Annotated in this window: 49 protein-coding genes (1 of these 49 only partly in view); 26 read left to right on the top strand and 23 right to left on the bottom strand. The window is 61.7% G+C overall.

From position 1 onward, the window contains the following. The 3 genes from AC1ZV1_RS09925 to AC1ZV1_RS09915 form a co-directional block, all read left to right on the top strand. Nucleotides 1-576, top strand: partial view of a helix-turn-helix transcriptional regulator gene (locus AC1ZV1_RS09925; RefSeq protein WP_484297537.1) — the 3' portion only. It extends 228 nt beyond the left edge of the window; the window shows 576 of its 804 coding nt (coding positions 229-804); the start codon falls outside the window, past its left edge; its stop codon occupies nt 574-576. Nucleotides 577-743: 167 nt separating this feature from the next. After that, a complete protein-coding gene (locus AC1ZV1_RS09920; protein ID WP_484296558.1) occupies nt 744-1,328 on the top strand; it encodes an HD domain-containing protein in 585 nt (194 codons plus the stop codon). 141 nt (nt 1,329-1,469) lie between these two features. Continuing rightward, a complete protein-coding gene (locus AC1ZV1_RS09915) occupies nt 1,470-2,861 on the top strand; it encodes an adenylate/guanylate cyclase domain-containing protein (RefSeq protein ID WP_484296557.1) in 1,392 nt (463 codons plus the stop codon). 615 nt (nt 2,862-3,476) lie between these two features. Here AC1ZV1_RS09915 and AC1ZV1_RS09910 read toward each other — a convergent pair. Further along, nucleotides 3,477-4,778 (bottom strand): dicarboxylate/amino acid:cation symporter, encoded by a 1,302-nt coding sequence (locus AC1ZV1_RS09910; RefSeq protein ID WP_138526068.1) that lies wholly within the window; start codon nt 4,776-4,778, stop codon nt 3,477-3,479. A gap of 361 nt (nt 4,779-5,139) precedes the next feature. Here AC1ZV1_RS09910 and AC1ZV1_RS09905 point away from each other — a divergent pair, with 361 nt between their 5' ends. Continuing rightward, nucleotides 5,140-6,141 (top strand): AraC family transcriptional regulator, encoded by a 1,002-nt coding sequence (locus tag AC1ZV1_RS09905; RefSeq protein ID WP_484296556.1) that lies wholly within the window; start codon nt 5,140-5,142, stop codon nt 6,139-6,141. A 189-nt stretch (nt 6,142-6,330) separates the two neighbouring features. On the opposite strand, the gene AC1ZV1_RS09900 is transcribed toward AC1ZV1_RS09905, so the two are convergent. The 3 genes from AC1ZV1_RS09900 to AC1ZV1_RS09890 are packed head-to-tail and all read right to left on the bottom strand — an operon-like array spanning nt 6,331 to nt 9,015. Further along, the gene (locus tag AC1ZV1_RS09900) at nt 6,331-7,674 is read right to left on the bottom strand and encodes an ATP-binding protein (RefSeq protein ID WP_484296555.1); all 1,344 of its coding nucleotides are present in this window, start codon (nt 7,672-7,674) and stop codon (nt 6,331-6,333) included. Then, a complete protein-coding gene (locus AC1ZV1_RS09895; RefSeq protein WP_484296554.1) occupies nt 7,671-8,348 on the bottom strand; it encodes a response regulator in 678 nt (225 codons plus the stop codon). The genes AC1ZV1_RS09900 and AC1ZV1_RS09895 overlap by 4 nt, the downstream gene beginning before the upstream one ends. Before the next feature lie 55 nt (nt 8,349-8,403). Then, nucleotides 8,404-9,015 (bottom strand): hypothetical protein, encoded by a 612-nt coding sequence (locus tag AC1ZV1_RS09890; RefSeq protein ID WP_484296553.1) that lies wholly within the window; start codon nt 9,013-9,015, stop codon nt 8,404-8,406. Nucleotides 9,016-9,216: 201 nt separating this feature from the next. Between AC1ZV1_RS09890 and napE the strand changes: the two genes are divergently transcribed. From napE to AC1ZV1_RS09860, 6 genes are read left to right on the top strand one after another with little or no spacing between them, the layout of a single operon-like run. After that, complete coding sequence (napE, locus tag AC1ZV1_RS09885) at nt 9,217-9,384, top strand: periplasmic nitrate reductase, NapE protein (RefSeq protein ID WP_484296552.1); 168 nt, start codon at nt 9,217-9,219, stop codon at nt 9,382-9,384. 10 nt (nt 9,385-9,394) lie between these two features. Then, nucleotides 9,395-9,877 (top strand): ferredoxin-type protein NapF, encoded by a 483-nt coding sequence (gene napF, locus AC1ZV1_RS09880; RefSeq protein ID WP_484296551.1) that lies wholly within the window; start codon nt 9,395-9,397, stop codon nt 9,875-9,877. A 7-nt stretch (nt 9,878-9,884) separates the two neighbouring features. Beyond that, on the top strand, nt 9,885-10,187 hold the full coding sequence (locus AC1ZV1_RS09875; RefSeq protein ID WP_484297536.1) for a chaperone NapD: 303 nt from the start codon (nt 9,885-9,887) through the stop codon (nt 10,185-10,187). Continuing rightward, nucleotides 10,184-12,688, top strand: coding sequence for a nitrate reductase catalytic subunit NapA (gene napA, locus AC1ZV1_RS09870; protein ID WP_484296550.1), 2,505 nt, complete (start codon nt 10,184-10,186; stop codon nt 12,686-12,688). The genes AC1ZV1_RS09875 and napA overlap by 4 nt, the downstream gene beginning before the upstream one ends. Nucleotides 12,689-12,698: 10 nt before the next feature. Then, nucleotides 12,699-13,217 carry a nitrate reductase cytochrome c-type subunit gene (locus tag AC1ZV1_RS09865; RefSeq protein WP_484296549.1) on the top strand — a complete coding sequence of 173 codons (519 nt, stop codon included), beginning with the start codon at nt 12,699-12,701 and terminating at the stop codon, nt 13,215-13,217. Between the two features lie 9 nt (nt 13,218-13,226). Further along, nucleotides 13,227-13,826 carry a cytochrome c3 family protein gene (locus tag AC1ZV1_RS09860; RefSeq protein WP_484296548.1) on the top strand — a complete coding sequence of 200 codons (600 nt, stop codon included), beginning with the start codon at nt 13,227-13,229 and terminating at the stop codon, nt 13,824-13,826. Between the two features lie 105 nt (nt 13,827-13,931). On the opposite strand, the gene AC1ZV1_RS09855 is transcribed toward AC1ZV1_RS09860, so the two are convergent. Next, nucleotides 13,932-15,134 (bottom strand): lytic murein transglycosylase, encoded by a 1,203-nt coding sequence (locus AC1ZV1_RS09855; protein WP_484296547.1) that lies wholly within the window; start codon nt 15,132-15,134, stop codon nt 13,932-13,934. Continuing rightward, a complete protein-coding gene (locus AC1ZV1_RS09850) occupies nt 15,131-15,802 on the bottom strand; it encodes a polysaccharide lyase family 7 protein (RefSeq protein WP_484296546.1) in 672 nt (223 codons plus the stop codon). Before AC1ZV1_RS09850 ends, AC1ZV1_RS09855 begins: the two co-directional genes overlap by 4 nt. Before the next feature lie 205 nt (nt 15,803-16,007). On the opposite strand from AC1ZV1_RS09850, the gene AC1ZV1_RS09845 reads away from it, so the two are divergent. The 3 genes from AC1ZV1_RS09845 to AC1ZV1_RS09835 all read left to right on the top strand — a co-directional run bounded on the left by AC1ZV1_RS09845 (nt 16,008) and on the right by AC1ZV1_RS09835 (nt 19,356). Next, the gene (locus AC1ZV1_RS09845; protein WP_484296545.1) at nt 16,008-16,799 is read left to right on the top strand and encodes a dienelactone hydrolase family protein; all 792 of its coding nucleotides are present in this window, start codon (nt 16,008-16,010) and stop codon (nt 16,797-16,799) included. 242 nt (nt 16,800-17,041) lie between these two features. Then, on the top strand, nt 17,042-17,764 hold the full coding sequence (locus AC1ZV1_RS09840) for a 4'-phosphopantetheinyl transferase family protein (RefSeq protein WP_484296544.1): 723 nt from the start codon (nt 17,042-17,044) through the stop codon (nt 17,762-17,764). Nucleotides 17,765-17,982: 218 nt separating this feature from the next. Continuing rightward, complete coding sequence (locus tag AC1ZV1_RS09835; protein ID WP_484296543.1) at nt 17,983-19,356, top strand: OprD family porin; 1,374 nt, start codon at nt 17,983-17,985, stop codon at nt 19,354-19,356. Nucleotides 19,357-19,455: 99 nt separating this feature from the next. Here the strand turns inward: AC1ZV1_RS09835 and modC are convergent, their stop codons facing one another. The 6 genes from modC to AC1ZV1_RS09805 all read right to left on the bottom strand — a co-directional run bounded on the left by modC (nt 19,456) and on the right by AC1ZV1_RS09805 (nt 25,142). Continuing rightward, nucleotides 19,456-20,559 (bottom strand): molybdenum ABC transporter ATP-binding protein, encoded by a 1,104-nt coding sequence (gene modC / locus AC1ZV1_RS09830; protein WP_484296542.1) that lies wholly within the window; start codon nt 20,557-20,559, stop codon nt 19,456-19,458. Between the two features lie 7 nt (nt 20,560-20,566). Beyond that, complete coding sequence (modB, locus tag AC1ZV1_RS09825; RefSeq protein ID WP_484297535.1) at nt 20,567-21,253, bottom strand: molybdate ABC transporter permease subunit; 687 nt, start codon at nt 21,251-21,253, stop codon at nt 20,567-20,569. Nucleotides 21,254-21,264: 11 nt separating this feature from the next. Further along, complete coding sequence (modA, locus tag AC1ZV1_RS09820) at nt 21,265-22,020, bottom strand: molybdate ABC transporter substrate-binding protein (protein ID WP_484296541.1); 756 nt, start codon at nt 22,018-22,020, stop codon at nt 21,265-21,267. Between the two features lie 231 nt (nt 22,021-22,251). Next, nucleotides 22,252-23,877 carry an ATP-binding protein gene (locus tag AC1ZV1_RS09815; RefSeq protein ID WP_484296540.1) on the bottom strand — a complete coding sequence of 542 codons (1,626 nt, stop codon included), beginning with the start codon at nt 23,875-23,877 and terminating at the stop codon, nt 22,252-22,254. Next, nucleotides 23,877-24,434, bottom strand: a complete 558-nt coding sequence (locus tag AC1ZV1_RS09810) for a GNAT family N-acetyltransferase (RefSeq protein ID WP_484296539.1) — start codon at nt 24,432-24,434, stop codon at nt 23,877-23,879. The genes AC1ZV1_RS09815 and AC1ZV1_RS09810 overlap by 1 nt, the downstream gene beginning before the upstream one ends. Nucleotides 24,435-24,437: 3 nt before the next feature. Beyond that, nucleotides 24,438-25,142, bottom strand: coding sequence for a response regulator (locus tag AC1ZV1_RS09805; RefSeq protein ID WP_484296538.1), 705 nt, complete (start codon nt 25,140-25,142; stop codon nt 24,438-24,440). A gap of 784 nt (nt 25,143-25,926) precedes the next feature. Here AC1ZV1_RS09805 and AC1ZV1_RS09800 point away from each other — a divergent pair. Beyond that, nucleotides 25,927-28,815: a ribonucleoside-diphosphate reductase subunit alpha gene (locus AC1ZV1_RS09800; RefSeq protein WP_484296537.1), complete on the top strand. Its 2,889-nt coding sequence runs from the start codon at nt 25,927-25,929 to the stop codon at nt 28,813-28,815. 335 nt (nt 28,816-29,150) lie between these two features. Next, entirely contained in the window at nt 29,151-30,398 is a 1,248-nt protein-coding gene (locus AC1ZV1_RS09795) for a ribonucleotide-diphosphate reductase subunit beta (RefSeq protein ID WP_081518061.1), read from the top strand. Between the two features lie 367 nt (nt 30,399-30,765). Here AC1ZV1_RS09795 and AC1ZV1_RS09790 read toward each other — a convergent pair whose 3' ends face one another. Next, complete coding sequence (locus AC1ZV1_RS09790) at nt 30,766-33,906, bottom strand: autotransporter outer membrane beta-barrel domain-containing protein (protein ID WP_484296536.1); 3,141 nt, start codon at nt 33,904-33,906, stop codon at nt 30,766-30,768. Between the two features lie 333 nt (nt 33,907-34,239). Here AC1ZV1_RS09790 and AC1ZV1_RS09785 point away from each other — a divergent pair, with 333 nt between their 5' ends. After that, nucleotides 34,240-36,843, top strand: a complete 2,604-nt coding sequence (locus tag AC1ZV1_RS09785; RefSeq protein WP_484296535.1) for an Ig-like domain-containing protein — start codon at nt 34,240-34,242, stop codon at nt 36,841-36,843. Nucleotides 36,844-37,927: 1,084 nt separating this feature from the next. On the opposite strand, the gene AC1ZV1_RS09780 is transcribed toward AC1ZV1_RS09785, so the two are convergent. The 6 genes from AC1ZV1_RS09780 to ycaC all read right to left on the bottom strand — a co-directional run bounded on the left by AC1ZV1_RS09780 (nt 37,928) and on the right by ycaC (nt 45,374). Next, nucleotides 37,928-38,944, bottom strand: coding sequence for a hypothetical protein (locus AC1ZV1_RS09780; RefSeq protein ID WP_484296534.1), 1,017 nt, complete (start codon nt 38,942-38,944; stop codon nt 37,928-37,930). A 9-nt stretch (nt 38,945-38,953) separates the two neighbouring features. After that, the gene (locus tag AC1ZV1_RS09775) at nt 38,954-39,703 is read right to left on the bottom strand and encodes a fimbrial biogenesis chaperone (RefSeq protein WP_484296533.1); all 750 of its coding nucleotides are present in this window, start codon (nt 39,701-39,703) and stop codon (nt 38,954-38,956) included. 150 nt (nt 39,704-39,853) lie between these two features. After that, the gene (locus AC1ZV1_RS09770) at nt 39,854-42,451 is read right to left on the bottom strand and encodes a fimbria/pilus outer membrane usher protein (protein ID WP_484296532.1); all 2,598 of its coding nucleotides are present in this window, start codon (nt 42,449-42,451) and stop codon (nt 39,854-39,856) included. A gap of 362 nt (nt 42,452-42,813) precedes the next feature. Then, on the bottom strand, nt 42,814-43,551 hold the full coding sequence (locus AC1ZV1_RS09765; RefSeq protein WP_484296531.1) for a fimbria/pilus periplasmic chaperone: 738 nt from the start codon (nt 43,549-43,551) through the stop codon (nt 42,814-42,816). A 65-nt stretch (nt 43,552-43,616) separates the two neighbouring features. After that, nucleotides 43,617-44,153 (bottom strand): fimbrial protein, encoded by a 537-nt coding sequence (locus AC1ZV1_RS09760; RefSeq protein ID WP_484296530.1) that lies wholly within the window; start codon nt 44,151-44,153, stop codon nt 43,617-43,619. A gap of 591 nt (nt 44,154-44,744) precedes the next feature. Beyond that, complete coding sequence (gene ycaC / locus AC1ZV1_RS09755) at nt 44,745-45,374, bottom strand: isochorismate family cysteine hydrolase YcaC (RefSeq protein ID WP_484296529.1); 630 nt, start codon at nt 45,372-45,374, stop codon at nt 44,745-44,747. Between the two features lie 358 nt (nt 45,375-45,732). On the opposite strand from ycaC, the gene AC1ZV1_RS09750 reads away from it, so the two are divergent. From AC1ZV1_RS09750 to AC1ZV1_RS09725, 6 genes are all read left to right on the top strand, one after another. Next, nucleotides 45,733-45,954: a DUF1654 domain-containing protein gene (locus tag AC1ZV1_RS09750; RefSeq protein WP_484296528.1), complete on the top strand. Its 222-nt coding sequence runs from the start codon at nt 45,733-45,735 to the stop codon at nt 45,952-45,954. A 19-nt stretch (nt 45,955-45,973) separates the two neighbouring features. Next, nucleotides 45,974-46,501: a hypothetical protein gene (locus tag AC1ZV1_RS09745; RefSeq protein WP_484296526.1), complete on the top strand. Its 528-nt coding sequence runs from the start codon at nt 45,974-45,976 to the stop codon at nt 46,499-46,501. 54 nt (nt 46,502-46,555) lie between these two features. Beyond that, nucleotides 46,556-46,822, top strand: a complete 267-nt coding sequence (locus AC1ZV1_RS09740; RefSeq protein WP_484296525.1) for a hypothetical protein — start codon at nt 46,556-46,558, stop codon at nt 46,820-46,822. Nucleotides 46,823-46,904: 82 nt separating this feature from the next. Continuing rightward, nucleotides 46,905-47,789, top strand: a complete 885-nt coding sequence (locus tag AC1ZV1_RS09735) for a LysR family transcriptional regulator (RefSeq protein WP_484296524.1) — start codon at nt 46,905-46,907, stop codon at nt 47,787-47,789. A 176-nt stretch (nt 47,790-47,965) separates the two neighbouring features. Further along, nucleotides 47,966-48,802, top strand: a complete 837-nt coding sequence (locus AC1ZV1_RS09730; RefSeq protein ID WP_259753931.1) for a bifunctional allantoicase/(S)-ureidoglycine aminohydrolase — start codon at nt 47,966-47,968, stop codon at nt 48,800-48,802. A 179-nt stretch (nt 48,803-48,981) separates the two neighbouring features. Then, the gene (locus tag AC1ZV1_RS09725; RefSeq protein WP_484296523.1) at nt 48,982-49,503 is read left to right on the top strand and encodes a hypothetical protein; all 522 of its coding nucleotides are present in this window, start codon (nt 48,982-48,984) and stop codon (nt 49,501-49,503) included. 4 nt (nt 49,504-49,507) lie between these two features. Here AC1ZV1_RS09725 and AC1ZV1_RS09720 read toward each other — a convergent pair whose 3' ends face one another. Further along, nucleotides 49,508-50,356 (bottom strand): CAP domain-containing protein, encoded by an 849-nt coding sequence (locus tag AC1ZV1_RS09720; RefSeq protein WP_484296522.1) that lies wholly within the window; start codon nt 50,354-50,356, stop codon nt 49,508-49,510. Between the two features lie 255 nt (nt 50,357-50,611). Here AC1ZV1_RS09720 and AC1ZV1_RS09715 point away from each other — a divergent pair, with 255 nt between their 5' ends. After that, a complete protein-coding gene (locus tag AC1ZV1_RS09715; RefSeq protein WP_484296521.1) occupies nt 50,612-52,054 on the top strand; it encodes a sensor domain-containing diguanylate cyclase in 1,443 nt (480 codons plus the stop codon). Between the two features lie 7 nt (nt 52,055-52,061). On the opposite strand, the gene AC1ZV1_RS09710 is transcribed toward AC1ZV1_RS09715, so the two are convergent. Beyond that, entirely contained in the window at nt 52,062-52,355 is a 294-nt protein-coding gene (locus AC1ZV1_RS09710) for a putative quinol monooxygenase (RefSeq protein ID WP_484296519.1), read from the bottom strand. A 165-nt stretch (nt 52,356-52,520) separates the two neighbouring features. On the opposite strand from AC1ZV1_RS09710, the gene mdaB reads away from it, so the two are divergent. Together mdaB and AC1ZV1_RS09700 are read left to right on the top strand one after the other, a co-directional pair. Next, nucleotides 52,521-53,114 carry an NADPH:quinone oxidoreductase MdaB gene (gene mdaB / locus AC1ZV1_RS09705; RefSeq protein ID WP_484296518.1) on the top strand — a complete coding sequence of 198 codons (594 nt, stop codon included), beginning with the start codon at nt 52,521-52,523 and terminating at the stop codon, nt 53,112-53,114. Between the two features lie 154 nt (nt 53,115-53,268). After that, nucleotides 53,269-53,550 (top strand): peptidylprolyl isomerase, encoded by a 282-nt coding sequence (locus AC1ZV1_RS09700; protein WP_192432028.1) that lies wholly within the window; start codon nt 53,269-53,271, stop codon nt 53,548-53,550. A gap of 58 nt (nt 53,551-53,608) precedes the next feature. Here the strand turns inward: AC1ZV1_RS09700 and AC1ZV1_RS09695 are convergent, their stop codons facing one another. Together AC1ZV1_RS09695 and AC1ZV1_RS09690 are read right to left on the bottom strand one after the other, a co-directional pair. After that, nucleotides 53,609-54,241 (bottom strand): LysE family translocator, encoded by a 633-nt coding sequence (locus tag AC1ZV1_RS09695; protein ID WP_484296517.1) that lies wholly within the window; start codon nt 54,239-54,241, stop codon nt 53,609-53,611. Nucleotides 54,242-54,448: 207 nt separating this feature from the next. After that, nucleotides 54,449-55,108 (bottom strand): response regulator, encoded by a 660-nt coding sequence (locus AC1ZV1_RS09690; protein ID WP_484296516.1) that lies wholly within the window; start codon nt 55,106-55,108, stop codon nt 54,449-54,451. 27 nt (nt 55,109-55,135) lie between these two features. Here AC1ZV1_RS09690 and AC1ZV1_RS09685 point away from each other — a divergent pair, with 27 nt between their 5' ends. Continuing rightward, nucleotides 55,136-56,893, top strand: coding sequence for a sensor histidine kinase (locus AC1ZV1_RS09685; protein ID WP_484296515.1), 1,758 nt, complete (start codon nt 55,136-55,138; stop codon nt 56,891-56,893). The last annotated feature ends 45 nt before the right edge of the window (nt 56,894-56,938 follow it).

Below are 56,938 nucleotides of genomic sequence, written 5' to 3'. Positions count from 1 at the left end.
GGCCTGTTCCAGCTCGACCCGTTCTACCAGGCCTGCCGCGAAGGCGTGCCCAGCGGGCTGTACCGGCTGGAGGAAATCGCCCCGGACCAGTTCCGCCAGAGCGAGTACTTCCTCAGCTACTTCCACGACAACGTGCTGGAGGACGAGGTGCAGTTCATCCTCCAGTTGCCCGGCCAGGGCGTGTTGTCGTTGTCGCTGGGCATGCGCCGGCTGTTCGACGGCGAGCAGACCGGCCTGCTGGCGATGCTCTGCCCCTGGGTGCTGGCACTGATGCAGCAGCACTGGCAGCAGCGCAGCCAGCGCCTGCTCCCCGGCACCAGCGATGGCGTGGCGGTGCAGGTGCGCGACGCCCTGAGCCACTTCGGCGCGGGCGTGCTCTCCGAGCGCGAGCTGGAGATCGCCCGGCTGATCCTGCGGGGTTACTCCTCCAAGGCCATGGCCGAGCGCCTGGCGATCTCGCCGGAGACCATCAAGGTCCACCGCCGCCACCTGTACAACAAACTCGACATCTCCTCGCAACCGGAGCTCTTCTCGCTGTTCCTGCAGTCGCTGGGACACGATCCGGAGAACCCCTGAGCGCGCCTCACGCATCGGCCGCCATCGCTGCGGCTGATGCCATGCCATTCGCGCCCGCCAGGACACCCCGCTGGCGCTGCACGGACACTACCGCGTCCCCGCCAGGCTTCTAGACTGGTCCCGTGCCATCCAGACACGCCACGACAATCACAAGAGAGCACAGCCTGATGAACGCACGCGCCAACTTCACCCACATGGAAGACGGCAGCGCCGAGGACTGGGCGATCATCGCCAAGGACTTCGGCCAGTACGCCGCGCTTCTGCCCGACCGGATCATGACCCACCTGCGCCTGCTCGACGGCGACTTCGGCGGCTTTCCGGTCGACCGCCTGACCCACTCGCTGCAGACCGCCACCCTGGCCCATCGCGACGGCCGCGACGAGGAATACGTGGTCTGCGCCCTGCTCCACGACATCGGCGACACCCTCGGCTCGTTCAACCATGCCGACATCGCCGCGGCTATCCTCAAGCCCTTTGTCAGCGAAGAGAACCTGTGGATGATCGAGAAGCACGCGATCTTCCAGGGCTACTACTTCTTCCATCACCTGGGCCTGGACCGGCACCTGCGCGAGCAGTTCAAGGAGCACCCGCAGTTCGAGCAGACCATCGAATTCTGCGCGCGCTACGACGCCGCCGCCTTCGATCCGAACGGCGAAGTGCTGCCCCTGGCGTTCTTCGAACCCATGCTGCGCCGGGTCTTCGCCCAGCCCCGCCGCTCGATCTACCAGAAGCCCGACGGCACGATGGCTTGACGGTCCCGAGGCGACCGGCGGTCCGCGACGAAGAGTGGCGAACCGCCGCTGGCCCGGGGGCTGCGCATGGAATAAGATTCCTCCCAAATTCAGACGCGCAATCGGCCAAGAGCCTACGCGCACCAGGGAAGTTTCTTGCGCATGAAGCCTAACGTTCTTGAGCGATCCAGCACTCCGCTCACCCCCGCCCCTCTGCGCGAATACCATTCCCGCGTGCTGGCTTATATTGCCGTCGCCGCGACCATCACCGCCGGCACCTTCGCCAAGTACTTCGGCTACGAGATCCTCTGGATGATCCCGTACGCCCTGCTTTATCCGCACCTTGCGCAACAGATCAGCCGCCGCTTCAAGCGCGACAACCCGCAGCGTACCCGCCTGGTGCTGCTGTTCATCGATGCCCTGCACGCCGGCATCGCCACCACGCTGCTGGGCTTCTCCGAGGTACCCAGCCTGATGCTGGTACTGATCCTCGCCTTCTCCGCGCTGATCATCGGCGGCCTGCGCTCCCTGGGCCTGGCGCTACTGGTCGCACTGAGCGCCGCAGTCCTCAGCGCCGCGCTGATCGCCCCGGCGTACAAGGGCCAGACGCCAAGCATCGTCGCCCTGGTCAGCGTGCTGTTCTCCACCCTGTACATCTGCATCACCGCATTCTTCGTGCACCAGCAGGGCCTGCGCCTGGCCCAGGCCCGTTCGGACATCACCCTCGAGCAGGAAAAGGCCGCGCGCCTGGCCAGCAATCTGGCCAAGTACCTCTCGCCACAGGTGTGGGAATCGATCTTCAGCGGCAAGCGCACGGTGCGACTGGAAACCCAGCGCAAGAAGCTCACGGTGTTCTTCTCCGACATCAAGGGCTTCACCGAACTGTCCGAGGAACTCGAAGCCGAGGCCCTCACCGACATGCTCAACAACTACCTCAACGAGATGTCGAAGATTGCCCTGAAATACGGCGGCACCATCGACAAGTTCGTCGGCGACTGCGTGATGGTGTTCTTCGGCGACCCGGCCACCCAGGGCGCGAAAAAGGACGCCGTGGCCGCCGTGTCCATGGCCGTGGCCATGCGCAAGCACATGAAGGTCATGCGCCAGCAGTGGCGCGCTCAGGGCATCACCAAGCCGCTGGAAGTGCGCATGGGCCTGAACACCGGCTACTGCACCGTGGGCAACTTTGGCGCCGACACGCGCATGGACTACACCATCATCGGCCGCGAAGTGAACCTCGCCAGCCGCCTGGAAAGCGCTGCCGAAGCCGGCGAGATCCTCATCAGCCACGAGACCTACTCGCTGGTGAAGGACGTGCTGATGTGCCGCGACAAGGGCCAGATCGCCGTGAAGGGCTTCAGCAAGCCGGTGCAGATCTACCAGGTGGTCGACTTCCGCCGCGACCTGGGCTCGAACCCCAGCTTCGTCGAGCACGAGGTGCCAGGCTTCTCCATGTACCTGGACACCAACAACGTGCAGAACTACGACAAGGAGCGGGTCATCCAGGCGCTGCAGCAGGCGGCGGAGAAGCTCAAGGACAAGATCATTCTCTGAGTGATCGTGCGGCTCCGGGTTCACGCCCACCCGATCACGGACGGAGTCCGCTCCTACGCACGCCGGGGATTCCGGCGACGCTCACGCCTGGCCCCGCTGGCGTAGGAGCAACTGTCTTTCTCTGAAAGTTCGTGCCTGGGATTTCCCCTCTCCCTAACCCTCTCCCTGAAGGGAGAGGGGACTGGTTGGGTGCCGGCTGAAACCACAGTGTCAGCCGGCTCAGATAGCTCCCTCTCCCTTCGGAGCGGGGCGCGCAGCCAGGGCGGGGGGAGAGGGCGTGCCTCGGCACGGTGTTTCAGGTAGGAGCGGACCTTGTCCGCGAAATCCATCGCGACGTAACCCGCTCTCACCGTTGAGCACAGAGGCGTAACGCCCATTGCCGGCGCCTGCCCGCGAGCCGTCGCCTAGCGACGGGGCCCTGCCCCACCTTGTAGGAGCGAGCTTGCTCGCGAACCCGCCCAACTCCGCAACTGCCGCGAGATCCGTTCGCGCGCAAGCTCGCACCTACGAAAAGCCGCTTTACTCCCACCCATAAAAAAGCCCGCTCAATCGAGCGGGCTGGAAAGGCTCCGGCGCTTCACGTTCACCGGGCCGAATTGCTCGTTGGGAACGCCGTCAGGAGGGCTGAAGCTCTGCGGAGTTGCCCGGGCCGGCGGCCAGCTCGGCGGACAGGGTCTTCTCGTCCAACTGCTTGCACCACTTGGCGACCACGATGGTGGCCACGCCGTTGCCGACCAGGTTGGTCAGCGCGCGGGCTTCGGACATGAAGCGGTCGATACCCAGGATCAGCGCCAGGCCAGCAACCGGCAGGTGGCCGACGGCGGACAGGGTGGCGGCCAACACGATGAAGCCCGAACCGGTGACACCGGCGGCGCCCTTGGAGGCGATCAGCAGCACGACCAGCAGGGTCAGTTGGTGGGTGATGTCCATCGGGGTGTCGGTGGCCTGGGCGATGAACACGGCGGCCATGGTCAGGTAGATCGAGGTGCCGTCCAGGTTGAACGAGTAGCCGGTCGGAATCACCAGGCCGACGACACTCTTGTCGGCGCCCAGTTTCTCCATCTTGGCGATCATGCGCGGCAGTGCCGATTCGGAGGACGAGGTGCCCAGCACGATCAGCAGTTCTTCGCGGATGTAGGAAATGAAGCGCAGGATGCTGAAACCGTGGGCGCGGGCGATGCCGCCCAGCACGATCAGCACGAACAGCAGGCAGGTGATGTAGAAGCACAGCATCAGCTGACCCAGCTGCACCAGCGAGCCGAGGCCGTAGGCACCGATGGTGAAGGCCATGGCACCGAAGGCACCGATGGGCGCGACCTTCATGATCACGTTGATGATGTTGAACATCACGTGGGTGATGCGATCGATGAACTCGAACACCGGCTTGCCGTAGTCGCCCAGGCGGTGCAGCGCGTAGCCGAACAGCACGGAGAAGAACAGCACCTGCAGGATGTCACCGTTGGCGAAGGCGCCGACCACGGTACTCGGGATGACATTCATGAAGAAGTCGATGGTGCTCTGCTTCTCGCCCGACGCAATGAAGCCGGTGAGTGCCGCGTTCTTGTTCATTTCCGCAGTCAGCGTGGCGACGTCGGCGTGCATACCGGCGCCCGGCTGGACGACGTTGACCACGACCAGACCGATGATCAGCGCGACGGTGGAAACGATTTCGAAATACAGCAGTGCCATGCCGCCCGTCTTGCCCACGGCCTTCATGCTCTGCATGCCGGCGATACCGGTGACCACGGTACAGAAGATGATCGGCGCGATGGCCATCTTGATCAGTTTGACGAAGCCATCGCCCAGCGGCTTCATCAGTTTGGCGGTGTCGGGGTAGAAGTGGCCGAGCGCGATACCGATGGCGATGGCGATCAGTACCTGCACATACAGGCTTTTGTAGAAGGGTTGCTTGGTCATGGCAGCTCTGTCCTCTGGGCCTGCGTTCCAGGGGAGACGCAAGACCGAACGCGTTATCTCCCTGCAATGGGAGAATTTGTTTTCAGGGCATGCCCGAAGGCAGGCCTTGATCGCATATGGCAAGTGCTGTGCCAGACCTTTAAAAAATATGAAATCCCTTTAAATTCAACGCCTTCCGTATAAAGTCGAGGCACGGAAAGCCCCAAAAATGGCGGAAACCCGCCTTCTGACTGGCGGGTTTCCCGCCCTCTGGCGGGTATCCGCCATGGCCTTCGTACCGTAGATTGTAGAACCCTGATCAGGTTCGATCGGGTTTACCGTGCGGCTCCAGGACGTACGGCCATAACAACAAGGACCGCTCATGCGAGAACGCACCATTGCCAGCCATTTCGTCCGCGCCGCCGTCCATGGCGCACAGCGCAAGGGGATGAACGTCCAGATGCTGCTGCGCGACGCCGGCATCGCCCCGGCGATTCTCGACGAGCCTCGTGCACGAATCGACCCATCGCAGTTCACCTGCCTGATGCAGCGCCTGTGGGAAGCCCTCGACGACGAGTACATGGGCTTCGGCGCCATGCCCAGCAAGCGCGGCACCTTCGCCATGATGTGCAACGCGATCATCCACTGCCGAACGCTGGAAAAGGCACTGGGGCGCGGCGCGCTGTTCTACGGCCTGTTCCCGGAAGCCCCGCGTATCGAGCTGGTACGCGAAGGTGAATGGGCGCGGCTGACACTGGACGAAACCCATCTGCGCGATCCGGACCACTTCCTCGCCGAGAGCCTGCTGCTGATCTGGCACCGGCTGGCCAGTTGGCTGATCGGCCAGCGCATTCGCCTGGAAGAAGCCACCTTCAGCTACCCGACGCCCGAGCACCAGGCCGAGTACGACCTGCTGTTCCCCTGCCCCCGACGCTTTTCTGCCGATCGCACCAGCCTGCTGCTGCAGGCGCGCTACCTGGACATGCCGCTGCTGCAGGACGAACGCACGCTGAAGCACTTCCTCAAGGACTCGCCGGCCGACCTGCTCGCCCGCCCCGACGGCGGCCACAGCCTGACCAGCCAGATCCGGCGTCTACTCGGCCGCGACTGCCGCAGTTGGCCGGACCTGGAGCAGGTTGCCGCGCAGCTGCACATGAGCCCGCAGACACTGCGCCGGCACCTGCGCGAGGAAGGGCCGAACTTCCAGGAATTGAAGGATCAACTGCGCCGCGACCTGGCGATCTACTACCTGGGCCGCGCTGACCTCTCGATCCAGGACATCGCCGACCAGCTCGGCTTCTCCGAGCCCTCCGCCTTCCACCGCGCGTTCAAGAAATGGACGGGGCTGACACCGGGAGCGTATCGGGCCCAGCAGGGGGAATGACTGGTTTCAACCTGTAGGAGCGCGCCATGCTCGCGATCGCGCGCATGGCGCGCTCCTACAATGGGGTTTCGGCGTACCGCCCAGTCGTAGGGTGGGTGGAGCTTGCGATACCCGTGCTGCCCTGGACATCTCACGAATGATGGGTATCGCTTCGCTCCACACCATCCTACGGGCGCGAAAGAGCAGCCCTCACCCCGGCAGGCGAATGCGGAAGCATGCCCCGCCCAGTTCTGAGTCCTCCAGCGCCAGCTCGCCGTCGTAGCTGTCGATGATGTCTTTCACCACCGCCGTGCCGATACCCTGGCCAGGGTGCTGGGTGTCCAGGCGTTCGCCGCGCTTGAGGATGCGCTCGCGCTGGCTGGCCGGCACGCCGGGGCCGTCGTCTTCGATGATCAGCTCGAACATCCGGCCATTCTTCCGTGCGCTGACCTTCACCGTGGTCAGGCACAGGCGGTAGGCGTTCTCCAGCAGGTTGCCGAGCATCTCCAGCAGAGCGCCCTTCTCCAGCGGCAGGGAGAAGCCCGTCGGAATATCCCGCGCCAACTTCACGCGCTTGTCGTGATAGACCTTGTCCAACGCGCCGGCGATGGTGTCCAGCAGCGGGTCGAGCGCCGCGCGGTGGCGAATCAGGCCGCTCTTGCGCATCGTCGCGCGCTGCAGTTGATAGCCGATCTGCTGGCTCATGCGCTCGATCTGGGTCTGCAGCACCTGTACCTGCTCGCGATTCTTCGGCTCGCTGGCCAGGGTTTCGCTGACACCCTGCAACACCGCCAGCGGCGTCTTCAAGCTGTGGGCAAGATCGCCCAGGGAGTTGCGGTAGCGCTCGCGCTGGGCGCGTTCGCTGTCCAGCAGGCGGTTCACCGAGTCGGTCAGTCGCAGCATCTCGGCGGGGTGCTCATCGCTCAGGCGTTCACGGTCGCCGGTCTCGATCTGGTCCAGTTCGAAGCGCAACCCGCGCATGGAGCGGAAGCCCCAGCCGAGGCCGAGCCACAGGAGTCCCAGCAGCAACAGGAGTGCGCCGCCCAGCCAGAGATAGAGCTGGTCGCGAAAGCCACTGACCAGTTCACGGAACTCACTTTCCGGTTGCATGGTGACGATGCTGTAGGCCGCGCGCTTGCCACCGAGCAGGTCGATCTCCACGTCGTAGACGAAGAACTCCTGGCCTGTGCGATCACGGATGCGGGTGAACTCGTCGATCATGCCGTCGTACTTGGGCGAGTAATCAACGCTTTCGTCCTGGGCCGAGGTGGAACGCCACACCAGTTGGCCGGACTGGTCGTAGATGAAGCCCAGCAGCTTGGATTCGGGGAGGTTGAAGTCCTCTACCGGCAGGTGCTCGGGCATGCTCAGGACATTGCCCTCGATACGTGCCGAAGACACCAGGGTCGCCACGTCAGCCGCCAGGCGCTGCTGGATGGCGTTCTCCAGGGCAATGCTGAACGCTCGCTGGAGAGCCGGCAGCAGCGCGGCCATGAACAGCACGGCAAGAATCGCCGCCCCGATCATCAGCCGCAGCCGCAGCGAGCGGATCATTTACACAGCTCGTTGAAGATGTAGCCCTGGCCGCGCACGGTATCGATCGGCTTGAATCCCGCGGCGTTCTCCAGCTTTCGGCGCAGGCGGCCGACCAGCACCTCGATGACGTTCGGATCGCGCTCGTCGTCGTCCGGGTAGAGTTGCTCGATCAGACGCTCCTTGGCCACCACCTGCTGGTGGTGCCGCATGAGGTACTCGAGGATGCGGTACTCGAAGGCGGTCAGCTGCAGCGACTCGCCGTTGACCAGCGCCTGCTTGCGATTGGTGTCCAGCACCAGCGGGCCGGCCTCGATGCTCGATTGCGCGAAGCCGCTGGAGCGGCGCAGCAGCGCGTTCAGGCGTGCCTCCAGCTCTTCGAACTGGAAGGGCTTGACCACGTAGTCGTCGGCGCCGGCGGCCAGGCCTTCGACCTTGTCCTGCCAGTTGCCACGAGCGGTGAGGATCAGGATCGGGAAGGTCTTGCCCTGGCTGCGGAATTCGCGGATCAGGTCCAGACCACTCATGCCCGGTAATCCGAGGTCGATCATCGCCAGGTCGTGATGGTATTCGCTGGCGCGGTACAGCGCCTCTTCGGCATTGGCAACGGCGTCAACCACATGGCCTTGCTCGCCGAGCCGGGTATACAGGTGATGGCGCAACAGCGCCTCGTCTTCCACCACCAGCAGTTTCATGCGCGTACTCCCTGAGTCAGGCAACCGGGCCGCGCGGGCCCGGTTGCGTTACCGGTCAGAACTTGTAGTTGGCGCCCAGGTAGAACTGGGAGCTGCTGTGCAGGTCAAGGGATCCCACCTTGCTGCCACCGTGCGGGCTCATCTCGGTACTCGCGTTGGTACGCAGGTAACGGTAGCCGCCTTCCACGGAAGCGTTCTTGCCGAGTTCCTGAAGGATACCGGCTTGGGCGCCGATGGCGTAACCCACATCGCTGTCCCGGCTGACCCCCTTGGAGTCCTGTTCCAGCTTGACCAGGCCGGCGGTGCCGCCGCCGAACAGCTTGGTGCCCTGGTCGCCCAGCGGCAGGAAGGCGTCGTAGCTGCCGAGCAGGTTCTGCTGGCGCAGCTTCAGGCCGCGTTCGGTATCGGAGACGTTTTCATAGGTCACGTAGTAGCGGCCCTGCTCCATCTGCTGGCCGGCGCGGACACCCCAGGTGCCGCTGTTGTTGATCACGCTGTCGAGCTTCGGGTTGTTCAGGTTGCGATTCAGCGCGTCGGACTTCTGGATGTTGTTACTGGTTTCGCCCCAGGTCATTCCGACGAAGGTGTCGGCGGCGCTGGCTGCGGTGGCGGCCAGGCTGACACCGAGGATGGCGGTGGCGAGGGCGATTTTCTTCATGGCTTTCATGGGGGGTTCTCCCGTCAAGGATGTCTGTAATGTGTTGACGGGGAGAAGGTTACGAGGAGCGCTCTGAACGAAACCTGTCAGGGCGCTGAACCGATGCTGAATGAAAGCGCTGTATGAAAAAAGAATAACGTATGTAGGCTTTTGCCCACACACAAAGCAGGGACTAGGCTCATCCCCAGTCGTTGGCGGGAGGCTGACCAAATGACTGAAGAGACCGGACCTGGTGTGGAGAAAGGCAAGGAAACCCGGCTGTTCCTGTTCCTCGTGATCTGTCTGTTCCCCCTTTTGTCCGTGGCCATTGTCGGTGGCTACGGCTTCATCGTGTGGATGGTCCAACTGGTGGCAGGGCCTCCTGGCCCGCCGTCGTAGGGCTGCCGCCATGCTCGCCCGTCGCGCCCTGCTGCGGCGTCTGGGCGGTGCGCCTGAAGTACGTCGCCCGCCATGGACCGCCACCACCAGCGCTTTCCTCGAAGGCTGTACGCGTTGCAATGCCTGCATCGACGCTTGCCCCGAGCACGTGTTGCTCATCGGCGATGGCGGCTATCCGCAGCTGGATTTCAGTGACCGCGGCTGCAGCCTGTGCGGCGACTGTACGCGTGCGTGCGAGGCGGAGGTGTTCGACCTGAGCCGCGAGGCGTTTCCCTGGCGCGCGCAGATCAATGACCACTGCCTGGCCCGCGCCGGCATCCACTGCCGCAGCTGCGACGACGCCTGCGAGTCGCGGGCCATCCGCTTCCGCCCGCAACTGGGCGGTCCCTCATTGCCAACCCTCGACCCGACCCTGTGCACCGGCTGCGGCGCCTGCATTTCGCCCTGCCCCGGCAGCGCCATCCACCTGAACCGTGAGGCCAACCATGCCTGAGCCACAGATGCCAGAGAGCATCCAGATCGCCAGTCTGATCGTGCACACGCGCCCCGAACTGCTCGACGCGGTGAAGGCCAACCTGATGCGCCTGCCAAACCTGGAAGTCCACCAGCAGAGTGCCCAGGGCAAGCTGGTAGTGGTGCTCGAAGCCGAACACGAGGCGAGCATTCTCGACAACCTCAATGCCATCCAGAACCTGCCCGGGGTGCTCAACGCGGTGCTCATCTATCACGAAATCGTCGAGTCGCCGGAACACCCGCAGATCGATCCCGAACCCGCCCTCAGCCAGGCCGGAGGTGCCCGATGAACCTGACCCGCCGCCAGTTCGCCAAGGCCAACGCGGCCGCCATCGCCGCGGCCGCGGCCGGACTGCCCATCCTGAGTGCCGCCAGCAATCTGGTTACCGAGGCAGACATGACCCGCCTGGACTGGAACAAGGCACCCTGCCGATTCTGCGGCACCGGCTGCAGCGTGATGGTTGCCACCCGGGACAACAAGGTGGTCGCCACCCACGGCGACATCAAGGCCGAGGTCAACCGCGGGATCAACTGCGTGAAGGGCTACTTCCTGTCCAAGATCATGTACGGCAGCGACCGCCTGACCCGTCCGCTGCTGCGCATGAAGGACGGCAAGTTCGACAAGCAGGGCGAATTCCAGCCGATCAGCTGGGACGCCGCCTTCGACATCATGGCCGAGAAGTTCAAGGCCGCGCTCAAGGCCAAGGGGCCGACCTCGGTGGGCATGTTCGGTTCCGGGCAATGGACAGTCTGGGAAGGCTACGCCGCCAACAAGCTGTTCAAGGCCGGCCTGCGCAGCAACAACATCGACCCCAACGCCCGGCACTGCATGGCCTCGGCTGTGATGGGCTTCATGCGCAGCTTCGGCATGGACGAACCCATGGGCTGCTATGACGACATCGAAGCCACCGATACCTTCGTCCTCTGGGGCTCGAACATGGCGGAGATGCACCCGGTGCTCTGGTCGCGGGTTACCGACCGGCGCCTGAGCGCGGGCCAGGTGAAAGTCGCCGTGCTGTCCACCTTCGAGCACCGCAGCTTCGATCTGGCCGACATCCCCATGGTGTTCAAACCGCAGACCGACCTGTACATCCTCAACTACATCGCCAACCACATCATCGAAAGCGTCGCGGTAAACCGCGACTTCGTCGACAAGCACACCCGCTTCGCCCAGGGCGCCGAAGACATCGGCTACGGCCTGAGACCGGACAACGCGCTGGAGAAGCAGGCGAAGAACGCCGACAAGGCCAATACCTGGACTGATATCGGCTTCGACGAATTCGCCGCTTTCGTCAAACCCTACACCCTGGAGCGCACCGCCCAGGAAAGCGGCGTGCCTGCCGAACGCCTCAAGGCCCTGGCCGAGCTTTACGCCGACCCGAAACGCAAGGTGGTGTCGTTCTGGACCATGGGCTTCAACCAGCACACCCGCGGTGTCTGGGCGAACAACCTGATCTACAACATCCACCTGCTCACGGGAAAGATCAGCGAACCGGGCAACAGCCCCTTCTCGCTGACCGGCCAGCCGTCGGCGTGCGGCACCGCGCGCGAGGTCGGCACCTTCTCCCACCGATTGCCGGCAGACCTGGTGGTGACCAATCCCAAACATCGGGAAACCGCCGAGAAGATCTGGAAAGTGCCGGCCGGCACCATCCAGGAAAAAATCGGCTTCCACGCGGTGCAGCAGAGCCGAATGCTCAAGGACGGCGTGCTCAACGTCTACTGGACGCAGGTCTGCAACAACATGCACGCGGGGCCGAACGTCATGCAGGAGGTGTTGCCGGGCTGGCGCAACCCGGAAAACTTCGTGATCGTCTCCGACGTCTATCCCACCGTCTCGGCACAGGCCGCGGACCTCATCCTGCCCAGCGCCATGTGGGTGGAAAAGGAAGGCGCCTTCGGCAACGCCGAGCGCAGGACGCAGTTCTGGCACCAACTGGTGAAAGCCCCGGGCGAGGCGAAATCCGACCTCTGGCAGTTGGTGGAATTCTCCAAGCGCTTCACCACCGACGAGGTCTGGCCCGCCGAACTGCTGGCCAAGGCGCCGCCACTCAAGGGCAAGACGCTCTATGAGGTGCTCTTCAAGAACGGACAGGTCGACGCGTACGAGAACGACGAGATCGCCAAGGGCTTCGAGAACGACGAGGCCAAGGCCTTCGGCTTCTACATCCAGAAGGGGCTGTTCGAGGAATACGCCAGCTTCGGCCGTGGCCACGGCCACGATCTTGCGCCCTTCGATGCCTATCACGAGGCGCGTGGGCTGCGCTGGCCGGTGGTGAACGGCAAGGAGACCCGCTGGCGCTACCGCGAGGGCCACGACCCCTATGTCACCGCCGGCAGCGGTGTGCAGTTCTACGGTTACCCGGACAAGAAGGCGATCATCTTCGCCCTCCCCTACGAACCGCCGGCCGAGTCGCCGGACAAGGAATATCCCTTCTGGCTTTCCACCGGCCGCGTGCTCGAGCACTGGCACACCGGCTCCATGACCCAGCGTGTGCCGGAACTCTACAAAGCCGTGCCGGACGCCGTGGTGTATATGCACCCGGACGATGCGCGCGACCTGAAGATGCGCCGCGGCAGCGAGGTGAAGGTCATCAGCCGGCGCGGCGAGATTCGCGCACGCATCGAGACACGCGGACGCAACAAGCCGCCGCAGGGCCTGGTGTTCGTGCCCTTCTTCGATGCCAACAAGCTGATCAACAAGGTCACCCTGGACGCCACCGACCCGATATCCAAGCAGACCGACTACAAGAAATGCGCGGTGCGCATCGAACTGGTCAGCCTGGCCTGAGGAACGCGCGATGAGACCGATACTGCCCGCCTTGCTCCTGCTGCTGATCGGCTTGCCTGCACTGGCCGCCGAGCTCAATTACCCACTGGACGCGCCCGCGCCGGACGGCCGCCGCCCCGGCGGCACCATCACCCAGGACCGTCCTGCGCCGCCCCTGGCCAACGACGAGAACAAGGACATACGCCGCGAACGCGCCTACCCCGAGCAGCCGCCGACCATCCCGCACACCATCGCTGGCTACCGCATCGACACCAACAGCAACAAGTGCCTGTCCTGCCACAGCCGCGCCAACAGCGCGCGCGTGCAGGCGCCGATGATCAGCATCACCCACTACATGGACCGTGACGGCCAGGTACTGGCCGCCGTGGCACCGCGCCGATACTTCTGCGTGCAATGCCACGTGCCGCAGAAGGATGTGAAACCCCTGGTGGACAACACCTTCCAGGACATCGACACCATCCTCCAGCACGACGCGGCTGCCGAGAAAACCAATGGCAAGGCCACCGGCACGTCAACCGGCAACCCCTGAGGAGGCGCCATGAAAGCACTATTCGCCTGGCTCAAGGGGTACTGGGGCGTTCTGCGCCGGCCGAGCGTGCACTATAGCCTGGGCTTCCTGACGCTGGCCGGGTTCATCGCCGGGATCATCTTCTGGGGTGGTTTCAACACCGCGCTGGAGGCCACCAACAGCGAGCAGTTCTGCACGTCCTGCCACGAGATGCGTGACAACGTCTTCGCCGAGCTCAAGGACACCATCCACTACACCAACCGCTCAGGCGTGCGTGCCACCTGCCCGGACTGCCACGTGCCGCACCAGTGGACCGACAAGATCGCGCGCAAGATGCAGGCATCCAAGGAGGTCTGGGGCAAGATCTTCGGCACCATCAACACCCGCGAGAAATTCCTCGATCACCGCCGCGAACTGGCCGAACACGAATGGGCGCGACTCAAGGCCAACGACTCGCTGGAGTGCCGCAACTGCCACAATTTCCAGTTCATGGACTTTACCCGCCAGAGCCAGCGCGCCCGGCAGATGCACTCCACCGCTTTAGCCTCAGGCGAGGCGACCTGCATCGACTGCCACAAGGGTATCGCCCACCACCTGCCGGACATGACAGGGGTGAAGGGCTGGCAGTGAGACTCACCTGGTGCAGGATCGCGGACAACGCAGAGCTCGCCGGTTCATGACACCAACGAAAAGCCCCGGCCAAGGCCGGGGCTGTGCCGTTTCAGCAAGGCGCCCTCAGCTTCCCTTCAGCGCCTTGAGGATCTTCTGCCCCGCGCGCCCGTCCGCCGGCGTCAGGCCACGCTTGTTCTGCTCCTGCTGGATCGCCCTGCGCGTCACGTCGCCGATCATGCCGTCGGGCTGGCCGATGTCGTAGCCACGCTGGATCAGCAACTCCTGCAGTTCCTTGCGCTGGGCACGGCTCAGGCCCGGGTCATCGGTCGGCCAGGGCGTGCGCAGGCCCGCGTCGCCGCGCAGGCGGTCGGACAACAGGGCAATGGCCAGCGCGTAGCTTTCCGCCGCATTGTAGGAATAGATCGCGTCGTAGTTGCGCAGCACCAGGAAGGCTGGCCCATTGGCGCCTGACGGCAGCAGGATGGCGGCCTTGGAGTCGATGCTGGGAATCGGCTTGCCGTCGATGCGCTTCACGCCACGGCTGATCCAGTCGGACAGCGCGCGGCGCTTGGTGCGCCCGGCCAGCGAGGCATCGAAGCCCGCCGGCAGTTTCACCTCATAGCCCCATGGCTGCCCTTCGCGCCAGCCAGCCTTGCGCAGGTAATTGGCGGTGGACGCCAGGGCATCGGCGGTACTGCCCACCAGGTCGCGGCGGCCGTCGCCGTCGAAATCCTCGGCGATGCGCGCGTAGGTCGAGGGCATGAACTGGGTCTGGCCGAAAGCGCCTGCCCAGGAACCGGTAATGCCGCTGTCGCGGATATCCCCCTGCTGCAGCAGCTTGAGCGTCGCGATGAACTCGCCCTGGAAGAACGGCTGCCGCCGCCCATAGCAGGACAACGTCGACAGCGACACCAGCAGGGGGCGCTTGCCGGTGATACGCCCGTAGTCGCTTTCCACGCCCCACACCGCGACCACCGTGGCCGGGTCGACCTGATAACGCGCGGCAACCTTGCGCAACAGGTCGGCATGTTCGGTCATCCGCGCCTTGCCGTCGGCAACACGCTGGTCGTCCACCAGCCCGGCCAGGTAATCCCAGATCGGCGTGGTGAACTCGGGCTGGGCGTCCAGCAGTGGCAGCACGGTCATGTCCGGCTGCAAACCTTTGGTGAACTGCGCAAAGCTGGCGGCGCTGACGCCCTTGGCCTGGGCAGCGCCCTGCAGGCGGTTCAGGCAGGAGGCGAAATCGTCGCCCGGCGCAGCCTGCGCCAGTGCCGCCGGCAGCAGCAGGGACAGGGCAGCGCGATGCGCGATGGAGGAGGTCTTCATTGGTGTCGAATGCTCAGATCGGTGAAGGTGGCGCGCCCGCCCTCGCTGGCGGGCCCGCGATTGTCCTGCAGGTAGAGACCTGCCTTGAAGTACAGGCCCTGATAGGCCCACCGGGTATCCAACTGCTGGCTGACCTGGCCGTTCTCGACCTGCACGCTCAACACGCCGCTGCTGGACACGCCCAGCCGGTAGGTAAAGATATCGCCCAGCGGAATGCCGTCATAGACGGTATAGGTGCGCGTGGTGATGTCGTCGGGCCGATCACGGACCAGCGCCTGTACTCGCGCCTTGTCCAGACGCTGCTGGTAGACCAGCTTGACCAGCGGCAGGGCTTCGGCGCTGCCGCTGCCGTTGCTGTGGATCTGCCCGATCACCATGCGCCGGCTGGACGGCACGGCCTCCACGCGCAAGGTGGCGACCATCAGGTTCTCCGCCAGCGGGTAGCGCCAGGTCACCAGGCGGCCGTCGGGCTTGGTCTCACGCAGCTCGGTGCGGGGAAACTCACTGCCGCTGGTGTGGGCGCCGTTCACCGGCACCCAGAACTCCACACCATCGACGCTGCGGCGGAAATACGGGCTCTCGTAGTCACGACCCAGTTTCGCCGTGGAAATGGTCGCGGCCGGGCCGCGCTGGGGAACCGTCAGATTCCAGGTGCTCAGGTCCAACATCGGCCTATCGCTTCGCGGGTCAGGACATGGGCGCAAGGTTAGACGAGGCTGTCGGACTTTTCACTCATCCAGCAGCGTTTGGTTCGGCCCGCAAGCGCGCCCTTGAGCGGCCGCATGCATTTTGCACAGGCGTTTTCCCCATCAGCGGCTATCTTCTGTGGTTCCGCCATCGCCATCGCCACGGCCAACGCCACGGAGAGACACCATGCGCCTGCTCACCGCCCTGCTGCTATTCGCCTTCGCGGCCAGCGCCAACGCCGCGATCCAGACTCAGGAAATTCCCTACGAATCCGCTGACGGCACGAAACTGATCGGCTACTTCGCCTACGACGACGCCAAGTCCGGCATCCGCCCCGGCGTGCTGGTGGTCCACGAATGGTGGGGCCTGAACGACTACGCCAAGAGCCGTGCCCGCGAACTCGCCAAGCTGGGCTACAGCGCCCTGGCCATCGACATGTATGGCGAAGGCAGGCACACCGAGCACCCCGACGACGCCAAGGCGTTCATGAGTGAGGCGCTGAAGAATGCCGACGCGGCCAAGGCGCGCTTCCAGGCCGGCCTCGATCTGCTGAAGAAGCAGCCGCAGACCGACCCGAGCAAGATCGCCGCCATCGGTTACTGCTTCGGCGGCAAGGTGGTGCTGGACATGGCCCGCGCCGGCCTGCCGCTGGCCGGCGTGGCCAGCTTCCACGGCGTGCTGGCGACCCAGACACCGGCTCAGCCGGGACAGATCAAGGCGAAGATTCTGGTCGAGCACGGCGCCGCCGACACCCTGGTACCGGCCGAAAGCGTCACGGCCTTCAAGACCGAGATGGACAACGCCAAGGCCGACTACAAACTGGTGATCCAGCCCAACGCCAAGCATGGATTCACCAATCCCGACGCCAACGCCCACAAGGGCCACGGGCTGGATATCGGCTACGACAAGACGGCCGACCAGAAGTCCTGGGCGGACCTGAAAGAGTTCTTCAAGCAGATCTTCGACGAGAAAGCCTGAGATTTTCTTGCGGGCAATAAAAAACGGGAGCCCATTCGGGCTCCCGCACTCAATCAAGTGTAAAGGTCAGAGTCCGCCTTGGCGGCACTCCAACAACAACCTCACCTGCGTCCCCTTGGGAACGCGGCGCGCAGTGTGACAAAGCTTGTCGGACGAATCCGTACGCCTTTGGTGAAGGTTTGCAAACGAATGTAAGCGCCGCGTGACTGGTGAGCCACGTTCTGGCGCGGCAAAATGTTCCCATGACCGCCCTCCCCGACTTCTGCACCCCACTCGACGCCGACTGGCCCTTGCCCACGCCCCTGGCCGGCTGCCAGCTGCGCAGCACCCGTTTCGATCGCCAGCGCCTGCAGGCCGGGGACTTTTCCCTGAGTCGGGTCGAGGCACCCGCCAACATCCAGCGCTCCGTCGCCAAGCGACAGGCCGAATACCTCGCCGGGCGCATCTGCGCCCGCGCCGCCTTGCTGGCGGCAGGCTCGGCAGCCTGGGTGCCGGGCACCGACGACGAGCGCGCGCCGATCTGGCCGGCGGGATTCTGCGGCTCGATCACCCACGGCGATGGCTGGGCGGCAGCCGTCGTCGCGCACAACAGCCACTGGAGTGGCCTCGGCCTGGACGTGGAGAACCGCCTGGAAACAGCGCGAGCGGAGCGACTGGCCGCGGAAATCCTTACGCCGGACGAATTGGCGCGCCTGGACCCACGACAGACCGCGCTGCAGGTCACCCTCACCTTTTCCCTCAAGGAAAGCCTGTTCAAGGCGCTCTTCCCGCTGGTGCGCAAGCGCTTCTACTTCGAGCACGCCGAATTGCTGAGCTGGTCTGCCGGCGGTCATGCCAGGCTCCGCCTGCTCACCGATCTGTCGGCGGAATGGCACCACGGAAAGGAGATCACCGGGCAGTTCAGCCTGTTCGACGACCGTCTGCTGAGCCTGGTGGCCATCCCCGCCATCGAACACCAAGGCTGACAGCCTCATCCGACAGAACCCAACGAAGTCTTGACTTAAAAGTCAGACTTTGGCGTCATGCACGCCACCCAGACGTTCCGTACCTCTTTTGATCCTCAGATCCCGCCTTCAGAGGAATCGTCAGCAGGTCAATCGGCATATAGAATTCTATACAGCCAAACGGCAACGTCTGGTTCTTGGGGTCCCCACAAAAAGAAATGACCATCGGAGCAAACGTAATGACCAGAAATACCCTGGCGCTCGCCATTGCGGCCAGCTCGCTCGGCCTCATCGCGCAATCGGCACACGCCGGCGGCTTTATCGAAGACAGCAAGGCCAGCCTGACCCTGCGCAACTTCTACATCAATACCGATAACCGAAACGGACCCGCGTCCCCGAGCAAGCAGGAAGAATGGGGCCAGGGCTTCATGCTCAACTATGCCTCGGGCTTCACCGAAGGCACCGTGGGCTTCGGCGTCGATGCCCTGGGTCTGCTGGGTGTGCGCCTGGATGGCGGCGGCCGTGCAGGCAAGCCCGGCATCGATCGTCAGCCCGGCACTATCTTCCCGCTGGAGAGCGACGGCAGCGCGGTGGATGAGTTCAGCAGCCTCGGCATGACGGCGAAAGCGAAGATCTCCAAGACCGAATTCCGCTACGGCACCCTGCAGCCCAAGCTGCCGGTGGTGGTCTATAACGACGCCCGCCTGCTGCCGATGACCTACGAGGGTGGCCAGGTCACCTCCACCGACATCGACAACCTGACCCTGACCGGCGGCCAGTTGACCCACACCAAGGGCCGCAACTCCACCGACTGGCGCAGCATGTCCATCGCCGGCGCCAACGGCAGCACTGCCACCTCGCGCGACAGCAACAAGTTCTACTTCGCCGGCGGCGACTACAAGGCCACCAAGAACCTGACCCTGTCGTACTACTACGGCGAGCTGGACAACTTCTACAAGCAGAACTATCTCGGCCTGGTGCACAACTGGGGCATCGGCCCGGGCACTCTGAAGTCCGACATCCGCGTCTTCATCAGTGACTCCGACGGCAAGAACGGCAGCGCCTCCGGCCGCGCCGACGGCTACGTCAGCAGCGGCTACTACGGCGGCAACAGCCTCAAGGGCGAAGTCGACAACAACGTCTACAGCGGCATGTTCACCTATGCCCTGGGCGGTCACAGCATCGGCGCCGGCTACCAGGTGCTGACCGGTGACAGTGACTTCCCCTACCTCAACCGCGGCGATGGCGAAGGCACCAGTACCTACCTGATCTCCGACGCCCAATTGCTGAAGTTCAACCATGCCGGCGAGCGCACCTGGATTGGTCGCTACGCCTACGACTTCGCCGACCTCGGCGTACCGGGCCTGACCTTCAGCGTGCTCTACCTGAACGCCGACAATATCGACACCAAAGAAGGTGACAAGGGTGAGTGGGAGCGCGATATCGCGCTGGGCTACGTCGTCCCGGAAGGCACCTTCAAGGGCCTGGGCCTGGCCTGGAAGAACGCCACCATGCGTACCGGCCTGCCAGCCGCGTCCACCCCGGGCGTGCCCAGCCAACGGGACCAGGACGAAAATCGTCTGATCGTCAGCTACACCATCCCGCTGCTGTAAGGCGTGGAGTGAAATGAAGAAGGGCGGCCACTGGCCGCCCTTTTGCTTTCTGTGAGTCGCATCGCCGCGTCATACGCCCAGTGTTCCTGCAGGAGCCACTCAGGCCAGCAACGCCACCGACTTTATCTGCGCCCACACCGCCTGGCCGGTATGCAGGCCGAGCTGGTCGTGGGAGTAGCGGGTGATCCGGGCCAGCAGCGGCGTGCCGGCCACGTCCAGCTTCACCAACTGGTGTGCCGGGTTGTCTGTCGGCACGATCTCGACGACGGTCGCCGTCAGCACATTGAGGATGCTGCTGTGGGCCGCCGGCTCCAGACTCAGACTGACGTCCCGTGCCTGCACCTTGATGCGCAGCGCCCTGCCCTTGTCCATCGGCGCGTGAGCCAGGCGGATGCGCTGCTCGCAATGCGGCAGCGCCAGGGTCAGCAGGCCATAGTCGGCGTTGTGCCCCAGTACCTGGCCGTCGATCACCACGCCGGCGTCTTCCAGGTGGGAGATCGGCAGGTCGGTGCGCGCCAGGGTTTCCATCACCGGACCGCTGGCAATGGAGCGCCCCTGATCGAGCAGCACCAGGTGATCGGCAAGCCGCGCCACTTCGTCCGGCGAGTGGCTGACGTAGAGAATCGGGATATCCAACTCGTCGTGCAGACGTTCCAGATACGGCAGGATTTCCGCCTTGCGCTTGAGGTCCAGCGCTGCCAGCGGCTCATCCATCAGGAGCAGGCGCGGGCTGGTCAGCAGCGCGCGGGCCATGCCGACACGCTGGCGCTCGCCGCCGGACAGGTGCCCTGGCATGCGTTCGAGCAGATGACCGATGCCCAGCAGTTCGGTGGCTTGTTCCAGTTCCACGCGGTGCTGGTCGCGCGGCACGCGCTTCATGCCATAGGTGAGGTTGCGCTTCACCGACAGATGCTCGAACAGGTTGGCATCCTGGAACACGTAGCCCAGCGGGCGCTGGTGCGGCGGCAGGAACACGCCGCTGTCGCTGTCCTGCCAGACCTCGCCGTTGATCACCAGTCGGCCGAGCGGTGCCCGCTCAAGACCCGCCACGCAACGCAGGCAGGTGGTCTTGCCCGACCCGGAATGGCCGAACAACGCCGTCACGCCCCTGCCCGGCAACTGCAGGTCGACATCCAGGCTGAAGCCCGAATAGGCGATCTGGAAACGGACCGAGATGGCAGGTGCGGAAAGCGCTTGCGACATGCCCACCTCAGGCCCAGGCAGAACGGCTGCGGCGGCTCGCGTAGAGCACCAGCAGGACAAAGAAGGAGAAGATCACCATGCCGCCGGCGAGCCAGTGCGCCTGGGCGTACTCCATGGCCTCGACGTGATCGAAGATCTGTACCGACACCACGCGGGTCTTGCCCGGGATGTTGCCACCGATCATCAGCACCACGCCGAACTCGCCGACGGTGTGGGCGAACCCCAGGATGCTGGCGGTGATGAAGCCCGGCCGCGCCAGCGGCAGGACTACGGAAAAGAAGGTATCCAGGGGGCTCGCGCGCAACGTCGCGGCGGCCTCCAATGGCTTGTTGCCGATCGCCTCGAAGGCGTTCTGCAGCGGCTGCACCACGAAGGGCAGCGAGTAGAACACCGACCCCACGACCAGTCCGGCAAAGGTGAACGGCAAGCGTCCCAGGCCCATGCTCTCGGTTGCCTGGCCGATGAAGCCGTGGGGGCCCATGGTGATCAGCAGATAAAAGCCGATCACCGTGGGCGGCAATACCAGCGGCAGCGCGACGACCGCGCCCAGCGGACCTTTCAGCCAGGAGCGGGTGCGCGACAGCCACCAGGCGATCGGCGTGCCGATCAGCAGGAGGATCAGGGTGCTCAGCGCAGCCAACTCGATGGTGAGCCGGATGGCCAGGAAATCCTCCTGCGTGAGGGGCATCGCTATTCCTTAAAGGCTCAGAGTTCGTAACCGTAGGACTTGATCACCGCGGCGGCCTTCGGCCCTTTCAGGTACTCGACCAGCGCCTTGGCAGCGGCACTGTCCTTGCCCTTGTTGAGGATCACGGCGTCCTGGCGGATCGGGTCGTGCAGGTCAGCCGGAACGATCCAGGCGGAACCGCTGGTCACCTTGCCATCCTTGTAGATCTGCGACAACGCCACGAAGCCCAGCTCCGCGTTGCCGGTGGAGACGAACTGGAAGGCCTGGGTGATGTTCTGGCCTTCGACGATCTTGCCGGCAACCTGGTCCTTCAGACCGAGCTTGTCGATCACCTGGGTGGCGGCCAGGCCGTAGGGCGCCGCTTTCGGGTTGGCGATGGACAGGTGCTTGTACTCGCTCTTCTTCAGGACCAGGCCCTTGTCATCGACGTAGCCGTCTTTCGCCGACCACAGCGCCAGGGTGCCCACGGCATAAGTGAAGCGTGAACCGGGGACGATTTCCTTCTCTTCCTCGAGCTTCTTCGGCGTGGTGTCGTCGGCGGCGAGGAAAACCTCGAACGGCGCGCCGTTCTTGATCTGGGTGTAGAACTGGCCGGTGGCGCCGTAGGCGGCGACCAGCTTGTGGCCGGTGTCCTTCTCGAAGTCCTTGGCGATTGCCTGGATCGGCGCGGTGAAGTTGGCGGCGACGGCGACCTGCACTTCATCGGCCAGGGCCGAGTGCAGAGCGAAGCAGGAAGCGACCAGCAGGGAAAGACGTGCGAAGCGGTGTTTCATCGTGAGGCTCCAGTGGGTGTTGTTTTGAGCGTCGGCCCGGCGGATGGAAAGCACCTGCATGCGATCGCTATAATAAAAATTACATAACGATACTGCTGACTATGCAATACCCCGCAAGGGATATCAGTTTCGGCCAGAACATCTCATCGAACGGAACGGCAGTGGAACGCAGCGGCGAAGACCATCAATCGGCGATGGCACCGCAGCATTCTGCAATTTTTGACTTCAAGGTCAAATACTGTCGTCGACCTTGGGCGCCTGACGGCGTGGCCACATCAAGGTGAAGCACGCGCCACCCAGCACGTCGCTCTTCGCGATCTGCGCGCGGCCACCGTGCCAATGGATGATGCGCCGCACGATGGAAAGCCCCAGACCGTGCCCACCGGTAACTCGCGCACGACTGTCGTCAGCACGGAAGAATGGCTGGAACAGCCGATGCCACTGCGCTTCCGGCACACCGGGGCCGTCGTCTTCCACATCCACCTGGCAGCGATCCACGCTCACCCGATAACTCACCCGCACCCGCCCTTCGGCGTAGCGCAGTGCGTTGGTCATCAGGTTCTGCAGGGCACGATGCAGGTAACGCGGCTCGGCCTCGATCCAACTGCCCTGGTCGAACGGCACCAGCGAACCCGGCTCGCAGGTGACGGTGATTTCCCGGCGCAGCGGGGCGATTTCCGAGACCACCTGCTCGACCAGCGCGCCCAGTTCGATGCGCTGGTAGCTCAGCGCCGGCGAGCCCTGCTCCAGCCGCGCGTAGGTGAGCATCTCATCCACCAACTGGTCGAGATCCTGGATGTCACCGTCCATGCCTTCCATGTACTTGCGCCGCGCCGCTTCGGTCTCGGCGGACTCGATCATCTCCAGCCCGAAGCGCAACCGCGCCACCGGAGTGCGCAGCTCATGAGACACCGCGCGCACCAGCTCGCGCTGCACCGTCAGCAGCAGGTGCAACTGCTCGGCCATGTGGTTGAAGGCGCCGGCGAGACGCCCCACCGAGTCCGCGCCGCGCACTTCCACGCGGGTGTCCAGGCTGCCGCGGGCGATGCGCGTGGCGGCGGATTCGAGACTGCGCAGACGCTGCTCCAGGCCGCTGATCAGCAGGTACAGGGTCAGGCCGATCAGGGTCAATGCCACCACCACGATGATCGTCAGCAGTTGCGGCGGATAGGGGTTCATCTGGTAGATCGGCCCCAGCTCCAGCACCCACGGCGTGTCGAGGATGCCCGAAAGCACGCGGATCGAGTCACCGCCCTTGCCCAGCGCCATCACCGTATCGCCCTCTTCGACGCGGCGGTTCTGGTCGTCGTCCAGGTCGACCTCCTTCAGGCGCAGCAGGTGCACCTCGAAGCCGAAGCGCTTGTCGCGGACGATGCGCGCCAGGTGATAGGGCTGCTCGCTGGCCGGGTAGCGCTTGAGCTCGTCCATCAGCAGGTAGATGGTGGCACGCGCCAGCTGTTCGCTGACCTGCTCCACCTCGCCGGTGAGGATCAGCCCTTCCGCCGCGCTCACCTGAGTCATCACCTTCACTTCATGAGGCGCGCCAGCCTGCACCAGCACCTGGTCGTTCATCAGCCTCGCACGGCCACGCCCCTCCATGCCCAGGGCGTCCAGGCTGGTGAGCTTGAGCGGAATGCCCAGCAGGCGGCTCCATTGGCTCAGCGCACGCTTGCGATCCACCTCGCTCATGGGCAGCAACTCATCCGCCATCAGGCGGAAGGTGCCGCGGGCCAGGTCCTCGCGATAGCGTTCGCCGCGTACGTCGTTTACCAGGTGCAGCGTCAACACCGCGAGCGCGGCGACCGCCACCAGGGTCAGCAGCATGCCGCCATAGATGCGCAGGAAGATGGATTTCATCAGGGTGACTCTGCCGCCGGGGCGAGCAACCCGTAGTAATCCAGGCTGAGGAACGCGCCGTTCTTCATCTCGCACTCACGGCGCCGGCCTTCCAGCGTGAACCCCTGGCGCAGCAACAGGCGGCCGCTGGCGAGGTTCTCCGGCTCCACCTCGGCCTCGATTCGGTGGACGTTCATTGCGCGAAAGGCGTGGCGGAAGATCAGCGGCAGGCATTCGCCCATCACGCCCTGTCCCCAATGCTCGGGCAGCAGCCAGTAGCCCAGCTCCAGACGTCGATGTTCCTGTTGCCAGTTGTTGAAGCCGCAGCCGCCGACGATTTCTTCGCGGGCATTCGGTCGGCAGATAGCCCACCAGATGCCGCTGCCCTCCTTATGGATGCGCTCGAACCACTCCGTCTGTTCGCGGGTGGCTTCCAGCGTTGCGTACGAGACACCGTAGTAGCGGATCACCTCGGGATGCGACAGCGCGCGGAATACCGCCGGCTGATCGGCATCGGTGAAGGCGCGCAGGTGGAAGCGCTCGCCGTGCAGCTCGGGAAATGGTGGCACGGCGCTCACGACTCAGAGCTCCCCGACGAACAGGTAGCCCTTGCTGCGCACGGTCTTGATCAGGCGTGGGTGCATCGGGTCGTCGCCAATCTTCGGGCGGATGCGCGAGATACGCACGTCGATGGAGCGGTCCTGGCCGTCGTACTCGATGCCGCGCAGGGAGTTGAAGATTTCCTCGCGGGACAGGATCCGCCCGGCGTTGGCCGCCAACAGCCAGAGCAGGTCGAACTCGGCGCTGGTCAGCTCGATGGTCTGCTCCTCCAGCCAGGCCTCGCGCATGGCGTTGTCGATCACCAGCTTGCCGAAGGTCAGGCGCTTGCCCGCTGCTACCGGAGCGGCTTCGGCCGGCTCACTGCGGCGCAGCAGGGCGCGAATGCGTGCCAGCAGCACACGGGGGCGCACCGGCTTGCAGACATAGTCGTCCGCGCCCATCTCCAGGCCCTGCACCTGGTCCATGTCGTCGGTGCGCGCGGTGAGCATCAGGATCGGCCTATCGTAGTCCGGGCGCAGGAGCTTGCAGATGGACAGTCCATCCTCCCCCGGCAGCATCAGGTCGAGTACCACCAGGTCCGGCCGCTCCGCCAGCACCCGCTCCACCGCCTTGCCGCCATGGGACTCGATGGACACCGCCAGGCCGTTGCTCTCCAGGTAATCCTGGGTCAACTCGGCCAGTCGCTGGTCGTCCTCGACGATAAGAATGCGCGCTTCTTGTTCCACCTTGCCTCCTGATGCGCCATGAGCGAGCGCGGGCTCCTTACTATAGAAAGCCCACCGATAGAGAGCCCGCAAAAGCGGCCGGCATTGTAGCCAGAATGCCCGCGCTGCCGCACGCCAACGGCGAAAACAGGCATTGGCTGAAAGGTCAAGGCCTGCTGCGGCAGAAACACTACATATTGTGGTACTGTTCCCGCCCCTGCAGCTCGCTTGATGCGTGTGAAAAATCTGTCACCAGCCACGACGAACGGTGAAAGGCAGACAGCATCAGGGATAGCGCGAGTTACCCCGCTTCACCCACATTCCATGCACATTTTATCCACAGCTTTTCCCCTTCCTCCCGCCTTGCAAACACCCCCATAGCGCATTATCTTGTATCCCCGTTGCGGCATACCCCTATATCTTGGGGTTGCCACCACGAACCGGACACAAGAAGAAAATCGAAATCCCGAGCCTGTTCCACGGCTCCTCCGGTTCCACCACAACGTATTCCAGACGTACTGATGTGCCACGCGGGCCCACCCGCAAGGAGCGATTCATGTCGATGGAAATGCGGTACGGGTGTTGCAACGTAACGTTCAACACCACTAGGTATTGTGGTCCCGGCCCGTAAAGCCGGCACCCGAGTTGGGCCAGGGAGGCGCTTCGGGTCATTCCCCCTGTTCCAGAAGAATTCCAGCTTGCGGCTGCAATCGCGAGCGACTGCTCTTTTTTGCTCTTTGTTTTTGAGAATGGCGCCCCTGGCGCCGGCAACAAACCCATTACGAGAACGTGGAGACAACCACCCATGCAAATCGACACCACTCGCGAGAACCCGCAGGCCAACGCGCCGCAGGCCGCCGAATCCGCACAGGATCTGGCTGCCACCGCGCCCGGCCAGCTGCGCGTGATCAAGCGCAACGGCACCGTAGTTCCCTACACCGATGACAAGATCACCGTAGCCATCACCAAGGCGTTCCTCGCCGTGGAAGGCGGCACTGCCGCCGCCTCGTCGCGCATCCATGAGACCGTGCGCCGCCTGACCGAACAGGTCACCGCGACCTTCAAGCGCCGCATGCCCTCCGGTGGCACCATCCACATCGAAGAGATCCAGGATCAGGTCGAACTGTCCCTGATGCGCGCCGGCGAGCAGAAAGTCGCCCGCGACTACGTGATCTACCGCGAAGCCCGTGCCAACGAGCGCAAGACCGCCGGCACCGCCAGCGACATCGCCCAGCCGCACCCGAGCATCCGCATCACCAAGGCCGACGGCAGCACCCAGCCGCTGGACATGGGCCGCCTGCAGACCATCATCCGCGAAGCCTGCGAAGGCCTGGCCGAAGTCGATGGCGCCCTGATCGAGCGCGAGACCCTGAAGAACCTGTACGACGGCGTTGCCGAGAAGGACGTCAACACCGCCCTGGTGATGACTGCCCGTACCCTGGTCGAGCGCGAGCCGAACTACTCCTACGTCACCGCCCGCCTGCTGATGGACACCCTGCGCGCCGAAGCGCTGGGCTTCCTGGGCGTCGCCGAGAGCGCCACTCACCACGAAATGGCCGACCTCTATGCGCAGGCCCTGGCCGCCTACGTCGAGAAAGGCTCCGAGTTCGAGCTGATCGACAGCAAGCTCAAGGAATACGACCTGGTCAAACTGGGCGCCGCGATCAACCACGAACGCGACCAGCAGTTCACCTACCTCGGCCTGCAGACCCTGTACGACCGCTACTTCATCCACAAGGACGGCATCCGTTTCGAACTGCCGCAGGTCTTCTTCATGCGCGTGGCCATGGGCCTGGCCATCGAAGAGAAGGACCGTGAAGCTCGCGCCATCGAGTTCTACAACCTGCTCTCCTCGTTCGACTACATGTCGTCGACCCCGACCCTGTTCAACGCCGGCACCCTGCGCCCGCAGCTCTCGAGCTGCTACCTGACCACGGTTCCGGACGACCTGTCGGGCATCTACAACGCCATCCACGACAACGCCATGCTGTCCAAATTCGCAGGCGGCCTGGGCAACGACTGGACGCCGGTGCGCGCGCTGGGTTCCTACATCAAGGGCACCAACGGCAAGTCCCAGGGCGTGGTTCCGTTCCTGAAAGTGGTGAACGACACCGCCGTCGCCGTGAACCAGGGTGGCAAGCGCAAGGGCGCCGTCTGCGCCTACCTGGAAACCTGGCACCTGGACATCGAGGAATTCCTCGAGCTGCGCAAGAACACCGGTGACGACCGTCGCCGTACCCACGACATGAACACCGCGAACTGGATTCCGGACCTGTTCATGAAGCGCGTCTTCGACGACGGCAAGTGGACCCTGTTCTCCCCGTCCGAAGTACCGGACCTGCACGATCTGACCGGCAAGGCCTTCGAAGAGCGCTACGAGTATTACGAAGCCCTGACCGAGTACAACAAGATCAAGGTGTTCAAGGTCGTCCAGGCCAAAGACCTGTGGCGCAAGATGCTCTCCATGCTCTTCGAGACCGGCCATCCGTGGCTGACCTTCAAGGACCCATGCAACCTGCGCAGCCCGCAGCAGCACGTGGGCGTGGTCCACAGCTCGAACCTGTGCACCGAGATCACCCTGAACACCAACAAGGACGAGATCGCCGTCTGCAACCTGGGCTCGATCAACCTGGTCAACCACATCGTCGACGGCAAGCTGGACACCGCCAAGCTCGAGAAGACCGTGAAGACCGCCGTTCGCATGCTCGATAACGTTATCGACATCAACTACTACTCGGTCCCGCAGGCTCGCAACTCGAACCTCAAGCACCGTCCGGTCGGCCTGGGCATCATGGGCTTCCAGGACGCGCTGTACCTGCAGCACATCGCCTACGGCTCCGACGCTGCCATCGAGTTCGCCGACAAGTCCATGGAAGCGGTGAGCTACTTCGCCATCCAGGCTTCCTGTGACCTGGCAGACGAGCGCGGCGCCTACGAGACCTTCGACGGCTCCCTGTGGTCCAAGGGCATCCTGCCGCTGGACTCGCAGCAGATCCTCATCGAAGCCCGTGGCCAGAAGTACATCGACGTCGATCTGACCGAATCCCTCGACTGGGCGCCGGTCCGTGCCCGCGTCCAGAAAGGCATCCGGAACTCGAACATCATGGCCATCGCGCCGACCGCGACCATCGCCAACATCACCGGCGTATCGCAGTCCATCGAGCCGACCTACCAGAACCTGTACGTGAAATCGAACCTCTCGGGCGAATTCACCGTGATCAACCCCTACCTGGTTCGCGACCTCAAGGCCCGCGGCCTGTGGGACCCGGTCATGGTCAACGACCTGAAGTACTACGACGGCTCCGTGCAGCAGATCGAGCGCATCCCGCAAGACCTGAAAGACCTGTACGCCACCGCCTTCGAAGTCGAGACCAAGTGGATCGTCGACGCCGCCAGCCGCCGCCAGAAGTGGATCGATCAGGCCCAGTCCCTGAACCTCTACATCGCCGGCGCCTCGGGCAAGAAGCTCGACGTGACCTACCGCATGGCGTGGTTCCGTGGCCTGAAGACCACCTACTACCTCCGTGCCCTGGCCGCCACCAGCACCGAGAAGTCCACCATCAACACCGGCAAGCTCAACGCCGTGTCCGCCGGCGGCAACGAAGGCCTGCAAGCCGCCGCGGCCGAGCCGCAGCCGGCTCCGGTCCCGCAAGCCTGCTCCATCGACAACCCGGACTGCGAAGCCTGCCAGTAATGGAGTAAGCGGTCCTCGGAACGGTCCGCGCGTCGTTGCCCGGCAGATCGGCCCCCATCACGTACAGTCGTACGCTCAGGGGCTCCGACCTACCAGGCGCCTAGCGCGGCCTCGCTCCGAGGCACCGCCAGAGCTCCGCAGCTTCAAAGCCCCTCTCCCTTCGGAGCGGGGCACGTAGTCAGGGCTAGGGAAAGGGGCTCTTTCAGGCCCCTGCCCTCGCAGAACAACAGCCTCCTCCGTCGCGAACGGAAGACGCACAAGCTCTTAGCGTGCACACCACGCCATCAGACATCAGGCCGCCACAGAGCCGCCCACAGAACCAGGAGAGGAAGCCCATGCTGAGCTGGGACGAATTCGACAAAGAAGACGCCACCGAAGCCAAGGCCGCCCCGGCCGTCGCCCAGGCCGCTGCGCAGAACGCTGACAAACTCGACGCCGACGCCGCTGGCTCCGTCGAAGAAGCACGCGCCGTATCCGCCGACGACTCCGACGCCGTCGCCCGCGCCAAGCAGGCCCTCGACGCCCTGGACATCCAGGAGGGCCTGGACGATCTCGAAGGCTCCGCCGCCCGCGTACAAGTCGGCGACAAGCAGATGATCAACGCCCGCGCGGACCTCAACCAGCTCGTACCCTTCAAGTACGACTGGGCCTGGCAGAAGTATCTGGATGGTTGCGCCAACCACTGGATGCCCCAGGAAGTGAACATGAACGCCGACATTGCCCTGTGGAAGAGCAAGGACGGCCTCTCCGAAGACGAGCGCCGCATCGTCATGCGCAACCTCGGCTTCTTCTCCACCGCCGACTCGCTGGTTGCCAACAACCTGGTGCTGGCCGTGTACCGCCTGATCACCAACCCCGAGTGCCGCCAGTACATCCTGCGCCAGGCCTTCGAGGAAGCGATCCACACCCACGCCTACCAGTACTGCATCGAGTCGCTGGGCATGGATGAAGGCGAAATCTTCAACATGTACCACGAGATTCCTTCGGTCGCGAAGAAAGCCTCCTGGGGCCTGAAGTACACCCGCTCGATCTCCGATCCGAAGTTCGAAACCGGCACCCCGGAAACCGACCGCCAGTTCCTGCGCAACCTGATCGCCTACTACTGCGTCCTGGAAGGCATCTTCTTCTACTGCGGCTTCACCCAGATCCTCTCCATGGGCCGCCGCAACAAGATGACCGGCACCGCCGAGCAGTTCCAGTACATCCTGCGCGACGAATCCATGCACCTGAACTTCGGCATCGACGTGATCAACCAGATCAAGATCGAAAACCCGCACCTGTGGGATGCCCAGATGAAGGACGAGGCCACCCAGATGATCCTCCAGGGCACCCAGCTGGAGATCGAATACGCACGCGACACCATGCCGCGCGGCGTACTGGGCATGAACGCGGCGATGATGGAGGACTACCTCAAGTTCATCGCCAACCGCCGCCTGACCCAGATCGGCCTCAAAGAGGAATACCCGGGCACCAGCAACCCGTTCCCGTGGATGAGCGAAATCATGGACCTGAAGAAGGAAAAGAACTTCTTCGAGACTCGCGTGATCGAGTACCAGACCGGCGGCGCGCTGAGCTGGGACTGACGGAATCAGTCGTCATTTTTCACGATGAATTGGAACAGTTTCACTTCAACGTGAAATCAACGCACCACCTGAGTGCGGAGTGTAACAAGCAAGAACCTTGGAACCGCCAGGGATGGCGGTGAAAAGGGAGCAGTCGAAAAGGCCGGTGTGCAATGCGCACCGGCCTTTTTTGTTTGTCCGCCATTCCGCTGATTAACGCAAAACACCAAGCCTGCTTAAGCGAGCTTGGTGTTTTGCAAATGAAGCTGGAACCTCGGACCAGGACATCTGAAACCAAAGGGCACACTGTCAGTGCATGCTCCCCGAGTGGAGTCGCTCGACAGCTGAATCAACGCCCCCCACGCCGAAATGGCCCAGGGCGGCTCGACTACCAGAGATAACGAATGCCGAGGTTGATAGCCCATCGCTCTTCGACTTCATCACCTTTGGCGTGCTCCGCGTCCAACGACACCTTGGCCTTGTCGCTTACCTGCAGCACACCACCAAGCCCAACCTCGACGCGCGAGCCGTTAATCCGGTTCTCCAACTTGTAGCCGTTCACCTTGACGGTGCTGTCCCCTTCGAACTCGTGCACATAAGACAGCTTGGCATACGGCTGGGCGTTCATACCGTTGTCGAGCTTCAAACTCTTGCCGAACAGCGTACCGACTCGTCCCTGAAGGGAGTCCGCATCGCTGGAGTCAACCTCGAGGCCGTTGCTCGTCGTGTAGCTGGCACCCTCGGTATGGGTGTACGTCAATTCGGCCTGCGGCTCGACAAACCAGCCATTCTGCAGCTTGATGTGCCTGCCAACTTCAAGGTCGGCACCGAAGCCATCCGTGTCATACGAGCCTTTGACCCGCTCACCGGTGTTGGCCAGCGTCTTCACCTTGTTGCGCATACGGTTGTACTTGGCCACCGCATCGACGTAATAACCGCTGTCATCCAGCCAGGTGGCATAGGCCCCGAGCAACTGGCTGTCGATCTCGCCACTGCTGCCGTCACCGTAGTTCTGTTTGGACGTGGCCCCACCAACCATGCCACCGACGTAGAGCTTGCTCCCGTCCATCACGATCGCCGTGTCCGCGCCGATTTCCAGGCCCTGCACGTCCTGATCGAAATCACGGCTATCCCCATTACTGATTTCGAAAGACTTGCCAATGCCGCGTGACCAGACACCACCATTGTCCTCGCCCAGGCGCAGCTCGCCCAGGCGCTTCACCAGCGCGTTCATCTGTGCGCTCCACAAGTTGCTGGTAGCAGCCAGGTTGCCCAGCGCAGCGTTGGCACCTGCGGAAAGGGTTTGCGGGCGAGGGTCGATACCCGGCTGAGTGGGGTTCCCAGGATTGACGGGACTGACCGGCTCCACCGGGGTCACCGGATCAACCGGCACCACAGGATCGGTCGGGGTCATCGGGTCAGTCGGGTCGACCGGATCCACAGGGTCAACCGGCACCAATGCGGTATTGCGCAAGACCCAGTCGTTTCCTTGCTGCTCGAGACGGTAGCGGAATGCGCCGGCGTCCACGTAAGGGCGTCCGGTCAAGGCAAAGCGTCCGGCGCCGCCGTTACCATCGACTATCAACAGTTGACCGTTTTCAGCATTCGGCTCACGCCCTGAATCGGCAATGAAGATGCCGTGGTTGCCTTCAATACTGCCGAGCACGCGCAACAGGTCGCCCCGCTCCCCTGCCAGGTCAGTGTTCATGACGAAGTTGCCGTTACCGCTCAGGTCACCTTCGAGGGTCAATGTCTTGAACCCGGAGTCCGCCTCGAAGGCTACGGTACCGTTGTTGCTCAAATGAGTCAGGCTGGAGTCGGCGGTCACGTTCCAGCGGCTCTCTTCAAGCAGACTCAAGTGGTCGAGGCCGTCGACCTGCCCCGTCAGGGTCGAGTGATCGAGAGATAGCTGCGTATCTCCGGTGCTGGCACCCGCAACATGGATATCGCCGCTGAGCGTGCTGTTCAAAGCCGTAACATCGACGGCGGCGTGGGCGATCGAATTGCCGCCGATTACGTTCTCGTTGACGTCCAGAAGCCGCAGACCGCTAACGGACGCATCTTCCAGGCTGAGTTGAAGCGCCCCACCGCGCACTGCGATAGCGCTGCCCTGCATGGCGCTCAAATTGCCCTCTTTGAACTCAACCTGATTGACTTGAGCACCCGCGCTGGCAGCAGACAGTAACGCAGAGCTGTTGGCGCCTTCGGCAACCGCTTGCACATCCTTCAGTGTCAGTTTGGCGGCGTTGGAAACCACCAATGCGCGCGCACCGGCGCCGTCGGAATTCACAGTCAAATGATTCGCCACCAAGTCCCCGCCAGTAGCAGCGTACAGGCCGATGCCGCCGCTGTGCGTCGTCACATTGCCCATATCCAGACTGACTTTGCCGTTGCTGACAGCGAATACCCCGGCGGCAAGGTTGTCGAGCGTAATCTTGATGTCTGTCGCATCAACTCTGGATGCAGCACCTTCGCTATACAGGCCATGGGATTGGGACCCGCGGGTCGTGATGTCCACCTTTCTCAATGTGGCCGTGCCGCCGCGGCTGGCGATACCCAGTGCGTTGTCGCCGGATGTTTCGATGCTGACGCCGCTGACGTCGGCCTGGGTTGAAGCAGCCAGCCATATACCGCTGGCATTCTGACCATTCGTTTCGATCTGGCTGTCCTTTACCGTGGCGCTGGCGTAACCGTTAACGTTCACACCGATGGCAGATGTCCCGCGAGTAGACAGCCGGCTGCCAATGATCTCCGCAAACGCCAAGTTCGCAGCGTTCTTCCCCATCAACAGGGCGCCGTTTGCCTCACGTCCCTGGGTGCTGATGCTACTGCCGACCAGTTGGACCGAACCACCTTGGTAGACCTTAACGCCGACGCCTGAATCAGCACTCGTCGTGACTGCAACGCCATCCAACTCGACTCGCCCCCCGTTGTCACTCTGGGCGCCATAGGCACCCAATTTGGAGGTTGAGATAGAGCTCTCACCGCCAAGCTTGATCAGCGAACCACTGCCAGTCGCGTGTAGGCCAAAGGCATTACTGCCCTCTGTCGTAATCTCCGTATCGGTGAGAATGGCAGTACCGCCACCGCTGGCCTTCACGCCATACGCGCTGGAGCCGAGGGTGTGTAGCGTCAGTAGGTTACCCGTCAGCTCCCCCTGCGAAGACAGGGCTACTGCCGAGTTGCCTCGAGTCGTTACGGTCGAGGAAAGGATTTCCAGGCTGTCGCCCAGCACAGCCGTGACGGCAGGCACATAGGCAGTGCTGGTGTCGATGGTCTGACCAATGATGACCGTGCCAGGTATGGCGCGAAGTGCGGCACCCGCTCTCTGCAAGTCAGGCGCCGCCAAAGCGAGGCCCGCCGCCGATGGTGAAGTGCTCTCTTCATCTGCGTTGGTCAGAGTGACATCCAATGCCTGAGCTTCGGCAACTCGTAATTTGACCATGCCTGCCAGTAGCAGACTGATGACATGGGCCAGTTTATTGCGGCGAATCTGTTCTAACAGGGGAGTGGGAATTTGATCTTTCATGGATGAGGCTCCAGCAAATTAAATTGCTGGAATTCTGGTTAATTAGCACGTGCGACCCTATTGGATAATTCCATAGCTAGTGTAGGAATCCTCCCAGCGTTGGCTGCTTACACCAGAAAAACCCAAATCAAGCCAAAACCTTACTCTGCAAACTTACTTCTCACTTTTCATTAGAGGCAGGCCAATCGTCGTCGCTTCATGTTGCGATCCCTATTTTCACATTAGGGTTCGCGCGCCCGGCTACTTTCTGACAAGAAGGATCGACAAAAATCCGGGTCGATAGCATCGAGTGTGCTATTCGCATGTATTTTCAATTTTATTAAGTACTGAAAAATGAACGCTGAAAACTCTTCGAACCTTACCTCCGACAATGACACCCAGAACATCCTCTCGCAGCAATCACTGACAAAGCCGGATGCCGGGAGTGTTGCACACGCAGCAAGCATTACACCGACCATTACCATTACACACGGCTATGACAACGCTGGCTCGAAGGTTGGCGACTTCACCAGCGGCTCAACAATCGACGACACCACTCCGGCACTGTTTGGTCAGACGACGCCCAAAGGCACCGTGAGGATCTATGTCGATAACGTCTCGAAGGGCTATGCCACAGCCGACGCGTCGGGAAATTGGACCATCACACTGAGTGGGCTGAGTAATGGCTCTCACACCATCCGAGCCGAGCTGCTGAATGGCTTTTCCAAGGTCGCAACCAGCGAGGACTTCATCATCAACATCGGCGTTTCGGCACCGATCATCACCGCGGTGCTGGATGACGCGGGCCACGTCAAGGGCCACCTGGACCAGAACGACTGGACGGATGACCTGCGCCCGGAGTTGACGGGCGCCGCCGAACCGGGCCACTTGGTAAATATCTACAATGGCGCCACGCTGCTGGGCAACACCGTGGCCAACGCATCGGGCGTCTGGCGCTTCACCCCCGAGTTTGATCTGGGTTTGGGGACGCACAATCTGGTGGCACAAGCCCAGGACGCGAACGGCATCATCAGTGGCCTGAGCAGTCCATGGTCAATCACCGTTGTCTCTCCCGTGAGCATCAGTCACGGCTCCGACAGCGCAGGTGGCATCGTTGGTGACTTCACCAGCGGCGAAACAATAGACGACACCCGCCCGACGATTTATGGCCAAGCTACCCCCAATATTTCTCTGAGAATTTATGTAGACAGCGTCTGGGTGGGCGATACCACGGCCGACCACTCGGGGAACTGGAGCTTCAAACTGAATGGGCTGAGCAATGGCTCGCACACCATCAATGCCGATCTCATGAATGGCTCGGTTCTGGTCAGCCGGAGCGATGACTTCGTCATCAAGGTTTCGGTGCTGTCGGTGCCGGAGCCGATCATTACCGCGGTGCTGGATGATGTGGGGGCCGTAAAGGGCCCTCTGGAGCAGAACGCCTCGACCGACGACGTTCGACCGGAACTGACGGGGAAGGCAGAACCGGGTCACCTGGTGAAAATCTACGACGGCGGGACCCTGCTGGGCAGCACAATGGCTGATGAGTCGGGACTCTGGCGCTACACGCTCGAGTCCACTTTGAGCGAAGGCAAGCACAGCCTTGTAGCCGAAGCCCTGGATGCCGTAGGCAATATCAGCAACAAGAGCAACGCTTGGACCATCACCGTCACTACCGCTCCTGTAAGCATCACCCATGGCTACGACAGCGCGGGTGCCACCAATGGTAACTTCGCCAGTGGCGCAACGGTGGATGACAATACTCCGACGCTGTATGGCCAAGCCACGCCCAATGGTTGGGTGGATATCTACGTGGACAATGTGAAGGTAGGTTCTCGCATTGCCGACGCTTCAGGTAACTGGACCCACATGCTGACAGGTTTGAATAATGGCCCGCATACCATCCGGGCTGAACTGGTAAAAGACTGGGTCACGGTCGGCAAGAGCGAGGAGTTTGTCATCAATGTGTCGGTGGTGTCTGTCCAGCCCCCTGTCATTACCGCAGTGCTGGATGATGCCGGCACCGTGAAAGGGCCTCTAGCGCAAAACGCCTCTACCGATGACGTACGTCCGGAACTGATGGGAACAGCTGAGCCAGGCCGAATGGTGAAGCTATATGATGGCACCACCTTACTGGGTAGCACCGTGGCCGATGAGTCGGGATTCTGGCGCTACACGCTGCAGTCGGACCTGAGCCACGGCAAGCACAATCTGGTAGCCGAGGCCCTGGACGCGATAGGCAATACCAGCGAAAAAAGCATCCCGTGGGCCATCACCGTGGGCACAAATACCTCGGGGGTGAGTATTACGCATGGCTATGACAATGCAGGCGCTATCGTCGGCAATTTCAATAGCGGCGCGACAGTGGACGACACCACCCCGACGTTGCATGGCCAGGCCACGCCCAATGGAACGCTCTGGATATATGTCGACAACGTCATGAAGGGCCAAATCAAAGCCGACGCTGCGGGAAACTGGAGTTATACCTTGAGCGACCTGACCGAAGGTTCACATAGCATTACCGCCTCGTTGGTGAATGGCTGGGCTATGGTCGCCAAGAGCGCAGAATTCGTCATCAACGTGAACACCTCATTGGTGCAAGCGCCGGTCATTACTGTGCATGAAACGACCGACCTTACTGATTCGGGCGTAGGGGCCGGCAGTGCGGAGCTTCATCTCCATTCGCCAGCCAATAGCGGCATCTTGAGCCTGTCCATCGCTGATGTACTGGAAGTGGGCGAGCAGGATCTGTTCCAAACCACTGATGGCATGCAGATTTCAGCGGCAGACGGCGACAACCACGAGCTGAACAACGCAGTATCCAGCAGCCTGGACGCAATCAACTGGGATAACTCGGGGAATGCAGGTAGCGGCAACGCGGTGTATACCAACTATCAGCACTCCTCCCTGGATACACAATTACTGACCCAGCAAGAGCTGATGGTGAATATCGGATGATGCGCTGAAAATCGATCTATAAAAAATGGGCGCACCAGGCGCCCATTTTTTTGATCACAGGGAAAGAACAGCAATGCCAGCGCCTCTCTGTCTGATATTTAAAATTTAGGATCGCTCTCCGAGTTCCTTCACACTTGGTTCAACGTAACCCTTGCAACGTAGACATATCTCTCGATTTAAGATTCGAGCCCCCTCGTACTCCAGCAGAAGAGTCTTCGGTGCACGCAGGAACTCCACAGACACACCCACGCAATCAGCCATTTTGAAAGAAATAGGTCCTGTCCGCGAAAGCCATGAAGGTGGGTTTCTCACCGTCCGGGAACAATCACCTTACGGAGCCCCACCCGCAGCGGAACGCCACATGGCCAATGTCATTTGCGCAACGAGAAAACCGGAACCTTGCAAAAAATTTCGGTCACATCTGGTCGCGAAGACCCTAGCAAACCATTCGCGTATCAATAATCAGGCGGCGTTGATCAATACGTACGGTTGCAGCACTTCGTTTCGCGCCACGCAAGTGCTTGGCTCTACAGGCGCCAGCCTGATTTCGACGTTTAGAAGCTTTCGCTGTCTTAAATGCCCAGTCTTTCCTTGAGAAAACGGAGATTACGCCGAGACCGCTCACAGGAAATGCAGAAAATTCTGCGAATTCTTGATATATCTAAAGAAGCCGCCGGTGCCTATGCGTAACGTCGAACCTGCACAACGAATCATTCGTGCAACGCTGTCAGGTCTTGCTGTCTTTTCCACAATTTTAGTTTATGCCGACAGCCTGAACGTGACGGGACACATTCTGCCCAGCAGTTGCGCTAGTGAGCAGTCCACGACTCCTATGTCATTCCGCCTGAACGCCTGCCCGGTGCAAGCTAGCCGTGCACAAATCGAAATACTCCTTTTCGGCACTCAAACGCCCCCACCTACGATTACTCGAATCTAGGATAAATCGCACCACTCGCGATTTCTCTCATTCTTTTCAAATAATCGAAAAATCTGTGAGTTTTTCAAAGGAGCGGCTTTACCTGGTATCCGTCATTATCCATGAGCGCTATTTCTCTCTGACTGCGGAGGGGTGCAAAGCTCCACCTCAGGGGGTAGAGACAGTCACAATAACAGAGGCAGAGTACTCGCCATACTGGATAGGCTTCCCTGGCAATAGGGTAGGGAAAAACCTGGGTCTGAAACTCGCTCCATTATTGGCGTACGGCACATTGATTGCATTTTCGGCGCCGAGCAGAATAGGGTTTCCGCTCTCGTCCTGAATTCCAACTCCAATACTTGGCAATGTGGACTGAACAAAACGCGGAGTGGCACGAAGACCATCAAAAAAATACTTCAAGCTAGACGTATACCCCTCCGGAATACCCGTACAATTTACCGATAAATCCAGGGATTTTGGAGTATAACCAACCGGGGGCACACCTTCACGCAAGCTGCCAGACCTGACGGATTCCAGTTCCAGTGTTAAATTGCTCCCTGCATTGAATGTACAGTTGGCAGCCGCTTGAATATCCAGATCCATATAGACCTGGGTAAAGGGCTTACCACTCGCATATGGCTTAGTCCCCCAAGCTGCATACAGAGTAGCCACAAGCCCGCTGTAGCGAGTACGCCCCAACAAGCCCCCTCCCCTGCTCTCCAAGTAGACCGATGCAAGATTCCCGGACGCACTAAATGACACGCTATTCGTCCCCACCGTACAGCTTTCAGCTGTGGTTCCGGCATGAATAAAAGGAACAGGAGCGTCGGGTATATTGTAAACCTTCATTCTTACGATCGCCCGGAGTTCCGGACTCAAGATCAGGTACCCATCACTATCAACCGGAAGGGCAGAGACGGCCTGAAACCAATACACCTGCTTACCCGTTGCAGCTTTAGCGGCCGAACAATAGCACTGCGCTGTGAATCCTTTACCGCTATAGTTTTCCGTAGAAATACTCTTCTGCCCTAATCCAACCGAGCGAGACAGAGTATACGTATTAGAATTCTCGCTCCAGCAGGCGCCATCATCCTCAACGGCTTTGGCCGAGGGCAATGTAAAGGCTGCCAAAGAGCCAATAAAAATGGCGGCGAGAAGCGGTAGATTACTTGCTTCGAGCTTCATATAAACCTGCTATTTAAGCTTAAACAGCTGTTGATGATATATCCCAAGATCATCTATCCAGCGGCAAATAATTTCACCACCCTTCATGGATGACGATGCAATCCCCACCATCTCGAAATCAGCACTACCATATGGAGGAATTACCTTTATTTCCGAACTTGGGTACTCCTCGCCGCCTGCTTTCAAGATCACCTGAGGCACGGTAATATAGTAAGGAGCTGGATTTTTAGCGCGAACAGTGAATTTCTCAGAAGAACTTTCAAGACTCCACACCAATCCATTCACAGCGTCTTCCAACGTGCCCTTCAAGTGACCGGGCCGGTAGAGAACCTTCACTCGGTTACGATAGGCGACTTTAACTCTAGCGGTCTCTACCCCTACTGTTTTCTTGGCTTCTTTGGGTATGCCCAGCACATTCAGCCAGAATAATGACTCTCTATTTGTCGGAAGAGGGGGGCCGACAAACCGCAGCGAAACACTCTTCTCTTCTCCGCCTTTCATGACAAACATGGGGGGTGTGATGAGAAACGGCGCTTTGATAGTGTTAGGCGACTCAGCTGCATCTCCCGTATCGATCCAGGCCTGAACCAGTGAGTCTTCTTCTCCACCGTTAGCCAGTTCTATTGTCAGGCTATCTTCCGACGCGGGGTAGATAAACCTGGATTTCGAAAAATTGATGACAGCCTGAGCCTGCCCCGGATGAGAGAGCACAGCTATTAGAATCGCCAGGGCAACTCGCGCGACGCCTACTTTTAACATAACGAGTTCTCCCTACTGGTCCAAGTGCTCAATCAGGCAGAAACTCCCTACCTTAGTAGGCACTCCTATACTCATTCCCATATATCACTATTCTCAGCATTTATTGCCGCACCGCGTTATCAGAATAGCTAATATTCTGCCTTCAGCAGATCAGCGCGCCGCCATGGCGTCTGCACCGCCCTGACATTGGGCGGGCACCTGCTGGTACGGGGCGCTGCTATCATCCTGCGGGACATTGAAGAGCAAGAGGCAGCTTTCGCCGACTTCACTGCCCCACACGACTCGCAGTTCAGACTGCTCACCACGCAGGAACACCAGACCGCCCTGGCCCACCATGGCCACCGAATCGCCCTGGGCATTGACCACATCAGCACCAAAGGGAATATCCTGATTGGTCGGCGACTGAATCTGCAGCAGCAGCGGCTTGCCGATCACCGTTTCGTACTTGACCTTCACGACAGCGCCTCGGCGCGGAACAACAGTTTCCGAAGTACTCTGCAACTCCACACTATCCGACAAGCCCTTAGGATCGAGGCTCACCACATTGTTACGGTATGGACTCAGGCCGGCGCTCAGCGCGTACCCACTACTATTGACCTGGCCACTATCGCGGCCGACCTTGGCGCCTGCGGCGCCATCGGCCTCGATCAAAGCCATGGTTTCGCCTTGGGACGGACTGAACACCAGGCCATTCGCATGGGCCAATGCGGTACCGCGCGCCGACGCCGAATACTGCTTGTAGTCCTCGCCAATGCTCGCGGTAACCCCTAGCGCAGCCACCGAGGTCTCGTACTGGGCGTTACCGCCATAGCCTTGCGAACGTCCATTGTCGTTCGAACTCGTACTGGCGTAGATACCGTAGTTGAAGTTTCGCTCCGCTCCTGATGAGCCAATGAGGTCGGTCCGAGCACTATAATCACCGGCGTCGTTGGCCCTTAGGCTATTGCTCAAGCGGGGACCGCCAATACCGGAGCCCAGAGGCAAGCTCAACGTCAGCAGGTACTGATCGCTGTAGCCGCTGTCCATCTGGTTGCGGCTGGCAGTGACCCCCACACTTCCCCAATTGAATGTCTTGCTGTAGCCAACCTGATAGGTGGCGTCATTCTTGCGGTCATCCCAATAGCTGCTTGCAAGGCCACTGACATAAAGGTCGCCATAAGCGCCCAGCGGCTGGCTCATGTTGAGCTGAACCCGATTGCGCTCACGAAACACCTGGCTGTTATGGTTTTGCAGCGCAGTGAAATCGGCAAAATCCAGATAGTCTTCGCTGGAAAAGCGATAGGCAGCCACAGCGAAGTTGGTATCGGTCGCTTCCACCAGCTTGCTGTAGCTGATTCGGTAGCTCTGCCCATTGGCTTGCTCACCCAACGAATTGAGTCGCTTTTGTTCATAACCTGCATTTCCGGCGACATCGGCCCGCACACCAGGTAGATTGGTAGCGCGGGACAGCGTTGTATCAAAGGCAAATCCGCCATAGGGGGTACTGATCGCCACTCCCCCCAACACAGCCGAATAGTCCTGGGACAATATGCCGCCACCGTACAGACTGAGGTCATTGCTGACGCCACGACGATAGGTACCCTGAATGAACTGGGGCTGCTCACTGAAACTGTCATCGCGATAGCGACCAGCCGTGACACTCATACGCGAAGAGCCTGGGCGAAGCATCTGCACCACTGACGTAAATGGCACAGTAAAGCGCTTTTCACGGCCATCGGCTTCCGTCACCGTGACCTCCAAGTCACCGGAATAGCTGGTGGCGTAAAGGTCATCAATAGCGAACGGACCTGGTGAAACCGTGGTTTCATAGACCAAGTTGCTGCCTTGGCGAATGGTCACCTTCGCGTTAGTTTCGGCAGTACCACGGACTACTGGAGCGAACCCACGCTCGGCGTCTGGCAGCATGCTATCGTCGCTGGCAATCTGCACGCCGGTGAAAGGAATGCTGTCGAAACTCCCACTCGGCGTAAAATATTCGCCCACAGTCAGTTGCGACTTCATCGAGGTCACATCAGTCTGAGCATAGCTATTCATCGCTTGGTACTTCGAGCCATACTCGGTATTGCGATAGTTGCCGTTATGGCGAAAACGCCAATCACCTACGTTGACGCCGGCATTAAGCCCGACGTTGTACTCGCTACTGTTCTTATCGGCCTGAGTACGATAGGCATTGGCGTTGTAGCTAACAAACCCAGCGTTTACTCCGCCATCCCATTCTTCTGGTGCGATATAGTTTCGCAGGACCTTCCCCGCATAGATCTGCGGAATACTCAAACGCCCACTGAGTGATCCAATGTCCATCTCAAAAGTAGCGTGAGGAATAAGCTCAGCAGGCTCTACGCAGTCGCTAGCGAGAATCTGCTGTACCTTTTCCTGGTCTGGCAATTTACTTACATCCACCCCCCACTGTTTCACGTGGGACGCTTTGAAGCAGTATTTCAGCGGATTACCCTTGCCACCGTCCTTGACAACAACGTTTTGGCTGACCGAATCACTGGAGTTGACGTATATCTGCAGCTTATAGGTACCCGGCTCCACGCTACCTGCACGTTCAAAACGCGACAGATCAACCTTCTGACCGAGAATTTCAAGAATCTGGCTGTCAAACTGTACCGATTCATCCAGAGCCGCACTTTTTGCAACAGCGGTCACCGACATCAAGCCAACGGCCATCCACAATGCAATACATAGTGGGTGAACGGCAAAGCTAGCTCTAGAAGCGTTAGTGCAGTTTACATGCAGAGACATAAATTCAACCAGTTCCTTGCAGCCAACATCGACCGCATACCATCAAATACAAATCAACTTTTATCTAGGCAATTACAGATAACCACTCGCTCGCCACGGAATTTGCGGAACAATTAGATTCCAGTTATGTTCAACACCAGCTTAGAAAGCTCACCTAGAACGAAAAAGACTCAAGAAAAAACTTGACCATTGGGTATTGCGTCGTGACGCAGAAACCTGATCATCACGAAATTTGAGTGCTTGGCGGCTTGACATAAATTTAAAGGGTATTAAACCAACACTGCCACGGTGCCGCTTTGCCTGCAGAGGTATCGAGGAAAAACAACTTAAAAAATCAAACTAGAGCAAGCACTCCTGACTCATCAGCGATTCAATTGACCGGCCTGCTCTACACTAGCGCCATAGTCATTGATCCACTTATAGCGAATCTCACTCGGCTTGGAGGTTAGTCCTTTTAAGCGAAAATCGCATGATTGCAGTGGCAGTACTGTCCCACCCTCTACACTACTGTAGGTTTTTCCTGCCGCAGAGGCTGACAGCTGACCTATATTTACTGCGTAAGCTGCAGTATTAGTGGCGCGCAAAGCATAACCGCCGTCCACTGCCACAGCCGACCACTGCAGGCCGCGCGCTGCCTCCCCGGGATTCCCCGGTAGCCCTTGGGGCCGATAGAACAGTTTTACGGCAGAGCGAAAAGCCACCTTGACTTTATTAAGCCCCTCACCCTTTTTATCGCGCGGTGGTACTTCCAGCACATTGAACCAGAATACGGACTCACGATCCTGAGGAAGCTCTTTGGCACCCACCTGAGTGATCCTGATGGATTGACCACTTTTTGACTCGATGCGCGCAAGAGGCGGTGTCAGTACGAAAGGTGAGCCGTTACCGCTTGCTCGAATTCCATCCGCATTTTTGTCCAACCATATTTGTGCAACGACAGGGGTTGCTCCTTCATTACGCAAGGCAACAACAACTTCATTTTGGTTTCCTGGATAAATAATGCGAGTTCCAGAAATAATAACGGAGGCATATGAAACAGTTGACAGAGAGACTAGTGTTGCACCCACACCAATCAGGCAGCTCCTTATCCAAAAACTCATAAATCACCTATTCTCAGAAAAAAATGAGCTGACTACCGAAAAACTCGGTAGTCAGCACCATTAAATCACTGATAACGAACAGTGTAGACCAGCTGGGTCTCTACATCACCAGCACCAGCCGCGCCGCCCTTGGCAATGTACTGAGCCGAGTAGTCGAGCTGAGCATTACCTTCCGCATCAAGAGCAACAACACCGTTGTTGGCGTTGGTGTTCAGATCAATGACCTGGCCATCGGCATTGAGAATCTGAACCTGAACGTTACTAGCAGCATCGGCTGCATTGTTCACCAGGTTGCCGGTGGTGGTGTCGACGTTGGTGCTTTCGAAGAAGGCACTTACGCTACCGCTTGTCGGGCAGGCGCTCAGTGCGAACTGGAAACTAGTAGCACCAGCAGTAGCACCGTCGCTCGCCAGATCAGACTTGAAGACAGTCGGCAGAACCAGGGTATTACCAGCAGCATTACCCACGGCTTCGATAGAGCAAACCTGGTCTTCCACCAGACCGGAGATATTGATAGTACCGCTGGCGGCGAAGGCGCTAGCAGCAAACATGCTTACACCAACGATAGAGGCAGCAACAGAAGCTTTGGCAAACTTTTTCATTTCATTCTCTCAATTTGACTTAATGTAGGAAGCGAGGCGGCGGCAACTCTTGTAGAACCATCAATCAACCCGAAAACCGATCAGATGCACCAGACGGGATAACCGGCAAGCACGTCAAGAATCAATCAACTCGGATCAATCGATCACCACCGCAGTGGAATCACTCAACTACCCAAGTAGCTCTCCGTGATCTGAGGAAACTTTAATTAATCGAACTGACCTTTTATGCAGGAATAGGACTGCCTGCGTGTAGGAGTTCTCCTAGACGTTCATGTGACCTCAAATTTGCCGGTGACGGACTTGTGAGTAGGGGGTCAGGCCGGGGCGCTGTTTCCGGAAGTGCAGCACCAGCGCGTGTTCAGAGGAAGTAATGCCGCTTTGCCCACTTTGTGCTCGTGGCAGGGAAGATGGGGCACCGGGCTGCTATACGTAGAAAATATGGGACCGCCCATGAGCATGGTCGCGCGCCTTGATTGGAAGACCTGGCCGCCCGCATAGAAAGGCACTGCGGGATTCGAGAGCCAATTCGCTCCCATAAAGCAAAAAACCGGAGCCCCTTTCGAGGCTCCGGTTTTTCATTTCAGCGCGCGATTACTTGCCAGCGGTCAGGGTGCTGTAGGCCGTGATCAGGTTGCGGTAGTCCGGGATGTGGTTGGAGCACAGCGCAGCCAGGCCTTCGATGTCGTTGCGCCAGTCGCGGTGCAGCTCACAGGCCACGCCGAACCAGGTCATCAGCTGGGCACCGGCGGCTTCCATGCGGCGCCAGGCAGCATCGCGGGTCATCTCATTGAAGGTGCCGGACGCATCCACCACCACGAACACATCGAAACCTTCCGCCAGGGCCGACAGCGCCGGGAACGCCACGCAGACCTCGGTCACCACGCCGGCGATGATCAGCTGCTTCTTGCCGGTGGCCTTCACCGCCTTCACGAAGTCCTCGTTGTCCCAGGCGTTGATCTGGCCGGGACGGGCAATGTACGGCGCGTCCGGGAACTGGGCTTTCAGCTCGGGAACCAGCGGGCCGTTGGGGCCGGTTTCGAAGCTGGTGGTGAGGATGGTCGGCAGGTTGAAGAACTTCGCCAGGTCGCCCAGCGCCAGCACGTTGTTCTTGAACTTGTCCGGATCGATGTCGCGAACCAGCGAGAGCAGACCGGCCTGGTGGTCGACCAGCAGTACGGCGGCGTTGTCTTTGTCCAGGCGGTTGTAGGTGGCGTTGGTCATGGTGAAATCCTCGATTTGCTTTCAGTGGGTACCGGCAGTGCCGGAAGGTTTGGACTCGGTGTGCAGTGCGTCACTGCATGGAACAAAGATTAATTTCGACACCCTTGATGCACCAGACTGCAAAATTCGCCTCTAGCGTTCCATTTTCAGAACGAAAGCGGCAAACCAATCTTTCATCCCATGATTCCCTAGGCCTGCGCACCTGATCGAACACCACCTCATCACTCACATACCGCTACAAGGCCCCTCTCCTTCACGTCGTCCGGAAGCCGCCTCCCGATGATCACGCAGGTCTTTACAGGAAATACTGTATTTACATACAGTGCCCCCTCCCCTGCGATCCCCCTGGAGACCTCCCATGCATCCTGCAACCTACAATCAGCTGTCCGCTCGCGTGACCGCCCTCCTGGCAGACCCGACCACCCTGAAAAACCTCGGCATTACCCTGCGCCGGGACCCAAGCGATGATTCGGCCGCCTGGAGTCAGCTGGTCACCGACCTGCGCAAGGCTCCGAACCTGACCCTGCTGCCCCTGCAGGACGGCGCGATCCGATTGGCGTGGCACAGCTGGCTGGATTGAGGCGAGAGCTGGCAAGCAAATGTCGGAAAACTCCGGCCATGACAAGGACAGCATGCGTAGCCTCAATGTCCCTTCTTTCATCTTCGGCCTGGCATTTCACTGTTCCCAAGTGTTTGCCAGTCCCCCTTCTCCTGCTTCAGAGCAGCACTATGAGCAGGCTCGTTCAAGCCTGGCACTCGCCCAGCAGATGCTCGCCGATAGCAATGGTTTCAGAGCCGAAGCCGAGTACATTCTCGGCAACGCCCAGCAATCCGAAGACGCCGAGACCGCGAAGCAACTGCTGGTCTGGCTGGACGCGGCCACGCCGGAGACCTTCGCCAGCACACTACTGGAAACCGACTCGCAATTGAGCTCGAACGTGGCCCGCGATTCGGTAGCGTTGATCGCAGCCTGCTGGTTCGCCGCGTTGCTCATGCAGCCGGACGCCAGCATCGGCAGGGACAGCGGTAGACGCTTCATGATGACGCTCTCCGAGTTTCCCCGGATAGCGGACACGAGGTCGCTGCAGAAGAGCCCGACGTGCAGCCCGTCGGTTGATACGGCGTAACGCCATCATGCTTCTACGCTCACCACTGAGGGTATTGCAGTGGAGCGACGCACGATGAATCTCGACGACGATTTCGACCTCAGTGATTTCAACTTCGACGACCTGAACTGTGACGAACTCAGCCTGGTTCCTCTGGAACCCGCCGCCCCGCCCGTTGCGGCGATGCCGCCCAAGGCCAAGTTCCAAATCGACACCCGCCATGGCGAGCGCCGTTGCAGCGCCGACCGGCGACAAACCATCCGTTTCGAAGACGAGCGTCGCAAGGGTGACCGCCGCCGTGGCAGCGCCAACGATCCCTGGGCAAAATCCGTCGACTTCTGAATAGCGCCGGGACCGGATGATTTGCGGGAGCTTCGGGTGAGCTGTTAGAAAGCGGTTCCGCATTCAGATTTCCGATACCGCCATGAGTGACAGTGACAAACCCAATACCCGTCTCTTCGATCTCGACCTGCTGCGCGCCATTGTCACGGTGGCCGACTGTGGCAGCTTCACCACGGCGGCCGCGCGCCTGCACTCGACTCAGTCCACCGTCAGCCAGAAGATCCGCCGGCTGGAGGAGATGGCCGGGCATCGCCTGCTCGAGCGTGGCAATCGGGATGTACTGCCCACCGACGCCGGTGACACGCTGCTGGGGTATGCGCGGCGGCTGCTGGCACTGAATGACGAAATGCTCGAAGCTCTGTCCGGCGCCACCGTGGCGCTGACGGTGCGCATCGGCGTGCCGGACGACTTCGCCACCGGGCGCACCACCGAGCAACTGGCCGCCTTCAACCGCGCCTATCCGCAGGTGAAGCTGGAGGTCACCAGCGGACTGAGCCGCGATCTGTCCGCCAGCTACGACCGTGGCGAACTGGACCTGGTGCTGCTCAAGCAGCGGCAGAACGCCCGCGAAGCAGTGGCCTGCTGGCCGGAGAAGACGCGCTGGGTCGACAGCGCCAGGAACGCCTGCATCGCGCTGGACCCGCTGCCTATCGTCACCTTTCCGCCGCGCGGGGTGTACCGCGATGAAATGATCGCCGCGCTGGAATCGATCGGCCGGCGCTGGCACATCAGCTTCACCAGTTCGAGTCTCTCTGGCATCCAGTCGGCCATCGCCGACGGCATGGGCATCGGTCTGTTGCCACAGCGCGCAGTGACGGCGGAGCATGCCGTGCTGCCGAAGAATATCGGGCTACCCTCGGTGGACGTGTTCGAGGTGGCGATGCTGCACCGACCGTCGGTCGACCCGATGGTGAAGGAGCTGGCGCGGGTGCTGTCGCGGGTTCTAGCCCAGGACACGAAGGGCTGAGCGGCACGCCATCCACATTCATTAATCAAATACAGCGAATTCCAACATTTAATTTGTGCATGAAAACGCCGCTGGATATCGTGGCTTCCAGCGACGGCCAGCGAGCCGCTCTGCCCGAATTGCTCACCACGGCGCTGCACGCGCCGGGCAGCAAGACAACAATGAGGAACTACCCCATGGCCAAGTCCACCTATTACGCGCCGCACGGCGGGCACCCGGCACAGACCGAGCTGCTCACCGACCGCGCCATGTTCACCGAAGCCTATGCCGTGATCCCCAAGGGCGTGATGCGTGACATCGTCACCAGCCACCTGCCCTTCTGGGACAACATGCGCATGTGGGTCATCGCCCGCCCGCTGTCCGGTTTCGCCGAGACCTTCTCGCAGTACATCGTCGAACTGGCTCCCCAGGGCGGCAGCGACAAGCCCGAGCAGGACGTCAATGCCGAGGCGGTGCTGTTCATCGTCGAAGGCGAGCTGACCCTGACCCTGCAGGGTGAAGTGCACACCATGCAACCGGGCGGCTATGCGTTCATTCCGCCGGGCGCCGACTACAAGGTGCGCAACACCAGCGGCCAGCACACCCGCTTCCACTGGATCCGCAAGCACTACCAGAAAGTCGATGGCGTGCCGCTGCCCGAAGCCTTCGTCACCAACGAGCAGGACATCGAGCCGAAGGTGATGCCGGATACCGAAGGCCGCTGGAGCACAACCCGCTTCGTCGACATGGCTGACATGCGCCATGACATGCACGTGAACATCGTGAACTTCGAGCCGGGCGGCGTGATTCCGTTCGCCGAGACCCACGTGATGGAACACGGCCTGTATGTACTGGAAGGCAAGGCGGTGTACCGCCTGAACCAGGACTGGGTCGAAGTGGAAGCCGGCGACTTCATGTGGCTGCGCGCCTTCTGCCCGCAGGCCTGCTACTCCGGTGGCCCCGGTCGCTTCCGCTACCTGCTGTACAAGGATGTGAACCGTCACATGCGCCTGACCCTGAACCAGCCGCACTGAGTGACAGGTTCATCCGGGAACCGAGTCCGGTTCCCGCAGCGACACACGAAAACCGGCGCCCAGGCGCCGGTTTTTCTTTTGCAGCCCCACACCGTGACCCGCCTCGCATGGCAAGCGATGCACAGTCTGCTAAAAAGTCTGGCTGAAAGCCGATTCGCCGTCGCCGAGGAAATCTGTACATGGAAGTCCGGTTCTTGCCGCAGACCGAGTTCGACAACGTCCATTTCTACCGCGCGGTCACCCTGCTGATCCTGCTGGCGATGGCTGTCTTCACGCTGCTGAAGATGTTCAGTGGCGTCGTCGCCCTGTTCTCCGCCCTGCCCTTCTGCCTGCTGCTGCTCTGCTGGCGCTTCACCATCGAGTGGCTGCAGGTGTCCAAGGCGGAACCGGCCTTCATCGACAAGGGTGAACTGGTGCTGTGCGGCCAGGACAGCCACCGGCAGATTGCACTGGAGAAGATCAGCTCGCTACGCAGCCGCCACAGCCTCTTCATGGTTCGGCGCTATCGCTCCTGGACAGAGCACCTGGCGTTCGTGGAGTTCACCCTGACCAGCGGCGAGCGCGTCTCCACGCTTGCCGAGAGCCGGGTGTTGGAGTTTCCGGCGGCCTCGGACACGCTGGCGGCGGTCAATGAAGCCATCCTCGCCGCCAAGGTGAAGCGCCAGGCCAGCGAGCCGGGCGCAGTCAGCGGCGGTCGATAATGGCTCAGGGCGAGCCGAACATCGCCGTCCAGTAGATGCCCGCGTCGCTCTTCGGGTCCGCCGCGTAGGCCGCGCCCAGTTCGCTGTACTGCGGGTTCATCAGGTTGGCGCAATGGCCGGGGCTGGCCAGCCAGCTGTCCACCACCTTCTGCGCGTTGCCCTGGCCTGCGGCGATGTTCTCGCCGATGCGCTGTCCGGCGTAGCCGTCCAGCTCCGCACGGTCACCCGGCGTGCTGCCGTCACGGCCCTTGTGGTCGAAGTAGTTGTTGTTGGCCATGTCGCGGCTGTGGGCTTCGGCGGTGCCGCCCAGGGTGGCGTTCCAGCTCAGCGCGGCAGCAGGGCCGAAGGCTTGTCCGCCGCACTGGCGTCCCTTGCCACGGGCAGCGTTGATCGCCTGCAGCAGTTGCTGCCCTTCGGCTTGCCAAGTGCCCAGCTTGCCTTGAAGCAGCGGACGCCCCAGCAGGATGCGCCAGTCATCCCCCTCACGGACGATGCCAACGTCCACGAACTGCGGGTCCAGCAGCACCTGGCAGAAGCTCTCCTGCAACGCCTTCATGGCCGCCGTGACGTCACGCGGGCCGGTGAGGCTGAGCATGCGTACGCTGCTCATCGGGTAACCGGCCTGGTTCAGCGCCGTCTTCCATTCCCCTGCCGACGCCGGGAGTGCCAGGCGCGCGTCCGGCGATAGCGGAGGCAACACCTGGGAGGCCTGGCCGCCGCAGGACTGCACATCGCCCCGGTAGGCGTTGATGGCTTCGAGCAGTTGGTCCTGATCGGCCGCGCTGGCATCGGCAGCGGCCAGTAAACCGAGCGACAACAGGAGGCTACGCAGGAAGAACGACTGGCTGGGCATGGACGGCTCCGATGGGCGAAAAGGGTTCAATGATGCGTGATTTCCCGGGATTTGGCTGCGGCCCATGTGCACTGGTTCCGATGGCGGAAAAACCCGGAAGGAAAAACCCGGAAATGGTTGGCCGGCACCCACCACGGAAAATTCTCTCGCTGCCTGACATGAGACAAGGGGAGCTCGGACTGTCGTTGTATGCCGCCCGACATATCGGACAATCCAGAAACCTGAACAATGTCGGAGCCACGGCGGGAGGTCGCAGTGCTCAAACCCATCAACGTGTTCTGCTTCACCTTCCTGCTGGCGGTCCTCGCTTCGCTGCTGGCCGGCTGGCACATGCTGCAGATGAAGCAAGATGCGCTGGCCTACGCCCACGCCAGCGGCAAGAACACCCTGCTGCTGGTGGAGCGGGAGTTCCACCGCGATCTTGATGTACACGCACAGACGTTGCAGACGCTCGCCAATGTCGTGACCGGGCCAACGACGCCGGCACTGTCACAGCAGGTACTGCAGGAACTGGTGGAAGGTCACGCCGCTGGCTCCGTGCAATCCGGCACGCTGGTCGTCACCAATGCCAAGGGCCAGCTGCTGGCGGATCTGAATCATGCCGGCGAATCGAGCCGAGACCTGTCCATGCGCGATTACTTCACGACAGCGCGTGACAACCCCGGCCGGCTGTTGCTCAGCCATCCCTTCATGCCGTCCTATCCAGGCTCTTCGACCAGCACCGCACTCAGCCGCGCGGTCATGAACAAGAACGGCGAGTTTGTCGGCGTGGTCGCCGCGATCAAGGAGCTGCAACACCTGGAATCCTTCGTCCGCGGCCTCGACCTGGGCAAGCATGGCGTCATTACCATTCGCCTGCTGGATGGCACCGTGCTCGCCCAATGGCCGCACGACCCGGCACGCGAGCATGGGGATGAAATCGGCACCTTCCGCGAATTCGTCGGCAGTGGCCGCAATGACTATTTCCGTCAACAAAGCAGCACCACCAACGCTTATTGGCGCGGCTACCGGCGCATCGGCGACTACCAGGCGGTGGTCTCGGTGGAACTGTGCCGCGAAGCAATCCTCAACACCTGGACCGCACGCACCTGGGTCACCAGCGGACTGCTGGTGGCGATCAACGCCGCGACGATCTTCTTCGCCTACCGCCTGACCCGACACTTGCGCCGCCGCGATGTCAAGGAAAGCCATCTGCGCAATCAGGCCGACACCGATCCGCTGACCGGCCTGCACAACCGCCGCTGGTTCGACGAGAAGGCCCAGCGGGAATGGCAACGCCGCCGCAACGGCGACGGCGCCCTGGCCGTTCTGATGATGGATATCGACCAGTTCAAGGCCTACAACGACCACTACGGCCATCCCCGCGGTGACCTGGCGCTGATCAACGTCGCACACCTGGTCGGCCAGGGCTGCCAGCGCGAGAACGACGGTGCCGCGCGCTACGGCGGCGAGGAGTTCGTGGCGATCCTGCCCGGCTGCGACACCGCCGCCGCCACCCAGGTGGCCGAATCCATCCGCCGCGCCGTAGAGGACACCGCGCTGCCCCACGAGAAGGGCGCGCGCGGCATCGTCACCATCAGTGTCGGCGTGGCCAGCACCTCGGACACCGAAGCGGACAGCATCGAGGCGCTGATCGCGGCGGCGGACGCGAATCTCTACAAGGCCAAGGAAGCCGGGCGTAACAGGGTAGTGGCGTGAGCGCCGGTCAGCGCGGCGGCATCACCTCGACTTCCTGGATGGCGAAATCGCGGCGCAGGTATTCCATGCGCCGCTCGTGGAACTCGCGCATGTGCGGCAGCGCACTATGCGTGGCCAGGTGCTCGCGGCTCTGCCAGACCTCGAAGAAGGTGAACAGGCTCGGGTCGTTGATGTCGCGCAGCATGTGGTACTGGATGCAGCCTTCCTCGGCACGACTGGGCGTGAGGTAGGTACGGAACAGATCTTCGAAGGCCTGGGATTTTTCTGGAAGGGTGTGAGCCTGGAGGATGAAGGCGTACATCGGATGAGGTCCTGGGAAGCGGGAAAGATTGCTTAATCCTGACGCAAATCAATCCTCCGCATTTTTGATTCTCACGCACGGATCATTTGTCCGAGAACGGGTTTTTCCGGCCCGCTGCGCTCGATATTCTGCCGCCATCCAATTTCTGACTTCAGGGCCCACACCATGAAAAAGATCCTGCTGATCAATGGCGGCAAACAGTTCGCCCATTCCGATGGCCGCTACAACGCAACCCTGCATGAAGCCGCCATCGCCCACCTGGACCACGCCGGTTTCGACGTGAAGGAAACCTTCATCGACGGCGGCTACGACATCCAGGAAGAAGTGCAGAAGATGCTCTGGGCCGACGTCATCGTGTACCAGATGCCCGGCTGGTGGATGGGCGCCCCCTGGACCGTCAAGCAGTACATCGACGAGGTGTTCACCGCCGGCCACGGCAGTCTCTACGCCAACGATGGCCGCACCCGTTCCGATGCATCGCAGAAATACGGCAGCGGCGGTCTGCTGCAGGGCAAGCAGTACATGATCTCGGCCACCTGGAACGCGCCGCAGCAGGCCTTTGACGACCCGACCGACTTCTTCGAGGGCAAGGGCGTGGACGCGGTGTACTTCCCCTTCCACAAGGCCAACCAGTTCCTGGGCATGAGCCCGTTGCCGACCTTCCTCTGCGTGGATGTGATGAAGCGCCCGAACATCGAGGGCGATGTGCAGCGCTACCAGCAGCACCTGAGCGACGTACTGGGCGCAGCGCAGGCCTGACCCGAAGCCGACCTGCAGGAGCGCTCCCTGAGCGCGACCACCGGCATGGCCGCTCCTGCTGGGAAATGCCGTACCGCTGGGCAACCAGCATTGGGTTCGTCACCGGAATCGGCTAGGCTTCGCCCTTTCCTACTGCCTGTTCAGGAGTTATCCCATGGCCCGTGCATCCGCCCGTCACATCCTGGTTTCCAGCGAAGCCAAGTGCAATGAACTCAAAGCCTCCATCGAAGGCGGCGCCGATTTCGCCCAGGTGGCGCGCGACAACTCCACCTGCCCGTCCGGCCGCAGCGGCGGCGACCTGGGCAGCTTCCGCCCGGGCCAGATGGTTCGCGAATTCGACCAGGTCGTCTTCAGCGCTCCGCTGAACGTCGTCCAGGGTCCGGTGAAGACCCAGTTCGGCTACCACCTGGTGGAAGTGACCAGCCGCGAGGACTGATCCGCTTCGCCCGCGCCGTTCCCGGTTCCCGGGGCGGCGCCCGCTTCCGCTCCCCGCGCTACACCATCCCGCCCTGCGCCACCAGCATGACCCCCAGCCCCACCAGGATAGAGCCGCACACCCGCGGCATCAGTCGTTGGCCGCGTCCCTGCTCCATGGCACCAAACAGCAGCGAGGCGAACAGCACGGCGAGCACGTCGGCGGTGGAGAACACCAGGTTGACGATCATCCCGAGAAGGAAGAACTGCACGCCCACCGGCAGGCTCGCGGCCGGGTCGACGAACTGTGGCAGGAAGGTCAGGAAGAATAGTGCCGTCTTCGGGTTCAGCACCTCGACGATGATGCTGTCGAGCAGCACCGCGGGGCGTTCCTCGCCTGTTTCGTCTCCATTCCTGCCCAGGCGGCGTCGGCCGAAGATCATCGAGCCGCCCAGCCAGATCAGGTAGGCGGCGCCGGCCAGTTTCAGCGTCAGGTAGAGATTCGGAGCATGGTGCAGCAGTGCGGCGAGGCCGGCACTGGCAGCGAAGATGTGTGCGTAGCAGCCCAGGTGAATCCCCAACGCGGCATGCAGGCCGGCACGACGGCCGTTGGCGAGGGTCTGCGAAGTCATGTAGAGGATGGCTGGGCCAGGCATGCAGGCAAAGGCCAGCGTCGCCACAGCGAACGAGGCCCAATAGGCAGGAAATGACATGGTGTGATCCGTCCCTTGATCGGGTATCGGCCGACGTGCATCCGGGCAGCGCCTGGTCCGTCCGAGCAGGTTAGGGAGCGTGGTCGCTCAGGCACATACGGCAGTTGCCGTATTTTTTCCGCGTACGGCCAGGGGTAGCCTGCTTCGCAACAGCCACAGGGAAGCGGCCCCATGCAGCCACTGACTCAATCGCCACGAGCATCCACCTCAGGCGCTGGGCACACCCAGGCGCACGGCGTACGCCGCCAGTTCCGCGGGGCTGTGCAGGTCGAGCTTGCGCATGAGGTTCTCACGGTGCTTGCGCACCGTCAGCGGGCTGATGCTGAAGTGCTCGGCGATCTCCCGCGCACTGCGTCCTTGGGCGGCCAGGATGAGGATCTGCCGCTCCCGCCTGGTCAGCTCCACCGCCGACAGCAGATCGGCATCGCCTGGCGGGCGAGCGGCCGGCCGGTCCAGTTGGAAGCGCAGGCTGCGCGCCAGGTAGTGCTGGCCATTGCGCAGGGCAGCGATGGCCTCGAGCAGTTCACCGGTGTCCTCGCCCTTGCTCAGGTAACCATGCACACCCGCGTCGAGCACCGAACGCACGGTGGCCAGTTCCGTGTTGGCCGTCAGCACCAGGATTCTCAGCCGAGGATGACGCTGGCGCAGCTCATGGATGAACTGCAACCGGTTGAGTCCCGGCATGTTCAGGTCGAGCAGCAGCAGGTCGGCACGCAACTCCTCCAGCAGAGCCGGCAGATGCATGCCATCCGCCGCCTCACCGACCACCTCGATACCGTCCAGAGTCGACAGCAACAGGCGCAGGCCATCGCGGACAATGCCGTGGTCATCGGCGATGCACACCCGCAGTTCGCGCTTCCTTTCCATCATTCGTCTCCCTGAGGCATTTCGGATATGCACACTAGCCTGCAGCAGCGCGACCTGGTCGAACTCTTGTTCCGACAGTCGTACGCCGTGCTCTTCGCCAACCTGGTGATTCCCCTGCCGGTGCTGTACATCTTCCGCTATGCCCTGTCGCCGACGGCGATGGTCGTCTGGTTGGCCGCGCTCTACGCGCTGACGATCGGGCGGATTGTCCTGGCACGCACGTACTTCCGGCAAGCCCCGGCGCGCACGCAGGTGCAAACCTGGCTGTGGAGCACCACGCTGCTGTCCTGGGCCAGCAGCCTGCTCTGGGGCTGGCTGGGCTGGGCCGGGTTCGTGCATGGCGATCCACAGCTGTTCGCCTTCACCTGCATCGTACTCACGGGCCTCGTGTGCGGGGCTGTGCCTTCGCTGTCGGCGTTTCCGCCGGCCTACGTGGGCTCGCTCACCGCCATGCTGCTGCCCCTGTTGGTGCTGTGCCTGAGCGTAGGTGATGAGAAGCACGCCACCTACAGCTTCTTCATCCTCTGCCTGGCCGGGATCAACCTGTACTACAGCCGGGTGACCTACCGCAGCCTGTGCGAAACCATCCACCTGCGTCAGGAGAACGCCGAGCTGGTGACCGACCTGCGCGAACAGCGCGATCGTGCCCGTGCCGCCGATCAGGCCAAGTCACGCTTCCTGGCCGCCGCCAGCCACGACCTGCGTCAGCCGATCCACGCCCTCGGCCTGTTCGTCGGAGCCCTCGCCGCGCTGGCCGAGCGCGGCCCGGTGGATGCCCGCCAGGCGCGCGACATTGCTGCGCGGCTGCGCGCCATGCTCGGCAACCTCGGCGATCTGCTCAACGGCCTGCTGGACATCTCGCGCCTGGACGCCGGCGTGGTACCGGTGGAACGCGAGCCGGTCAGCGTCGGCAAACTCTTCGCCGACCTGCGCGCCGAGTTCGCCGGCACTGCCGCCGAACGCTGCCTGGACTGGCGCGTACACGGCAGGCCGTTATGGGTCGACAGCGATCCGCTGCTGCTGCGGCGCATTCTGGACAACCTGCTGACCAACGCCTTCCGCTACACCCACGCTGGTGGCGTGCTGCTGGGCTGCCGGCGGCGCGGCAACGAACTGGAGATTCAGGTCTGCGATACCGGCAGCGGCATCGATCCGGGCCTGCAGGACGTGATCTTCGAGGAGTTCGTCCAACTGCATAACGCCGAACGCGACCGCAAGCAGGGTCTTGGCCTGGGCCTGGCCATCGTCCGTCATGCCGCGCGCCTGCTCGGCCATTCTCTGCTGGTGAAGTCGCAGCCCGGACGCGGCTCGACGTTCAGCCTGCGCGTCCCGCTCGCCGAGGCGCCGCTCAAGGCCATGGCGCTGCCAGAGCGAACCCGCCACGACGGCCCCGGCCTGGGCATCATGGTGGTGGACGACGAGCCCGACGTGCTGCACGCGCTGAGCAACCTCCTCGAGGTCTGGGGCCACCAGGTCTATGCCGGCACCAGCGCCCTGCTCGCCTGCCAGCGGCACATCGAGGCCAGCCACGCCGGCCACGCACCGGTGGACCTGATCCTCACCGACTACCGTCTCGGTCAGGGCCAGACCGGCGCCGATGCCGTCCGGCGTATCCGCAGCTACCTGTCACGCCGGGTACCGGCATTGATCATCACCGGCGACACCTCGTCCGAACGTCTGCGCGAGGCCACCGCCAGCGGCAGCCGGTTGCTGCACAAACCGCTGGACACCGAGCAGCTGCTTGCCGCGATCGCCGCCAGTCAGGACCTGACCAGCACCGCCTGAAAACTGGCGCCAGGCCTTGATCCATGCGGGATTCGTCGACTCGTC

This window comes from Pseudomonas sp. BB438 (genome assembly GCF_057180225.1).
This window is presented reverse-complemented; position numbering and strand designations above follow the sequence as displayed.

What these genes read in the sequence shown, in the direction of transcription:
- AC1ZV1_RS09690 (WP_484296516.1), bottom strand. Translation starts at nt 55,108, where the DNA reads ATGGAAAGGAAGCGCGAACTGCGGGTGTGCATCGCCGATGACCACGGC.
- AC1ZV1_RS09795 (WP_081518061.1), top strand. Translation starts at nt 29,151, where the DNA reads ATGCTGAGCTGGGACGAATTCGACAAAGAAGACGCCACCGAAGCCAAG.
- AC1ZV1_RS09775 (WP_484296533.1), bottom strand. Translation starts at nt 39,703, where the DNA reads ATGTTAAAAGTAGGCGTCGCGCGAGTTGCCCTGGCGATTCTAATAGCT.
- AC1ZV1_RS09800 (WP_484296537.1), top strand. Translation starts at nt 25,927, where the DNA reads ATGCAAATCGACACCACTCGCGAGAACCCGCAGGCCAACGCGCCGCAG.
- AC1ZV1_RS09730 (WP_259753931.1), top strand. Translation starts at nt 47,966, where the DNA reads ATGGCCAAGTCCACCTATTACGCGCCGCACGGCGGGCACCCGGCACAG.
- AC1ZV1_RS09780 (WP_484296534.1), bottom strand. Translation starts at nt 38,944, where the DNA reads ATGAAGCTCGAAGCAAGTAATCTACCGCTTCTCGCCGCCATTTTTATT.
- napE (WP_484296552.1), top strand. Translation starts at nt 9,217, where the DNA reads ATGACTGAAGAGACCGGACCTGGTGTGGAGAAAGGCAAGGAAACCCGG.
- AC1ZV1_RS09710 (WP_484296519.1), bottom strand. Translation starts at nt 52,355, where the DNA reads ATGTACGCCTTCATCCTCCAGGCTCACACCCTTCCAGAAAAATCCCAG.
- AC1ZV1_RS09815 (WP_484296540.1), bottom strand. Translation starts at nt 23,877, where the DNA reads ATGAAATCCATCTTCCTGCGCATCTATGGCGGCATGCTGCTGACCCTG.
- AC1ZV1_RS09790 (WP_484296536.1), bottom strand. Translation starts at nt 33,906, where the DNA reads ATGAAAGATCAAATTCCCACTCCCCTGTTAGAACAGATTCGCCGCAAT.
- AC1ZV1_RS09905 (WP_484296556.1), top strand. Translation starts at nt 5,140, where the DNA reads ATGCGAGAACGCACCATTGCCAGCCATTTCGTCCGCGCCGCCGTCCAT.
- AC1ZV1_RS09785 (WP_484296535.1), top strand. Translation starts at nt 34,240, where the DNA reads ATGAACGCTGAAAACTCTTCGAACCTTACCTCCGACAATGACACCCAG.
- napA (WP_484296550.1), top strand. Translation starts at nt 10,184, where the DNA reads ATGAACCTGACCCGCCGCCAGTTCGCCAAGGCCAACGCGGCCGCCATC.
- AC1ZV1_RS09890 (WP_484296553.1), bottom strand. Translation starts at nt 9,015, where the DNA reads ATGAAAGCCATGAAGAAAATCGCCCTCGCCACCGCCATCCTCGGTGTC.
- AC1ZV1_RS09845 (WP_484296545.1), top strand. Translation starts at nt 16,008, where the DNA reads ATGCGCCTGCTCACCGCCCTGCTGCTATTCGCCTTCGCGGCCAGCGCC.
- AC1ZV1_RS09760 (WP_484296530.1), bottom strand. Translation starts at nt 44,153, where the DNA reads ATGAAAAAGTTTGCCAAAGCTTCTGTTGCTGCCTCTATCGTTGGTGTA.
- AC1ZV1_RS09695 (WP_484296517.1), bottom strand. Translation starts at nt 54,241, where the DNA reads ATGTCATTTCCTGCCTATTGGGCCTCGTTCGCTGTGGCGACGCTGGCC.
- AC1ZV1_RS09700 (WP_192432028.1), top strand. Translation starts at nt 53,269, where the DNA reads ATGGCCCGTGCATCCGCCCGTCACATCCTGGTTTCCAGCGAAGCCAAG.
- modA (WP_484296541.1), bottom strand. Translation starts at nt 22,020, where the DNA reads ATGAAACACCGCTTCGCACGTCTTTCCCTGCTGGTCGCTTCCTGCTTC.
- AC1ZV1_RS09835 (WP_484296543.1), top strand. Translation starts at nt 17,983, where the DNA reads ATGACCAGAAATACCCTGGCGCTCGCCATTGCGGCCAGCTCGCTCGGC.
- ycaC (WP_484296529.1), bottom strand. Translation starts at nt 45,374, where the DNA reads ATGACCAACGCCACCTACAACCGCCTGGACAAAGACAACGCCGCCGTA.
- AC1ZV1_RS09920 (WP_484296558.1), top strand. Translation starts at nt 744, where the DNA reads ATGAACGCACGCGCCAACTTCACCCACATGGAAGACGGCAGCGCCGAG.
- AC1ZV1_RS09740 (WP_484296525.1), top strand. Translation starts at nt 46,556, where the DNA reads ATGAATCTCGACGACGATTTCGACCTCAGTGATTTCAACTTCGACGAC.
- AC1ZV1_RS09865 (WP_484296549.1), top strand. Translation starts at nt 12,699, where the DNA reads ATGAGACCGATACTGCCCGCCTTGCTCCTGCTGCTGATCGGCTTGCCT.
- AC1ZV1_RS09750 (WP_484296528.1), top strand. Translation starts at nt 45,733, where the DNA reads ATGCATCCTGCAACCTACAATCAGCTGTCCGCTCGCGTGACCGCCCTC.
- AC1ZV1_RS09900 (WP_484296555.1), bottom strand. Translation starts at nt 7,674, where the DNA reads ATGATCCGCTCGCTGCGGCTGCGGCTGATGATCGGGGCGGCGATTCTT.
- AC1ZV1_RS09725 (WP_484296523.1), top strand. Translation starts at nt 48,982, where the DNA reads ATGGAAGTCCGGTTCTTGCCGCAGACCGAGTTCGACAACGTCCATTTC.
- napF (WP_484296551.1), top strand. Translation starts at nt 9,395, where the DNA reads ATGCTCGCCCGTCGCGCCCTGCTGCGGCGTCTGGGCGGTGCGCCTGAA.
- AC1ZV1_RS09840 (WP_484296544.1), top strand. Translation starts at nt 17,042, where the DNA reads ATGACCGCCCTCCCCGACTTCTGCACCCCACTCGACGCCGACTGGCCC.
- AC1ZV1_RS09915 (WP_484296557.1), top strand. Translation starts at nt 1,470, where the DNA reads ATGAAGCCTAACGTTCTTGAGCGATCCAGCACTCCGCTCACCCCCGCC.
- AC1ZV1_RS09745 (WP_484296526.1), top strand. Translation starts at nt 45,974, where the DNA reads ATGTCGGAAAACTCCGGCCATGACAAGGACAGCATGCGTAGCCTCAAT.
- AC1ZV1_RS09850 (WP_484296546.1), bottom strand. Translation starts at nt 15,802, where the DNA reads ATGTTGGACCTGAGCACCTGGAATCTGACGGTTCCCCAGCGCGGCCCG.
- AC1ZV1_RS09770 (WP_484296532.1), bottom strand. Translation starts at nt 42,451, where the DNA reads ATGTCTCTGCATGTAAACTGCACTAACGCTTCTAGAGCTAGCTTTGCC.
- modC (WP_484296542.1), bottom strand. Translation starts at nt 20,559, where the DNA reads ATGTCGCAAGCGCTTTCCGCACCTGCCATCTCGGTCCGTTTCCAGATC.
- AC1ZV1_RS09875 (WP_484297536.1), top strand. Translation starts at nt 9,885, where the DNA reads ATGCCAGAGAGCATCCAGATCGCCAGTCTGATCGTGCACACGCGCCCC.
- AC1ZV1_RS09765 (WP_484296531.1), bottom strand. Translation starts at nt 43,551, where the DNA reads ATGAGTTTTTGGATAAGGAGCTGCCTGATTGGTGTGGGTGCAACACTA.
- AC1ZV1_RS09720 (WP_484296522.1), bottom strand. Translation starts at nt 50,356, where the DNA reads ATGCCCAGCCAGTCGTTCTTCCTGCGTAGCCTCCTGTTGTCGCTCGGT.
- AC1ZV1_RS09685 (WP_484296515.1), top strand. Translation starts at nt 55,136, where the DNA reads ATGCACACTAGCCTGCAGCAGCGCGACCTGGTCGAACTCTTGTTCCGA.
- AC1ZV1_RS09735 (WP_484296524.1), top strand. Translation starts at nt 46,905, where the DNA reads ATGAGTGACAGTGACAAACCCAATACCCGTCTCTTCGATCTCGACCTG.
- AC1ZV1_RS09910 (WP_138526068.1), bottom strand. Translation starts at nt 4,778, where the DNA reads ATGACCAAGCAACCCTTCTACAAAAGCCTGTATGTGCAGGTACTGATC.
- AC1ZV1_RS09860 (WP_484296548.1), top strand. Translation starts at nt 13,227, where the DNA reads ATGAAAGCACTATTCGCCTGGCTCAAGGGGTACTGGGGCGTTCTGCGC.
- mdaB (WP_484296518.1), top strand. Translation starts at nt 52,521, where the DNA reads ATGAAAAAGATCCTGCTGATCAATGGCGGCAAACAGTTCGCCCATTCC.
- AC1ZV1_RS09895 (WP_484296554.1), bottom strand. Translation starts at nt 8,348, where the DNA reads ATGAAACTGCTGGTGGTGGAAGACGAGGCGCTGTTGCGCCATCACCTG.
- AC1ZV1_RS09855 (WP_484296547.1), bottom strand. Translation starts at nt 15,134, where the DNA reads ATGAAGACCTCCTCCATCGCGCATCGCGCTGCCCTGTCCCTGCTGCTG.